The organism is Micropruina sp. (genome assembly GCF_047607385.1).
GTDB lineage: Bacteria > Actinomycetota > Actinomycetes > Propionibacteriales > Propionibacteriaceae > Micropruina.
On the sequence record NZ_JASGDE010000120.1, the window covers coordinates 1 to 53,463 of the forward strand.

50 protein-coding genes and 1 pseudogene are annotated in these 53,463 nt (G+C 70.4%); 30 read left to right on the forward strand and 21 right to left on the reverse strand.

Annotated features, from left to right (window positions below):
• Positions 1–548: pseudogene (locus QM582_RS10690) on the forward strand (hypothetical protein); the annotation flags it as partial.
• A gap of 21 nt (positions 549–569) precedes the next feature.
• Complete coding sequence (locus QM582_RS10695; RefSeq protein WP_415084254.1) at positions 570–1,442, forward strand: hypothetical protein; 873 nt, start codon at positions 570–572, stop codon at positions 1,440–1,442.
• A 1-nt stretch (position 1,443) separates the two neighbouring features.
• On the opposite strand, the gene fumC is transcribed toward QM582_RS10695, so the two are convergent.
• Positions 1,444–2,844, reverse strand: a complete 1,401-nt coding sequence (gene fumC, locus QM582_RS10700; protein WP_415084339.1) for a class II fumarate hydratase — start codon at positions 2,842–2,844, stop codon at positions 1,444–1,446.
• Positions 2,845–3,053: 209 nt separating this feature from the next.
• On the opposite strand from fumC, the gene QM582_RS10705 reads away from it, so the two are divergent.
• Complete coding sequence (locus QM582_RS10705; RefSeq protein WP_415084256.1) at positions 3,054–4,031, forward strand: cation diffusion facilitator family transporter; 978 nt, start codon at positions 3,054–3,056, stop codon at positions 4,029–4,031.
• Here QM582_RS10705 and QM582_RS10710 read toward each other — a convergent pair.
• The 4 genes from QM582_RS10710 to hemE are packed head-to-tail and all read right to left on the reverse strand — an operon-like array spanning position 4,000 to position 8,284.
• Positions 4,000–5,178, reverse strand: coding sequence for a ferrochelatase (locus tag QM582_RS10710; RefSeq protein ID WP_415084257.1), 1,179 nt, complete (start codon positions 5,176–5,178; stop codon positions 4,000–4,002). The two genes, QM582_RS10705 and QM582_RS10710, sit on opposite strands and share 32 nt — an antisense overlap.
• Positions 5,175–5,843, reverse strand: a complete 669-nt coding sequence (gene hemQ, locus QM582_RS10715) for a hydrogen peroxide-dependent heme synthase (RefSeq protein WP_415084259.1) — start codon at positions 5,841–5,843, stop codon at positions 5,175–5,177. The genes QM582_RS10710 and hemQ overlap by 4 nt, the downstream gene beginning before the upstream one ends.
• Entirely contained in the window at positions 5,836–7,164 is a 1,329-nt protein-coding gene (locus tag QM582_RS10720) for a protoporphyrinogen/coproporphyrinogen oxidase (RefSeq protein ID WP_415084261.1), read from the reverse strand. The genes hemQ and QM582_RS10720 overlap by 8 nt, the downstream gene beginning before the upstream one ends.
• Before the next feature lie 13 nt (positions 7,165–7,177).
• On the reverse strand, positions 7,178–8,284 hold the full coding sequence (hemE, locus tag QM582_RS10725; RefSeq protein WP_415084263.1) for a uroporphyrinogen decarboxylase: 1,107 nt from the start codon (positions 8,282–8,284) through the stop codon (positions 7,178–7,180).
• A 63-nt stretch (positions 8,285–8,347) separates the two neighbouring features.
• Here hemE and QM582_RS10730 point away from each other — a divergent pair, with 63 nt between their 5' ends.
• Positions 8,348–9,583, forward strand: a complete 1,236-nt coding sequence (locus QM582_RS10730; protein ID WP_415084264.1) for a glutamyl-tRNA reductase — start codon at positions 8,348–8,350, stop codon at positions 9,581–9,583.
• Positions 9,584–9,586: 3 nt separating this feature from the next.
• Here QM582_RS10730 and QM582_RS10735 read toward each other — a convergent pair whose 3' ends face one another.
• The gene (locus QM582_RS10735; protein ID WP_415084266.1) at positions 9,587–10,075 is read right to left on the reverse strand and encodes a GNAT family N-acetyltransferase; all 489 of its coding nucleotides are present in this window, start codon (positions 10,073–10,075) and stop codon (positions 9,587–9,589) included.
• Positions 10,076–10,116: 41 nt separating this feature from the next.
• Here QM582_RS10735 and QM582_RS10740 point away from each other — a divergent pair, with 41 nt between their 5' ends.
• The 4 genes from QM582_RS10740 to QM582_RS10755 all read left to right on the forward strand — a co-directional run bounded on the left by QM582_RS10740 (position 10,117) and on the right by QM582_RS10755 (position 14,039).
• A complete protein-coding gene (locus QM582_RS10740; RefSeq protein ID WP_415084268.1) occupies positions 10,117–11,286 on the forward strand; it encodes an AI-2E family transporter in 1,170 nt (389 codons plus the stop codon).
• Complete coding sequence (locus QM582_RS10745; RefSeq protein WP_415084270.1) at positions 11,283–11,630, forward strand: DUF6578 domain-containing protein; 348 nt, start codon at positions 11,283–11,285, stop codon at positions 11,628–11,630. The genes QM582_RS10740 and QM582_RS10745 overlap by 4 nt, the downstream gene beginning before the upstream one ends.
• 68 nt (positions 11,631–11,698) lie before the next feature.
• Positions 11,699–12,784 carry a hypothetical protein gene (locus tag QM582_RS10750; RefSeq protein WP_415084271.1) on the forward strand — a complete coding sequence of 362 codons (1,086 nt, stop codon included), beginning with the start codon at positions 11,699–11,701 and terminating at the stop codon, positions 12,782–12,784.
• Position 12,785: 1 nt separating this feature from the next.
• The gene (locus QM582_RS10755) at positions 12,786–14,039 is read left to right on the forward strand and encodes an NAD(P)/FAD-dependent oxidoreductase (RefSeq protein ID WP_415084272.1); all 1,254 of its coding nucleotides are present in this window, start codon (positions 12,786–12,788) and stop codon (positions 14,037–14,039) included.
• Here QM582_RS10755 and QM582_RS10760 read toward each other — a convergent pair.
• Positions 13,937–14,203 (reverse strand): DUF4253 domain-containing protein, encoded by a 267-nt coding sequence (locus QM582_RS10760; protein ID WP_415084273.1) that lies wholly within the window; start codon positions 14,201–14,203, stop codon positions 13,937–13,939. The two genes, QM582_RS10755 and QM582_RS10760, sit on opposite strands and share 103 nt — an antisense overlap.
• Between QM582_RS10760 and QM582_RS10765 the strand changes: the two genes are divergently transcribed.
• Together QM582_RS10765 and QM582_RS10770 are read left to right on the forward strand one after the other, a co-directional pair.
• The gene (locus QM582_RS10765) at positions 14,202–16,118 is read left to right on the forward strand and encodes an acyl-CoA dehydrogenase family protein (RefSeq protein WP_415084275.1); all 1,917 of its coding nucleotides are present in this window, start codon (positions 14,202–14,204) and stop codon (positions 16,116–16,118) included. The two genes, QM582_RS10760 and QM582_RS10765, sit on opposite strands and share 2 nt — an antisense overlap.
• 20 nt (positions 16,119–16,138) lie before the next feature.
• Entirely contained in the window at positions 16,139–16,648 is a 510-nt protein-coding gene (locus tag QM582_RS10770; RefSeq protein WP_415084276.1) for a hypothetical protein, read from the forward strand.
• A gap of 145 nt (positions 16,649–16,793) precedes the next feature.
• Here the strand turns inward: QM582_RS10770 and QM582_RS10775 are convergent, their stop codons facing one another.
• Entirely contained in the window at positions 16,794–17,264 is a 471-nt protein-coding gene (locus tag QM582_RS10775; RefSeq protein WP_415084278.1) for a hypothetical protein, read from the reverse strand.
• Positions 17,265–17,441: 177 nt separating this feature from the next.
• Between QM582_RS10775 and QM582_RS10780 the strand changes: the two genes are divergently transcribed.
• Complete coding sequence (locus QM582_RS10780; RefSeq protein ID WP_415084280.1) at positions 17,442–19,820, forward strand: glycoside hydrolase family 3 N-terminal domain-containing protein; 2,379 nt, start codon at positions 17,442–17,444, stop codon at positions 19,818–19,820.
• Positions 19,821–19,884: 64 nt separating this feature from the next.
• Here QM582_RS10780 and QM582_RS10785 read toward each other — a convergent pair whose 3' ends face one another.
• Genes QM582_RS10785 through QM582_RS10795 form a run of 3 tightly spaced genes read right to left on the reverse strand, consistent with a single transcriptional unit; the run spans position 19,885 to position 23,786 of the window.
• On the reverse strand, positions 19,885–21,039 hold the full coding sequence (locus tag QM582_RS10785; protein WP_415084282.1) for an amidohydrolase family protein: 1,155 nt from the start codon (positions 21,037–21,039) through the stop codon (positions 19,885–19,887).
• Complete coding sequence (locus QM582_RS10790; RefSeq protein WP_415084284.1) at positions 21,029–22,342, reverse strand: glutamine synthetase family protein; 1,314 nt, start codon at positions 22,340–22,342, stop codon at positions 21,029–21,031. The genes QM582_RS10785 and QM582_RS10790 overlap by 11 nt, the downstream gene beginning before the upstream one ends.
• 1 nt (position 22,343) lies before the next feature.
• Entirely contained in the window at positions 22,344–23,786 is a 1,443-nt protein-coding gene (locus tag QM582_RS10795) for an APC family permease (RefSeq protein WP_415084286.1), read from the reverse strand.
• A gap of 156 nt (positions 23,787–23,942) precedes the next feature.
• Between QM582_RS10795 and QM582_RS10800 the strand changes: the two genes are divergently transcribed.
• Positions 23,943–24,149 (forward strand): hypothetical protein, encoded by a 207-nt coding sequence (locus tag QM582_RS10800; RefSeq protein ID WP_415084288.1) that lies wholly within the window; start codon positions 23,943–23,945, stop codon positions 24,147–24,149.
• A gap of 24 nt (positions 24,150–24,173) precedes the next feature.
• Here QM582_RS10800 and QM582_RS10805 read toward each other — a convergent pair whose 3' ends face one another.
• Both QM582_RS10805 and QM582_RS10810 read right to left on the reverse strand, forming a co-directional pair.
• Positions 24,174–25,571 (reverse strand): DUF2786 domain-containing protein, encoded by a 1,398-nt coding sequence (locus QM582_RS10805; RefSeq protein WP_415084290.1) that lies wholly within the window; start codon positions 25,569–25,571, stop codon positions 24,174–24,176.
• Positions 25,572–25,626: 55 nt separating this feature from the next.
• Positions 25,627–26,277, reverse strand: a complete 651-nt coding sequence (locus QM582_RS10810; RefSeq protein ID WP_415084291.1) for a hypothetical protein — start codon at positions 26,275–26,277, stop codon at positions 25,627–25,629.
• A gap of 116 nt (positions 26,278–26,393) precedes the next feature.
• Between QM582_RS10810 and QM582_RS10815 the strand changes: the two genes are divergently transcribed.
• Complete coding sequence (locus QM582_RS10815) at positions 26,394–31,046, forward strand: ATP-dependent helicase (RefSeq protein ID WP_415084293.1); 4,653 nt, start codon at positions 26,394–26,396, stop codon at positions 31,044–31,046.
• Between the two features lie 203 nt (positions 31,047–31,249).
• A complete protein-coding gene (locus QM582_RS10820) occupies positions 31,250–32,107 on the forward strand; it encodes an Fpg/Nei family DNA glycosylase (protein ID WP_415084294.1) in 858 nt (285 codons plus the stop codon).
• A 350-nt stretch (positions 32,108–32,457) separates the two neighbouring features.
• On the opposite strand, the gene QM582_RS10825 is transcribed toward QM582_RS10820, so the two are convergent.
• The gene (locus QM582_RS10825; RefSeq protein WP_415084296.1) at positions 32,458–32,886 is read right to left on the reverse strand and encodes an SRPBCC domain-containing protein; all 429 of its coding nucleotides are present in this window, start codon (positions 32,884–32,886) and stop codon (positions 32,458–32,460) included.
• Between the two features lie 26 nt (positions 32,887–32,912).
• Here QM582_RS10825 and QM582_RS10830 point away from each other — a divergent pair, with 26 nt between their 5' ends.
• The 7 genes from QM582_RS10830 to QM582_RS10860 all read left to right on the forward strand — a co-directional run bounded on the left by QM582_RS10830 (position 32,913) and on the right by QM582_RS10860 (position 39,866).
• Complete coding sequence (locus QM582_RS10830) at positions 32,913–33,740, forward strand: phosphotransferase family protein (protein ID WP_415084298.1); 828 nt, start codon at positions 32,913–32,915, stop codon at positions 33,738–33,740.
• 4 nt (positions 33,741–33,744) lie between these two features.
• Positions 33,745–34,056 carry a zf-TFIIB domain-containing protein gene (locus tag QM582_RS10835; protein WP_415084299.1) on the forward strand — a complete coding sequence of 104 codons (312 nt, stop codon included), beginning with the start codon at positions 33,745–33,747 and terminating at the stop codon, positions 34,054–34,056.
• 99 nt (positions 34,057–34,155) lie between these two features.
• The gene (locus tag QM582_RS10840; protein WP_415084301.1) at positions 34,156–35,661 is read left to right on the forward strand and encodes an FG-GAP repeat domain-containing protein; all 1,506 of its coding nucleotides are present in this window, start codon (positions 34,156–34,158) and stop codon (positions 35,659–35,661) included.
• Positions 35,662–35,730: 69 nt separating this feature from the next.
• Positions 35,731–36,564 (forward strand): SH3 domain-containing protein, encoded by an 834-nt coding sequence (locus QM582_RS10845; protein WP_415084303.1) that lies wholly within the window; start codon positions 35,731–35,733, stop codon positions 36,562–36,564.
• A 67-nt stretch (positions 36,565–36,631) separates the two neighbouring features.
• Positions 36,632–37,759 carry a carboxylate-amine ligase gene (locus QM582_RS10850; RefSeq protein WP_415084305.1) on the forward strand — a complete coding sequence of 376 codons (1,128 nt, stop codon included), beginning with the start codon at positions 36,632–36,634 and terminating at the stop codon, positions 37,757–37,759.
• Complete coding sequence (locus tag QM582_RS10855) at positions 37,756–38,487, forward strand: glutamine amidotransferase (protein WP_415084307.1); 732 nt, start codon at positions 37,756–37,758, stop codon at positions 38,485–38,487. Before QM582_RS10850 ends, QM582_RS10855 begins: the two co-directional genes overlap by 4 nt.
• Before the next feature lie 188 nt (positions 38,488–38,675).
• On the forward strand, positions 38,676–39,866 hold the full coding sequence (locus QM582_RS10860; protein WP_415084309.1) for an ATP-binding protein: 1,191 nt from the start codon (positions 38,676–38,678) through the stop codon (positions 39,864–39,866).
• 12 nt (positions 39,867–39,878) lie between these two features.
• Here QM582_RS10860 and QM582_RS10865 read toward each other — a convergent pair whose 3' ends face one another.
• A complete protein-coding gene (locus tag QM582_RS10865) occupies positions 39,879–40,169 on the reverse strand; it encodes a GNAT family N-acetyltransferase (RefSeq protein WP_415084311.1) in 291 nt (96 codons plus the stop codon).
• A gap of 102 nt (positions 40,170–40,271) precedes the next feature.
• On the opposite strand from QM582_RS10865, the gene QM582_RS10870 reads away from it, so the two are divergent.
• The 4 genes from QM582_RS10870 to QM582_RS10885 are packed head-to-tail and all read left to right on the forward strand — an operon-like array spanning position 40,272 to position 43,361.
• Positions 40,272–41,105: an ABC transporter ATP-binding protein gene (locus tag QM582_RS10870; RefSeq protein WP_415084313.1), complete on the forward strand. Its 834-nt coding sequence runs from the start codon at positions 40,272–40,274 to the stop codon at positions 41,103–41,105.
• Between the two features lies 1 nt (position 41,106).
• Positions 41,107–41,748 (forward strand): ABC transporter permease, encoded by a 642-nt coding sequence (locus QM582_RS10875; RefSeq protein ID WP_415084315.1) that lies wholly within the window; start codon positions 41,107–41,109, stop codon positions 41,746–41,748.
• Positions 41,745–42,407 carry an ABC transporter permease gene (locus QM582_RS10880; protein WP_415084316.1) on the forward strand — a complete coding sequence of 221 codons (663 nt, stop codon included), beginning with the start codon at positions 41,745–41,747 and terminating at the stop codon, positions 42,405–42,407. Before QM582_RS10875 ends, QM582_RS10880 begins: the two co-directional genes overlap by 4 nt.
• Positions 42,408–42,434: 27 nt before the next feature.
• Positions 42,435–43,361 carry an ABC transporter substrate-binding protein gene (locus QM582_RS10885; protein WP_415084318.1) on the forward strand — a complete coding sequence of 309 codons (927 nt, stop codon included), beginning with the start codon at positions 42,435–42,437 and terminating at the stop codon, positions 43,359–43,361.
• 10 nt (positions 43,362–43,371) lie between these two features.
• Here QM582_RS10885 and QM582_RS10890 read toward each other — a convergent pair whose 3' ends face one another.
• Genes QM582_RS10890 through QM582_RS10900 form a run of 3 tightly spaced genes read right to left on the reverse strand, consistent with a single transcriptional unit; the run spans position 43,372 to position 44,885 of the window.
• A complete protein-coding gene (locus tag QM582_RS10890) occupies positions 43,372–43,926 on the reverse strand; it encodes a ribonuclease domain-containing protein (RefSeq protein ID WP_415084320.1) in 555 nt (184 codons plus the stop codon).
• Positions 43,923–44,381 (reverse strand): barstar family protein, encoded by a 459-nt coding sequence (locus tag QM582_RS10895; RefSeq protein ID WP_415084322.1) that lies wholly within the window; start codon positions 44,379–44,381, stop codon positions 43,923–43,925. The genes QM582_RS10890 and QM582_RS10895 overlap by 4 nt, the downstream gene beginning before the upstream one ends.
• Positions 44,382–44,390: 9 nt before the next feature.
• Entirely contained in the window at positions 44,391–44,885 is a 495-nt protein-coding gene (locus tag QM582_RS10900) for a universal stress protein (RefSeq protein ID WP_415084324.1), read from the reverse strand.
• Positions 44,886–44,965: 80 nt separating this feature from the next.
• Between QM582_RS10900 and QM582_RS10905 the strand changes: the two genes are divergently transcribed.
• The 3 genes from QM582_RS10905 (at position 44,966) to rocD (ending at position 48,491) form a co-directional block, all read left to right on the forward strand.
• Complete coding sequence (locus tag QM582_RS10905) at positions 44,966–45,883, forward strand: ABC transporter ATP-binding protein (protein ID WP_415084326.1); 918 nt, start codon at positions 44,966–44,968, stop codon at positions 45,881–45,883.
• On the forward strand, positions 45,880–47,142 hold the full coding sequence (locus tag QM582_RS10910; RefSeq protein WP_415084328.1) for an ABC transporter permease: 1,263 nt from the start codon (positions 45,880–45,882) through the stop codon (positions 47,140–47,142). The genes QM582_RS10905 and QM582_RS10910 overlap by 4 nt, the downstream gene beginning before the upstream one ends.
• 107 nt (positions 47,143–47,249) lie before the next feature.
• Positions 47,250–48,491: an ornithine--oxo-acid transaminase gene (rocD, locus tag QM582_RS10915; protein ID WP_415084330.1), complete on the forward strand. Its 1,242-nt coding sequence runs from the start codon at positions 47,250–47,252 to the stop codon at positions 48,489–48,491.
• Positions 48,492–48,501: 10 nt separating this feature from the next.
• On the opposite strand, the gene QM582_RS10920 is transcribed toward rocD, so the two are convergent.
• The 3 genes from QM582_RS10920 to QM582_RS10930 all read right to left on the reverse strand — a co-directional run bounded on the left by QM582_RS10920 (position 48,502) and on the right by QM582_RS10930 (position 51,279).
• Entirely contained in the window at positions 48,502–49,926 is a 1,425-nt protein-coding gene (locus tag QM582_RS10920; protein ID WP_415084332.1) for a phospholipase D-like domain-containing protein, read from the reverse strand.
• 103 nt (positions 49,927–50,029) lie between these two features.
• Positions 50,030–50,608, reverse strand: a complete 579-nt coding sequence (locus tag QM582_RS10925; RefSeq protein ID WP_415084333.1) for a hypothetical protein — start codon at positions 50,606–50,608, stop codon at positions 50,030–50,032.
• 125 nt (positions 50,609–50,733) lie between these two features.
• Positions 50,734–51,279: a YceI family protein gene (locus tag QM582_RS10930; RefSeq protein WP_415084335.1), complete on the reverse strand. Its 546-nt coding sequence runs from the start codon at positions 51,277–51,279 to the stop codon at positions 50,734–50,736.
• A 151-nt stretch (positions 51,280–51,430) separates the two neighbouring features.
• Here QM582_RS10930 and QM582_RS10935 point away from each other — a divergent pair, with 151 nt between their 5' ends.
• Positions 51,431–51,877, forward strand: coding sequence for a MarR family winged helix-turn-helix transcriptional regulator (locus tag QM582_RS10935; protein WP_415084336.1), 447 nt, complete (start codon positions 51,431–51,433; stop codon positions 51,875–51,877).
• A gap of 73 nt (positions 51,878–51,950) precedes the next feature.
• Complete coding sequence (locus QM582_RS10940; protein WP_415084337.1) at positions 51,951–53,339, forward strand: MATE family efflux transporter; 1,389 nt, start codon at positions 51,951–51,953, stop codon at positions 53,337–53,339.
• Positions 53,340–53,463 lie beyond the last annotated feature (124 nt).

Below are 53,463 nucleotides of genomic sequence, written 5' to 3' on the forward strand. Positions count from 1 at the left end.
AGATGGTCACCGGGCAGCGGCACGGTTGTGGCTGTACGGCCGGTACGGACACGACCACCTCTGCCGAGGCCACCGACAGTGTCGTTGCCCGCTCCGAAACCCTCGGACCCATCACCCGTAGCCAACTCGCTGAGTTGTTCGGCACCCATCGGATCACCATCACCCCCGTCCTGCACACCGGCACTGAGCAAGCCGTCGACAGCTACGAAATCCCGAACCGGATCCGCGAAACCGTCGTGCTGCGTGACGTGTGCGAAGTGTTCCCGCACTCCTCCCGGACAGCTCGACGACTCGACCTCGACCACACCCAGCCCTACGTCTCGGGCGTCGACCAGCAAACCCGGCCCGGGAACCTCGGACCACTCACCCGAAGCGTCCACCGCGCCAAAACCGCAGGCCGCTGGCAACTCCGACAACCCCGACCAGGAACCTTCTGGTGGAAATCACCCCGAGGCAACGAATACCGAGTCAGCCCCAGCGGCACCGACGACCTTCACGACTGGTCACCCCTCGAAAGAAAGTTGACCTGGCTGTTCGACAGCAGCTAACCGAACCAGGATGCTGAGTCCGTGGAGCCGACCTATGCCGTCAGAACGCGCGCCAACACCGTCGAGGCGTGGTCGACTGTACGGCTTCCGTTCGAGCCGAAGGGCAAGCTACTGGAACTCCGGACGGAGCTTCGGGCCGCTCTCGGGTCGCTCGTCCCGGCCCCGGGTATGCAATTGCACGCCGTCTATGGAGCTGCAGATGACCAGCAGTTCGTCGATACGGAGAACGTGCTCCTCTACAACGTCGGCACCGGAGCCTTCCGTCACCTCTCCCGGCACGCAGTGGTCTTCGAGCGCAGCTATTCTTACCCGCCTCCGCCCGAGGATTCGGGTATGCCTCAAGATCAGCTCCGCTATCAGCGGTATGTCATCGAGGCGAGTGCAGTACTGCAGCACTGGCGTCCCGCCGGGACGATCGCATCGTTCGAGGTGGGAGCGGCCAGCCTGAAGACCCCCGCAGCCGTGTGGTCAGCGATCAGGAGGAGCGCGCCAACACCACCGCTACCCTCCGAATCCCCGGCCCGCTTCCTGGTCCGGCTGCGAATCCGCGACACCAGACCATCGCACGCGACGAATCTCGCAGGGCTCGTCAAACCCGTGCTGGACGGCGTCATCAGCGCATTCCACTCGCACGCCGGCGAGGCCGAGCAGGTAGCTCGACGCCTCGCCGACCTCGGCATCGGCGAGTACGACCTCATTCGGCGTTGGCTCGCTGACGCCCGCTGGGCAGCACTCGGACCGCGACAGCTGGTCAGGCCCTTCGGCCCTCGCGGCGTGCAATGGAATCCGGCGGACGACCATTGCGTGGCCGCTGCCGTGACTATCGATCCGACACCCGGCGACGGCCCACGATGGCAGTTGTCCGGAGAACTGGCGTGGGCCGCCCCGCGATGAACTAAGCCGACGGGTGCGTCATGTCTCCCGGGACGACCCAGGCGTCGAACTCGTCACCGGTCAGGTCACCGGACGCCAGTGCGGCCTCCCGCAGGGTGGTGCCCTGCTTGTGCGCCTTCTTGGCCATCGCGGCGGCCTTGTCGTAACCGATGTGGCGGTTCAGCGCGGTGACCACCATCAGGTTGGAGGCCAGGTTGGCGGAGATCCGCTCCCGGTTCGGCTCGATGCCCTCCGCGCAGTGCTCGCGGAACGAGCGGCAGCCGTCGGCGATCAGCCGGATCGACTCCAGCACCGCGTGCGCCATCACCGGCTTGTACACGTTCAACTGGAAGTTGCCCTGGCTACCGGCGAAGCCGACCGTGACGTCATTGCCGAAGACCCGGGTGGCGACCATGGTGATCGCCTCGCACTGGGTGGGGTTCACCTTGCCCGGCATGATCGACGAACCGGGCTCGTTCTCCGGGATCACCAGCTCGCCGATGCCGTTGCGCGGCCCGGACGCGTACCAGCGGACGTCGTTGGCGATCTTCATCAGCGCCCCGGCCAGCACCCGCAGCGCACCGCTGACCGCGACCAGCGCGTCATGGGCGGACAGCGCGGCGAACAAGTTGTCGGCCTGGGTGAACTCCAGCCCGGTCTCGTCCGAGATCCGCTTCGCGGCCAGTGCGCCGAAGTCGGGGTGGGCGTTCAGCCCGGTGCCGACCGCGGTGCCGCCGATCGCCAGCCCACGGGCCCGGACGTCCGCCTGGCGAACGCCCTCCAGGGCGAAGTCGATCTGCGCCACCCAGCTGCCGATCACCTGGCCGAGCCGGATCGGGGTGGCGTCCTGCAGGTGCGTCCGCCCCACCATGATCACGTCGTCGAATTCGGACGCCTTCGCGGCCAGCACGTCACGCAGCTCGGTCACCGGGGCGTACAGCCGCTCGTTGAGCTCGCACACCACCGCGATGTGCATCGCGGTCGGGAAGGTGTCGTTGGAGGACTGTCCACGGTTCACGTGGTCGTTGGGGTGCACCGGCTGCTTCGACCCCATCGCGCCGCCGGCCAGCTCGATCGCCCGGTTCGAGATCACCTCGTTGGCGTTCATATTCGACTGGGTGCCCGAGCCGGTCTGGAACACCACCAGCGGGAAGTGCTCGTCCAGCTGCCCGGCGATCACCTCGTCGGCGGCCTTCACGACCAGCTCGGCGAGATCGGACGGCAGCTGGCCCAGCTCGGCGTTCGCCTCCGCGGCGGCCTTCTTCAACACGCCCAGCGCCCGGATCATCGGGCGTCCCCACACGAAGGTGTCCCGGCCGATGTCGAAGTTGCCCAGGCTGCGCTGCGTCTGAGCCCCCCAGTAGCGGTCGGCGGCGACCTCGATGGTGCCCATGCTGTCGGATTCGATGCGCGTGCTCATGATGCCGAGAATATGACTCCGAGCCCGCTCCCCGCAGGCGGTCGGGAGGACCGCGACGGTCGAATGCGCAGCAAGGACGGTCCGGGCCCACGGCCCCGGCCGTCCTCGCCGGCCGACCCTTTCTCAGCACTCCCCCGATGTGCACGACCCCCCGCGGTCTCGCCGAGAACCCTAGTCGTTCCCTGCGACACACGCCGTGCGCAGAATTGCGTATGACCGAACAACGCAAGGGCGGCGAAAGCCTGCTGACCGTGATCGTCGCATTCGCGGCGAATCTGCTGATCGCCGCGGCCAAGAGCGTCGCCGCCGTCCTCACCGGATCGGCGTCCCTGGTCGCCGAGGCGGCACACTCCTGGGCCGACTCCGGCAACGAGGTGTTCCTGCTCATCGCCGAACGCCGCTCGACTCGTCCACGCGACGCCGCGCATCCCTTCGGCTTCGGACGCGAGGCGTACGTCTGGTCGATGTTCGCCGCCTTCGGGCTGTTCACCGTCGGCGCCGTGGTGTCGATCGCCCACGGCGTCCAGGAACTCGGCGCCACCGAGAGCGACCACCAGAACTACCTGATCGGGTACCTGGTGCTGGCTGTGTCCTTCGTGCTGGAGGGGCTGTCCTTCCTGCAGGCGCTGCGCCAGGCCCGCGGCGAGGCCGGACGCGTCGGACTGCATCCGCTGCGCTACATCGAACGGACGTCCAACCCGACCCTGCGGGCGGTCTTCGTGGAAGACTCCGCCGCGTTGGTCGGACTGGCCGTTGCGGCGGCCGGGATGGCGCTGCACCAGATCACCGGAGACCCGGTCTACGACGCCGTCGGATCGATCCTGGTCGGCCTGCTGCTCGGCGTGATCGCGATCTTCCTGATCGGCCGCAACCGCGAATTCCTGGTCGGTCAGGTGGTCCGCCCCGAGCTGCGCAACGAGGTGCTGGCCCGGCTGCTCGCCCTGCCCGAGATCGAGGCGGTCACCTTCCTGCACATGGAGTACGTCGGACCGGCCCGGATCTTCCTGGTCGCCTCGGTCGATCTGACCGGCGATCAGAGCGAACGGCAGCTCGCCGAACGGCACCAGGCGATCGAGGACCGGCTGGAGGCCCACCCGATGATCGAACGGGCGCTGCTCACCTTGCCGACGCCGGGCGCCGAACCACTGCGGCCGGACGCTACGGCGCCAACCCGGCAACCGCCGGCTTGAACCCCAGCCGCTTGTTCTCGCAACAGCCCGGACGACACACGTCGAACCACGGCCCCAGCGCGGTCACCGCGGCACGCTGCCCGGCCGGACGTCCCTCGATCCGCTCGGCGACCAGGTCGGCCAGCGCGTCCACGAAAGCCGGATGGATGCCCGGCGTCGGGGTGCGGCGCACCCACAGCCCGGCCTCGGTGGCGGTCTCCACGGCCTCGGTGTCCAGGTCCCACATCACTTCCATGTGGTCGCTGACGAAGCCGACCGGCACCAGGATCACGCCCCGGCGTCCGCGCAGTTCGCCGATCGCGTCGTTCACGTCCGGCTCCAGCCACGGCTGCTGCGGCGGGCCCGACCGGGACTGGTAGACCAGCTGCCAGGCCACCTCCGGCGCCACCTGCTCCATCACGTAGGCGGCGACCGCCCGGTGCTGCTCGGCATAGGCGCCGCCGCCGCCGGACAGCGCGGCGTCCGCGGTCGGGATGGAATGGGTGCAGAACAGCACTTCGAGATCGCCGGACGCCACACCGTCGGCCTCGGCCGCGGCGATCGCGTCCCGGACGCCCTCGATGAACGGCTGCACGAAGCCCGGATGGTTGAAGAACGGCCGCACCTTGTCGATCGTGACCTGATCGGCCAGCCCGGTGTCCTCCAGGGCGTCCGCCCAGTCCTCGCGGTACTGCCGGCACGACGAGTACGACGAATAGGCACTGGTCGGAATCGCCAGCAGCCGGGTGAAGCCGCGCTGGAACGCCTCGGCGACCGCGTCGTTCAGGTACGGCGTCCAGTTCCGGTTGCCCCAGATCACCGCCAGCGGCAGCCCGCGCTGCGCCAGCCGGGCCTCCAGCGCCGCCCGCAGTTCGCGGTTGTGGTCGTTGATCGGCGACACCCCGCCGAAGTGCCGGTAGTGGTGCGCCACCTCCTCCAGCCGCTCGTCGGGGATGCCGCGGCCGCGGGTGACGTTGCGCAGGAACGGGATGACGTCCGGCTGCCCCTCCGGCCCGCCGAAGCCGGACAGCAGCACCGCGTCGTAGTGGGTCGGAACCTCGACGTGCTCCGGTCCGGACGCCGCACCCGGCGTCGCGCTCGGTACCAACGCACCGGGCGTGAGGTGGACGGCGGTGGCCGGTGCCGGTTTGCTGCCCAGCGGACTCACGCCAGCACCTCCGCGACCTGGTCGGCGGCGATCCGCCGTCCGGTGAAGAACGGCACCTCTTCGCGGACGTGCAGCCGGGCCTTGGTGGCGCGCAGGTCGCGCATCATGTCGACCAGGTCGGTCAACTCGTCGGCCTCCATCGGCAGCAGCCATTCGTAGTCGTTGAGCGCGAACGCCGAGACGGTGTTGGCGATCACGCCACGGAAGGCGGCGCCCTTGCGGCCGTGCTCGGCGAGCATGGCGCGGCGTTCGTCGTCGGGCAGCACGTACCAGTCGTAGGAGCGCACGAACGGGTAGACGCACAGCCAGTTCCGGGCCCGCTCACCGCGCAGGAAGCCGGGCACGTGGGTCTTGTTGAACTCGGCGTCCCGGTGCACGCCCATCGCCGACCAGGTCAGCGCCAGCGGGGCAAGTTCGGTGCTGCGGCGCAGCCGCCGCACCGCGGCCTGCAGCCCCTCGGCGCTCGGGCCGTGCAGCCACAGCATCAGGTCGGCGTCGGCGCGCATCGCGCTCACGTCATACAACCCGCGCACCGTCACCCCGTCGGCCTCGACAGCGGCGACGGCGTCCGCCAACGACTCCGTGCCGGACGCCTCCCGGGCGGTCGACGCATCGCGCCGCAGCACCGTCCACACGGCGAATCCGGTCGGACCCTGCTCACTCATCAACACTCCTCGTCGATTGCATCAATCGGGCGGCCTCGGCGCGCGCCTGCGGCACCACGCCGGCCAGGCCGACCCCGGCGATCCCCGCCCCGGCCAGGCCGAGGCCGGCGGTTCGCTGTTCAGTCAACCATTCTCGGGCATCGGCCAGCCCCGGTGTTCCAGGAGGCAGAATCGACCAGCCGGTGCGCCGCACCGCGACCGGTTCCGGCACCGGGCGACCCAGCAGCACGGACGCGTCGGCGCGGACCAGCGCGGCCAGCGCGTCGGCGTCCAGGCCGGCCGTCGCCGGCGGCTGGCCGCGGCGTCCGTAGGAGAGCCGCAGCACCTCCCGGCCACCGGCCGTCTCCCGTAGCCAAGCCCACTTCGCGGTGGAATGGGTGAGCGCCTTGGCGGCCACCCCCGGCACCTCGGCACCGACCAGGACGCCGGTGCCGCGTGGCTCCTCGCCGCCCAGGCCGGGGGCGTCCAGCACCAAGGTGACCACGTCGATCCGGCTGGTCGCCGGCACCACCGGACCGCCGAGCAGCCGGACGGCGACGTCCAACGGCACCGCCAGCACCACCAGGTCGGCGTCCAGTTCGCGGCGGCTGGTGCCGACCCGCCAACCGCCCGGCCGCCGGTTCAGCTCGCGCACCGGTTCCTCGACCGCCAGTTCGAAGTTCCCGGTGCCGCGCGCGGAACTGATCAGCAGGTCGACCAGGCCGTGCATGCCGCCGCGCAGCCCGTGCACCGCGCCACCCTTGGGGGCGTCGGTGGCCGCGTCGGTCACCGCCTGCCGCAGCGGGACACCGGACGCCACCGCGGCGGCCAGCGCCGGCGCCAGCTCGGCGAGCGTCACGTCGTCGGGGGAGGCCGAGTAGACGCCGCCGACCAGCGGGGTGACCAGGTCGTCCAGCACCCGGCGTCCGTAGCCGGCCTCGGCCAGCTCCGCCAACGTGCCGGACGCGACCCGCGGAGCCGGCAGCTCGCCCACCACCGCACGGACGTCGTCGGCGTCCGGGTCGGCGGGCAGCCCGAACACCAGCCGCTTCGGGATCGGGTGGGCACCGGACGCCGTCTGCAGCCAGGCGCCGCCCGGGTTGGGCCGGGCGATCAGTTCGGACGCCCCGAGGTCGGCCAGCAGCTGCTCGACGGCGCCGCCACGCACCGAATACCCCTCGGCGCCGACATCGAGCGGAATCCCCTCCAGCTCGGCGCGGCCCAGCAGCCCGCCGGGCCACTTCCAGGCGTCCAGCAGGACCACGTCACAGCCGCCCCGGGCCAGTTCCCAGGCCGCCACCAGCCCACCGGCACCGGCGCCGATCACTACCGCGCTGCTCATCGTTCGGCTCCGTTCATCGGCTGTGCACGTGATCGACGATCCGGGTGAGCACCTCGGGATCGGTGTCCGGCGGCACCCCGTGGCCGAGATTGAAGACGTGGCCGGGGGCCGCCTCGCCGCGGCGCAGCACGTCGTCAATCGCGTCCCGGAGGATCGGCCAGGGTGCGCCCAGCAGCGCCGGGTCCAGGTTGCCCTGCACCGCCGGGCCGGACGGCATCCGCTTCCAGGCCTGGTCCAGCGGGGTGCGCCAGTCCACCCCGATGCAGTCCACGTCCAGGTCGAGGGCGCCGTACAGCTCGCCGGCGCCGACCGCGAAGTGCACCAGCGGCACCCGGCGTCCCTCGTCGTCGACCAGGTCCCGGACGGCGTCGAAGGTCTTCGCGGACGCCGGCGCGACATGTGCCGCGTAGCTGGCGGCGGGCAGCGAACCGGCCCAGGAGTCGAACAGCTGGACGGCGGAGGCGCCGGCCAGCACCTGGGCGCGCAGGAAGCGTCCGGAGACTTCGGCGCACCAGCCGAGCAGCGCCGCCCAGGCGTCCGGGTGCCGATGCATCATCGCCCGGGCGGCCAGATGGTCCTTGCTGGGGCGTCCGGCGACCAGGTAGGCGGCCAGGGTGAACGGGGCGCCGGCGAACCCGATCAGCGGATCGCGGGCACCCTGCAGCAGCCGCAGGCCGGCGACGGTCTTCCGCACCGCGGCCCGAATCGGCTCCAGCGCCTCGTCCAGGGCTTCGGGCGGATGCTCGGCGACCAGCGCCGCCACCGCCTCGGGCGTGTTCACCGGCGCCGGGAACACCGGGCCGACTCCGGGTTCGATCTCCACCGGCACCCCGGCGAGCTTGAGCGGGACCACGATGTCGGAGAAGAAGATCGCGGCGTCCACCCCGTGCCGGCGCACCGGCTGCAGGGTGATCTCGGCGGCCAGGTCGGGGTCGAGGCAGGCGTCCAGCATCCGCCGACCCACCCGCAGCTCGCGATATTCCGGCAGCGACCGACCGGCCTGCCGCATGAACCAGACCGGCGTGACCGGCGGTCGGATCCCCCGGTAGGCGCTCACCAGCCACGCCGACGCGGTGTCGGAATTGAGGGGATGAGTGGCCGGCAGCAGGGTCGTGGTCACACCCTGCACCCTATTCGCCCGCGCCGTGGCGCACCGCCGGTATCCGAGGTCTATGCTGGCGCGGTGCTGTTGTGCCTGACCGCGAGCCACCGCACCCACGACTTCGCCACACTGGAGCAGCTGACCGGGGGTACGGGACCGGAACTCGTGGAGACGCTGCTGGCCGGCGACGGAATCGCCGGCAACATCGTGCTGAGCACCTGCAACCGTTTCGAGATCTATCTGGACGCCGACTCCTCCGCCCTGGACGCCGTGCAGCGGTGTCGCGGGCCGCTGCGGCTGCTGCGCGGCGAGGAGGCCGCCCGGCACCTGTTCGCGGTGACCGCCGGGCTGGAGTCGGTGGTGATCGGCGAGCCGGAGATCGCCGGCCAGGTGCGCCGGGCACTCAACCACGGCGAACGAACCGGCAGCGCCACCCCGCTGCTGCAGCGGGTGTTCTCCGACGCGCTGGCCACCCGTCGCGCCGTCCGGGAGAGCACCGGGCTGGGCGCGGCGCGTCCGTCGCTGATCCGGCTGGCGCTCGATCTGGCATCCCACCGGATCACCGACTGGACCGGCGTCAAGGTGCTGCTGGTCGGCACCGGCCGCTACGCCACCGCCTGCCTGGAGGCACTGCGCGATCGCGGCGTCAGCGCGATCACCGTCTGGTCGCCGTCCGGACGCGGCCAGGAGTTCTGCGCGCGGCACGGGCTGCACGCGGTCTCCGGGCATGCGGTGGCCGCCGCGGCGAGCCTGTCCGACGTGATCGTGTGCTGCACCACCAGCCCCGAACTGGTGATCACCCCGGAGCTGTTCGCCGGAACCTGCCCGGTCACCGCGCATTCCGCCGCGCAATGCCCGGTCGGGCATCCGGGAACCGACGAGCGGCATCGGGTGGTGATCGACCTGGGGCTACCCCGCAACGTGGATCCGCTGGTCTCCGAAGTGGCCGGCATCGAACTGCTCGACCTGGAGGCGATCAAGCTGCACGCCCCGCTGCAACACCTCGCGGTGGCCGACGACGCCGAAGCGCTGGTCCGCCGGGCCGCCGCCGCCCACGCCGAGGACGCCGGCCCGATCGGTCCCGCGGTGGCCGCCCTGCGCGCCCACGTCAGCGATGCCCTGGAGGCGGAACTGGCCCGGGTCCGGCGCCGCTACGACGCCGACTCGGCCGACAAGGCCGAAGCCGCGCTGCGGCATTTCGCCGGCGTCCTGCTGCACGGCCCGTCGGTGCGGGCCCGCGAACTGGCCAGCTCCGGACGCCGCGACGAGTTCCTGGACGGGCTGCACGCCGTGTTCGGGATCGAACGCCCCGCCTGAGATCTAAACCCGCGGCAGCAGGAACTCCAGGATCACCACGTTCGGCTTGTCGGCGTACTCGGCCCAGGCCGTCGCGTCGGTGTCGGTGTAGCCGAGGCCCCGGTAGAGCGCGACCGCGGCGGGTTGCATCGGGCCGGTCTCCAGCACCAGTCGCCCGATCCCGGATCCGAGCGCGTCGGCCTCCACGGCCCGCATCATCTGCTGCGCCAGGCCGCGTCCACGGTGGTCGGGGGCGACGTAGATCCGTTTCAGTTCGCCGGTCGGGATCACCGACCCGGCCCGCTCCGGTTCCAGCCGCCGCCAGGCCGCGGTGGCCACCGGACGCCCGTCGCGGTAGCCGACCAGGAACGATCCCGACGGCGGCTCGAACTGCTCGGTGGCCATCGGCGACACGTCCCCGGAGCCTCCGTAGATCGACCGATATTCGGCCTGCACCGCCGCGCACAGCGCGACGGCGTCCGGATGGTCGAGACTGCGGCGGACGATTTGCACCGGGTCACGGTAGCCGACGCACGCGGCACTAGACTCCCCTCGTGACCGCGGCGCGTGCCCCCGAACAGGCCGGGGCTCCCGACGGCATCCGGATGCTCTACGCCGGAGCCGCGATCGTGGCGTGCCTGGCCGGCATCTACTTCATCCGGGACGTCATCTCGCCGGTCTTCCTGGCGATGACGCTGGTGGTCACCGTCCGCCCACTGGTGCTCTGGCTGAACGAACGCCGGGTGCCGAAATTCCTCAGCGCGCTGATCGGCATGCTGGTGGTGTTCCTGGTGCTGCTCGCGATCCTGTTCGCGGTCGTGGTGGCGCTGAGCCAGTTCGTGGCGGCGATGCCCAGCTACGCCGACCAGTTCAACGAGCTGTACACCCAGGCCTCCACACAGCTGATGGCCTGGGGCGTGAGCCAGGAGATGATCACCCAGTGGGTGACCACCTTCGACTACACCCGGCTGCTCGGCTACGTCACCGGGGTGATGACCCAGGTGGGGTTCTGGGCGACCTTCATCGGCTCGCTGTTCCTGTTCGTGGCGTTCATCGCGATCGACCTGTCCGACACCACCGAACGGCGGGCCAAGCTCGCCGTGCTGCGTCCCAACCTGGCCGCGGCGCTGCTGGACTTCTCCTGGCGGGTCCGCCGGTACTGGGTGGTCAACACGATCTTCGGCCTGGCCGTCGCGCTGATCAACATGGGCATCCTGGCCTGGCTGCAGATCCCGCTGGTGCTGACCTGGGGAATCCTGTCCTTCGTCACCGCCTACATTCCCAACATCGGCTTCATCATCGGCATGGTGCCGCCGGCGCTGATGGCGCTGCTGGCCCGCGACGTCCAGACCATGGTGATCATGGTGGCCGCCTACGTGGTGGTGAATTTCATCGCTTCGATGGTGATCCAGCCGAAGGTGACCGGGGACGCGGTCGGCCTGAACATCACCACCACGTTCATCTCGCTGGTGTTCTGGGCACTCATCATCGGCCCGCTCGGCGCCATCCTGGCGGTGCCGCTGACCCTGTTCTTCAAGGCGGTGCTGTTCGACGCCGACCCGCGGACGCGCTGGGTGTCGGTCTTCCTGGGCGGCAATCTGGACGATGTCGCCACCGGTGAGCCGGCCGAGGAGAAGCCGGCCGAGGAGTCCGAGAGCGAACCGGAACCGGAGCCCGAATCGGAACGCGCATCCGAGGACGGGCCCGAGCCGGAGCGATCGTGACCGTCGAGATCGTGGTCGGCGGCTGGGAGCACGAATGCTGCGGGCCGGAGATCCGGCTCAACGACATCGTCCGGTGGGACGTGAGAGCCGGTGCCGACGGCGTCCGACACGCGACACATCACCAAGTCGAGGACGTCTCCGGAACGGTCCGGGGGCGGGTCGCCGAGTTGGCACTGCTCGATCAGGCGACCGGCGGGCGGATCCCGATCGACCGGGTGCCGAGCGGAGGTGCGCTGGTCGGCAACCAGGCCGCTGACGACCCGATGGTGACCAGGTTGGACACCGGCGAAACGGTGCGGCTGTCGGGCGCCGCACAGTTCCTGGTCTGCGTGCAGCCCGGCTGACACCGCGTATCACCGGGTCGTCCCGGACGCTCTCAATGCTCGAATCCCCATTCGAGACAGGAGTCGCCGTGAGCCTCACCTTCGACAGCCCGGCCAAGCGTTTCGCGTTCCTGGTTCACCCGCGTGCCGACGTCGCCACCGACATGGCCCGGGTCTGGCGTCCGCTGGGACGAATCCCCGCCTCCGCCTGGGACTGGGGCCTGCGCCGGCTCCCGGTGCCGCCCCAGCTGCTCGCCACCGCACGGCGCCGGGACGCCGCGGCCGAGGCAGGTCCGGACGGCTGGGTGCTGGTCGTCCCGGTCGGCGCCCGGCAACTGCTCACCGAGGACCGGCGCTGGGTGATCGACCGGATCGAACGCGGCATCGACCGGGCCCAGCAGCTCGGTGCCGAGATCGTCGGGCTGGGTGCGCTGACCGCTCCGGTCACCGGAGCCGGACGGCTGCTGCGGCCCCGGCCCGGCGTCACCATGACCACCGGGAACGCGTTCACCGCGCACCTGACCGTGGAGGCGCTGCGCCGGCTGCTGCCGGCCGCGCCGGGGGGTCACGTCGCGATCGTCGGGGCCACCGGCAGCGTCGGCTCGTGCGTCGTCCGGCTGCTGGCCGACGAGCCGCTGGGCGAAACCCTGACCCTGGTCGCCCGCGGCGAGCGCCGGCTGCAGACCCTGGCGATGGACTTCGCCGACCGCCACACCGGCGTCGCCGTCCGGATCTCGACCTCGCTGGACGCCGTCAAGGACGCCGACCTGGTGCTGCTGCTCACCTCGGCGGCGGACGCGGTGATCGGCCCGCAGCACCTCAAGCACGGCGCCGTGGTGCTGGACGACACCCAGCCGCGCAACACCGATCCGCGGCTGCTGGTGGAGCGCCCGGACGTGCTGGTGATCGACGGCGGCGTCGCCGCCATCCCCGGCGTCGACCTGCGCGGCGACATCGGCCTGCCCCGCGGCCTCGCCTACGCCTGCCTGTGCGAGACCATGCTGATGGCCTTCGACGGGCAGACCGAGGGCGCGCTGGGCGAGGCGAGCGTCGATCATGCGGTGCGGATGCGGGACGCCGCCCGCCGGTTCGCCCACCTGGGCTTCACCCTGGCCGATCCGCTGTCGTTCGGACGCCGGGTCGACTGGCCCGAACCCGCCATGATCGGTGCCTGAGATGACCACCGATATCGTGGTGCTGGGCGGCGGCTACACCGGGGTGTGGAGCGCCCGGGCGATCGCCCGCGCCGTCCGTTCCGGCTCTCTCGACGGCGTCCGGATCCGGCTGGTGTCGGCCGCGCCCGACCACTCCTTCCACGGCTGGACGGCGGAGGTGATCACCGGCCAGGTCCGTCCGGAGCGGGCTCGGGTGCCGCTGGCACGGCTGCTGCCCGGCGTCGAGATCGTCACCGGATCGGCGGTATCGGTCGACCCGGGGCGGCGCACCGTCCGAGTCGCCACCGACAACGGTGAACGCACCCTCGGCTACCACCAGCTGGTGGTCGGGGTGGGCAGCAAGGACGCGGCCGAGCGCGTCCCGGGGCTGGCCGAGCACGCCTGGTCGCTGAAGGATCCGGACGGTCTGGCCGCGCTCCGCGTCCGACTCGCCGAACTGGAGCAGGGTGCCGCCGTGGTGGTCGCCGGGGCCGGGTTGACCGGAGTCGAGGCTGCCACCGCGATCGTCCAGCAGCGCCCGGACGTCCGCGTCCTGCTGGCCCATCCGGGTTCCCAGGCGCTGCCGATGCTGCGGCCCCGGTTTCGCCGGATCGCCGACTACGCGGTCGCCGAGGCCCGGCGCGCGGGCGTCGAGTTCCTGCCCGGCGCCCGGCTGTGCCGGGTCACCGCCGACGGCGCCGACCTGGGCGCGGCCGGCTTCGTCGCGTCCGGCACCGTGGTGAGCACGATCGGCCAGACCCCGGTGGCGCTGCCCGACCTGGACGCCTTCCCGCGCGACGAGCAGGGACGCCTGATCACCGACCAGGCGCTGCGGGTGGCGCCGGGCATCTGGGCCGGCGGGGACGTGGCGGCCGTGCCGCACCCGTCCAGAACCGGGCCCTGCCCGGCGAACGCGCTGTGGGCGATCCATCACGGCAAGCGGATCGGATCGAACATCGTCCGGGTGCTGCGCGGCGACGGCCCGCGTCCGTTCACCTTTCCGGGCCTGGGTCAGGGAGCGAGCCTGGGCGTCGGACGCGGCGCGGCCGAACTGTACGGCGTGCAACTGACCGGCTGGCCGGCCTGGCTGGCCCGCTGGGTGTTCTTCCACTGGTTCATGCCGTCACGCGCCGTCGCCGCCCGGACCGCCGCGGAGTGGCTGACCGGCAGGGGTCAGTCCCACCAGAACGTCCACTCCGCCGAGCCGGCGATCTCCGCGCCGTACTCGGCCAGGTCGTCGGTGCCCTGTTCGACGTTGTCAGGGCAGAACGCGTAGTGCTCGGCGACCAGCCGCCACCAGATATCGGTGGGATCGGACAGCGTCGCCACCGGACTCGAACACCGGGGACTCGTGGTCGGCCATGCCGTCATCGTCGCCCAACCCACCGCGATTCGCCACCCCGGGAGTACCGTCGAAGCAGAGCAGCAGGAGGTGCGCATGTCCCCGACCCAGACCGGACCCACCGAACGCGAGGCCCGCAAGGTTGCGGAGGCCGCCCGGGAGTCCGAATGGACCAAGCCGAGCTTCGGCAAGGAGCTCTTCCTCGGCCGGCTGCGGCTCGACCTGGTCGACCCGTGGCCGTCCAACAGCCCAGAACAGATCGCCGCCGGCGAAGCCTTTCTGGCGCGGCTGCGTCCGTTCGTGGAGAGCATCGACGGCGCCGCGATCGAAGAGGCCGGCTCGATACCGGACGAGGTCTTCACCTGCCTGGCGGAACTGGGCGCGTTCGGCATCAAGCTGCCCACCCAGTACGGCGGGCTCGGGTTGTCCCATCTCTACTACTGCCGGGCACTCACCCTGGCCGGCTCGGCGCACGCCTCGATCGGCACGCTGCTCAGCGCGCACCAGTCGATCGGCGTGCCGCAGCCGGTGAAGATGTTCGGTTCCGAGGAGCAGAAGCACCGCTTCCTGCCCCGGGTGGCCGGCGGCGAGGTGTCGGCCTTCCTGCTCACCGAACCGGACGTCGGCTCCGACCCGGCCCGGCTGGCCTGTTCGGCGACACCGGTCGAGGGCGGCTATCTGCTCAACGGGGTGAAGCTGTGGGCCACCAACGGCACCATCGCCACCCTGCTGGTGGTGATGGCCCGGGTTCCGGCGAGTGAGGGACGCCGCGGCGGCGTCACCGCCTTCGTGGTGGAGGCCGATTCGCCCGGCATCACCGTGGAGAACCGCAACGCCTTCATGGGCCTGCGCGGCATCGAGAACTCGGTGACCCGGTTCCACGACGTCTTCGTCCCCGCCGAGAACGTGCTGGCCGGTGAGGGACGCGGCCTGAAGATCGCCCTGACAACGCTGAACACCGGACGCCTTTCGCTGCCGGCGATGTGCGTGACGGCCGCCAAGTGGTGCCTGAACGTGGCCCGCGGTTGGTCGGCCGAGCGGGTGCAGTGGGGACGTCCGGTGGGTCGGCACGAGGCGCTGGCCACCAAGATCGCCTTCATCGCCGCCACCACCTACGGGCTGGAGTCGGCGCTCGACCTGTGCTGCCTGCTGGCCGACGACGACGCCAACGACATCCGGATCGAGGCCGCGCTGCTGAAGCTGTACGCGTCCGAGCAGGCCTGGGCGATCGCCGACAACCTGGTCCAGATCCGCGGTGGCCGCGGGTTCGAGACCGCCGCCTCGCAGCGGGCCCGTGGTGAGCGCGGCATCGAGGCCGAGCAGGTGCTGCGCGACCTGCGGATCATGCGGATCTTCGAGGGCTCCACCGAGATCATGCATCTGCTGATCGCCCGCGAGGCGGTGGACGCCCACCTGGCCGTCGCCGGCGACATCATCGACCCGGAGGCGTCCCGGGAGGACAAGATCAAGGCGGTGGCCAAGGCGAGCGCGTTCTACGCCGGCTGGCTGCCCACCCTGGTGGCCGGCAAGGGTGCGGTGCCGAACTCGTTCGCCGAGTTCGGGCCGTTGGCCGGTCACGTCCGCTACCTGGAGCGCACCACCCGCAAGCTGGCCCGCTCGATCTTCTACGGCATGGGACGCTGGCAAGGCGGAATGGAACGCAAGCAGGCCTTCCTGGGCCGGGTGGTCGACATCGGCGCCGAGCTGTTCGCAATGACCGCCAGCTGCCTGCGGGCCAAGGCGGAGCGGCAGCGGCACCCGGAGGGCGTCGAGCTGGCCGACCTGTTCTGCCAGCAGGCCCGGGTGCGGATCGGCGCCCTGTTCACCGCGCTGTGGGAGAACACCGACGGGGCCGACGACGCGGCGGCGAAGCAGGTGCTGGCCGGCCGCTACGCCTTCGCCGAGGACGGCATCGTGCTGCCCTCCGAAGACGGCCCGTGGGTGAGTCCGGTGGTCGCCGGGCCCTCGCAGAAGCCGGACGTGCGGCGGCACGTCCCGCGTCCGGGACACTGAGGCACGGCTACCCTGGCCGCATGCCGCCGCTTCGTCTTGCCGCCGTCGGGTTGCTGCTGGTGCTGATCGAGATCCGTCTCGGCTCGGTGATGCTGTCCCTCGACCTGATCGGCTGGGTGCTGGCCGCGATGGGGATGAACCTGCTGATCGACGTCGACAAGTGGTTCATCTGGGCCCGCAACCTGGCCATCACCGCACTGGTGCTCGAGCTGGTGTTGTTCATCTCACCGCTCGCGTTGCTCACGGTGCTGGCCGACATCGGTCTGCGGCTGGTGGTGCTGGCCTTCGTCTACTGCCTGTGCACGGCGCTGCTGCGGCGCCTCGGCAAACGGGACCGCGGCTACGCCGTGACATTGCGGGTGCTGCGGGTGGCGATCCCACTGGTGACGCTGTTGAGTGCGGCGTTCGCGGTGCTGTCGGCCCCGGCCGGAATGCCGGTCGGCTGGCTGTATCCGCTGCAGTTGGCCGGCACCGTGGTGCTGGCCGTGGTGATGTGGATGCTGGGGTCGCGCTACACCTTCACCCGCTGAGCCGCATCAACCGAACTCCAGCCGGCGCGCCGGATCCAGGCTGTAGTCGGCCATGTAGTCGAAGACCCCGCGCAACGCCACCCGGTCGGGATCTGCGTAGTAGGGCCGCTGCGCCCGGGCGAAGTCGTCCCAGTCGCCCTCGAAATCAAACGCCCAGGTGAACTGGTCCTTCGGCTTGGTCCGCGACGGCGAACAGGCAGCGGAAGCCGTGCCGTTCCCGGACGTCCACGATCCGGCGCCAGATGGCCAGGAACTCCTGCCAATCGCCGACGATCGAGTAGCGCCGCAGGCAGACCGTGCGTCCGGGAAGCTCGGGCCGTTCGGCGAGCAGTTCCACCCGAACCGGACGCACCAGCAGATTGCCGAACACGTGCGGCGCCGCGGCAGCGCGGTGGGCCGCCACATCCGGGTCGGACTCCCAGCCGGCCTGCCCCGCGTCGGGGTCGGGGTGGGAGTAGAGCCAACTCAATTTCGGCTCGGCGTGCTCCTGCAGATAGGCCTGATGCGGGGTGTAGCCGTGCCGGCGGCGCAGTGCCACCTCGCTCGGCCAGAGCGACAGCCAGGCATCCAGGTGGCGCGGCCGGATCGAGACGCGGTGCAGGAACATCTGAGCCACCCGGCCAGCGTACGGCGAGCCACCAGATGGATGGATCTGAGAGTTTCCTGTGCAGAACCGGTGTCGGTATGCGAGCATGACTCAATCGCTTGAGCAAAGGCGCCCAGGCGATATCCCCCGTTCCAGCGCCGGAGCGGTCTCGGCCCGCACCCCGGACTGGCCTATCGAAGGAGATCCATGCGACCCACTCCCATACCGACGGCGATTGCCGCCGGCGTGTTGGCCGGCGCGTTGCTGGCCCCGACCGGGACGGCCCACGCCGCCCTTCCCGGCCCAACCCAACGGACGGTGAGCGACGGCACCACCACGTTCACCGTGGTGACCAATCCCGACGGCGGCGCCACCCTCAGCTTCATCAAGGACGGCCCGGTGAAGCTGCTGGAGGAGCAGACCGACAAAGGTGTGCTGGCCTTCAAGGACATGAACGGCAACGGCAAGCTGGACCCGTGGGAGGACTGGCGCAAGCCGGTCGCCGAACGAGCCAAGGCGCTGGCGGCGGAACTGACCATCGAACAGATCGCCGGCCTGATGCTGTTCAGCTCGCACGAACGCAATCCCGGTGCCGGGCTGACCGATGCACAGCGCAAGTACATCAAGGACGACAAGTTGCGGAACGTGCTGAATGCGGGACCCAACGACGTCGCCGCCAATGTCACCTGGGTGAACGCGATGCAGGCGTTCGCCGAGCAGCAGACCGCGTCCGGGCTGCCCTACGTGCCGGTCAACTTCTCCTCCGACCCGCGTTCCACGGCCGCCAACGATTCCGCCTACAACTCCGAGGGTGACGACATCTCGCGGTGGCCGTCCAATATCGGCCTGGCCGCGACCTTCTCCAAGTCGACCATGCTGAAGTTCGCCAAGGCGTCCTCCGCCGAGTACCGGGCGATGGGCATCACCACCGCGCTCGGTCCGCAGATCGACCTGGCCACCGAGCCCCGCTGGCTGCGCAACGACGGCACCTTCGGCGAGAACGTGAAGCTGGCCAAGACGATGGCGAAGGCCTACGTCAACGGCTCGCAGAACAGCTACGACGCCAAGGGCCGCTCGATCGGCTGGGGTTCGGATTCGATCAACACGATGATCAAGCACTGGCCCGGTGACGGTGCCGGCGAGGGTGGCCGCGAGTCGCACCTGAACGCCGGCAAATACGCGGTGTACCCGGGCAACAACTACGCCGAGCACACCAAACCGTTCCTTGCCGCGAAGAACGCGACCGCGGTGATGAGCTCCTACTCGATCGCGATCGCCAAGAACGGCAAGCCGCTGACCGGCAATCGGGTCGGCTCCGCCTACGACAAGGTGAAGATCGACGGCCTGCGCAACGCCGGCTACGACGGCGTCATCTGCACCGACTGGGGCGTCACCACCGGTTACACCGACCCGAACTCGATCTTCGGGATGGCCTGGGGCATGGAGAAGGCGTCCGTCGAGGAACGCCACTACGCGGTGCTGCGGGCCGGCGTCGACATGTACGGCGGCAACAACAACAAGGTTCCGGTGCTCGCCGCGCACGCCCTCTGGCAGGCCGACTACGAGGCCGGCAAGAACAGCATCGATGCCGACACCCGGTTCCGGCAGTCCGGCGAGCGCATCGTCCGGATGCTGCTGCTGCCCGGTTTGTTCGAGAACCCGTACCTCGACCTGGCCGCGTCCGAGAAGATCGTCGCCAGCGCCGACAAGGTGGCGGCCGGAATCGACGCCCAGTTCGACTCCGTGGTGATGCTGAAGAACGCCAAGAAGACCATCAAGCCGACCTCGCTGAAGAGCTTCAAGCGCAAGACGGTCTACATTCCGAGTTCGATCGGGCACGGATTCCCGAGCGTCTTCTCGCAGTCGACCACCGACATCACCGGCCCCACCCTGGACGCCGAGGTGGCCAAGAAGTACTTCAAGAAGGTGCTGACCGACACCCCGGTGAAGGACGCCAAGGGCAACATCATCGACTACATCATGCCCGACCTGAGCAAGGTGGACATGGTGCTGGCCGGCATGCGCAGCCCTGACAACGGCAACAACTTCACCGGCGCCGGACGCAACGCCGACGGCAGCTACTACCCGTTGTCGCTGCAGTGGGGCCCGTACACCGCGAACGGTCCACACGTGCGCAAGAAGTCGATCGCCGGCGACATCCGCGATGACGGCACGGTCGAGAATCGCTCGTACTTCGGCGCCAGCGCCCGGATCGGCAACGCCTACGACCTGACCGCGCTCAACCGCACCGTGAAGACGATCAAGCGGATCGAACGCAAGACCGGGAAGAACATCCCGATCATCGTCGCGGTCAAGGCCAAGAGCAGCTTCATTCCGGCAGAGTTCGAGAAGAAGGTGGACGCCATTCTGGTCGGCTACTCCATCTACGACCGGATCCTGATCGAGACCGCTCTGGGTCAGCACGAGCCGCAGGGCCGGCTGCCGCTGACCAGTCCGAAGAACATGGACGCCGTCGAGAAGCAGAAGGAGGACGTCGGCGAGGACATGACGCCCTACCGCGACTCCCAGGGCCGGGTCTACAAATTCGGCTACGGCCTGAACTGGCGCGGCGTGATTCGCAGCTGACGTAGTCCGCGCGTCTGTACAGCTGGCGTCGCCCCCCGAGCTTCGGCTCGGGGGCCGACGTGCGTCAGCTCAATCGGTACACCCGGCGGGCGTTGGCGTTGCCGATCAGCTCGGCGACTCGGGCGGCGTCGGAGATCGAGGCGTGGCCACCGGCGATCCAGTCGTCCAGGGTTTCGGCGAGGCCCTGCCGGAACAGCAAGGCGCCCACGTAGTAGAACTCGGGCAGCCCGAAGGTGTCGGTGGAGAACAGCGCCTTGTGGAACGGCGTCAGCTCCAGCGACTCGGCGATGACTGCGGCGGAGCGGGCGCCGGTGTAGTTGATCGCCAGCCCGACGTCGCAATAGACGTGCGGGTACACCTGGGCCAGATAGCCGGCCTCGCGGTGGTACGGGTAGCAGTGCAGCAGCATCACCGAGGTGCCCGACTCGCGGGTCGCCTTCAGCCAGGCCGTCATCAGCAGCGGGTTGCAGCGCACCAGGTCGACATCCGCGTCCCCGTAGCCGACGTGGAACTGCAGCGGCAGCGCCCGGTCGACACCGCACCAGATGCCGAACCGGAGCAGCACCGGGTCGGTCAGCCGAACCCGGCCGGTGCGTCCGATCTCGTCCAACCAGGCCGCCGCCCGAGCCGCCACCTCGTCCTCGGACGGACGCGCCGCCTCGAAATCCAGCCCGTACCGGTACGCCACGATGCTCTTCAGGCCGACGGCGTCCACCGTGGCGGCGGCGAGTGCGGCGCGATAGGCGTCCGGGAAGTCGGCACCGGACGACAACGTGACGGCGACCTGCTCGGCGACCGCCTCCAGCCGGACGATCTCGTGGGTGGGCGCGCCGCTGACCTCGGCCATGCCGGCCACGTCCAGGATGTCGTCGCCGCGATATCCGGTGTCGAGCAGCAGGGTGTGCAGCCGAGCGAAGCCCAGCAACCTCCGGTTCACCTCGGACGCGCCAAGCTCGGCGCGCCGGGCCAGGTAGTCCTCGGGGCTACGGTCGGGCGACAGGTCGAGCACCGGGGCACAGCGCCGCCGGATCGCCAGCCCGACCTGGCTGTCCCAGCCGGACGTGCCGCGCGGCGAGGGCCACGGTGACTCGGTCATCAGGTCCTCGAACACGGCCCGCGGCGGGTTCTCAATGATCACCCCGTGGCAGTGGTGATCGATCAGGTCGACCGCGTCCACCAGGTCTCGACAGGCTCGACCAGCGGAGTGCTCAGTAGACATCGCGGTAGTCGGCGCAGATGTCGGCGTCGGAGCGTCCCTTGGCGCGGGCGATCTCCTCGCGCTTGATCGCCAGGAAGGTGTCCAGCATCTCGGTGTCGAACCAGCCGGCCACGACCTCGTCCTCGACCAGCGCCTCCAGGGCCTCGTCCAGCGACGCCGGCAGCGTCCGGACGCCGGCCTCGGTCCGCTCCTCGGGGGTCAGGGCGTCCACTTCGACGTCCAGCACGCGCGGCGCCGGCAGCTGGTTGCGGATGCCTTCCAGCCCGGCCCGGATGATGCAGCCCAAGTAGAGCCACGGGTTGCTGGTGGCGTCGCCGGCCCGGTACTCGATGTTGTACTGCGCCGCGCGGTTCTTGCCCTCGACCTCGACCAGCGGGCAGATCCGCAGCATCGCCTCGCGGTTCTGCTCGCCGAGGAAGGCGTGCCCCGCCGACCAGCGGTGCGGGGTGAGTCGCTGGTACGACACCACGCTGGACGCGGTCAGCGCCGTGATCGCGCGGCAGTGCCGCAGGATGCCGGCGGCGAACTGGCCGGCGACCTCCGACATCCGGCCCGGACGGGACGCGTCGAAGGTGGCCGGCACCCCGTCCCCGGTGCGCAGCGACACGTGCAGGTGGACGCCGTTGCCGGAGCCGTCCGGATCGAGCAGCGGCGAGAACGACGCCTGCTTGCCGTGCAGCTTCGAGTAGTGCCGGACGAGGTCGCGCAGCAGCACCGCCCGGTCGGCGATCTCGACGTCCAGGGCCGGCGGGATCACCACCTCCCACTGGTTCGCGCCGTACTCGGGCAGCCAGTTCTCCGGCTCGATGCCCGCCTTGGTCAGCGCCGTCACCAGGCCCGATCCCCACGGTTCGCCGCTGAGCAGGGCGTCCAGCGAGAAGGGTGCCGGCGGCTCGTCGTCGGTGACCAGCATGAACTCGTGCTCGAAGGCGCCGTAGATGTGCAGCCCGGTCTCGGCGGCCAGGTCGGCGACGGCGGTACGCAGGAAGGTGCGCGGGCAGGCCGCCCACGGCGTCAGGTCGATGTTGACGGTGTCGCCGAGCATCACGGTCAGCGGCGGCGCACCCTCGGCGGTCGGGAACTGGGTGCGGGTCGCCGGGTCGGGGATCAGCCGCAGGTCGCCGGTCGAGCCGAACACCTCACCCTCGGCGACGATGTGCCCGAACGGCCCGATGCCGAGGTTGGCGGGCACCCAGCCGCAGCCGGTGTCCAGCGAGTCCTCCAGCCGGGGCAGCGGCATGGCACGGCCGCGGGTGATGCCGACCAGATCGTTCGTGCCGACGAAACCGAGTTCGCTGACCACCTCAGGACTCCTTACCGGCCGAGGTTCCGGCCTGATCGGGCTCACCGAGTTCTTCGGTGAGATGGGCGCCCACCCGTTGCGCGATGGACGGGGCGAGCAGGATCACCAGCAGCCCGACGAGACACCAGGCGCCGGCGATCCAGGGGAACAGGGTGTAGGGCCATTCGGTGCCCAGCTGCTGGCTGAACACGAAGAGCAGGTAGCCGATGCCGAGCACCGGGATCGCGATCTCCCACTTCGGGATGGTGTTGTTGCCTCGGACGGTGAAGTAGATGACGCCCGCGGAGGCCACCGAGTAGGCGACCAGCATGCACAACACGGCGATGGTGGCGTACCAGTAGTAGGCGTCGAAGGCGCCGACGCCGGCCACCCCGAGCCCGGCGCACAACGCGAAGGCCAGCACCACGACGCAGATCACGGCGTTGCCGGGGACGCCGTGCTTGCTCAGCACCCCGAGCTGCTTGGGGCCGAAACCGTCCCTGGCCAGGGCGAACAGTAGACGTCCGGCGGCCGCGGTGGAGCCGATCGTGGACGCCAGCGCGACCATCAGCGCACAGAAGGCCAGGATCACCGCGAACCACTCGCCGACGTAGGCGGCGGCCAGATCGGTGATGCTGGAGTTCGAGCCGGCGAACGCCTCGATGCCGACGGCGTCGGTGCCGAAGCCGACGGTCTGGGCGAACATCATCAGCACGTACAGCAGCCCGCCCAGGATCACCGCGCCGGCGATCGCGCGTGGGATGTTGCGGCGCGGATCCTCGGTCTCCTCACCCAGCGACGAGCAGGATTCGAAGCCGGCCCAGGACAGGAAGGCGAACACCGAGGCCGCCATCAGCGTCCCGAACGAGACGTCGCCGGCGGAGAAGGTGCTGACCACGTCGATGCTCTGACCGCGCGGCGCGGTGCCGGCACCGGCCCGGCCCAGGATCACCGCCGCCAGCACCAGCATGGCCGCGATGCCGATGCCTCCGATCGCCAGCAGCACGTTGGCGGCCACCGCCGACTCGCGGATGTTCAGCGCCAGCACCACGGCCGCGCAGAGCAGGGCGACGATCAGCCAGTTCGGCCCGCCCTCGAAGCCCAACTGGATCAGGAACGCGTCGAAGAACACCCCGCAGGACGCCAGCGTGCAGGCCGCGAAGAACACGTAGGTGCCGAGCAGCGCCCAGCCGCCGAAGAAGCCGGCCCGCGGGCCGACCGTGATCCCGACCAGGCCGTAGATCGAGCCGGCATGGTTGAAGTACGAGGTCAGCCGGACGAAGCCGTAACCGACCGCCCCGACGCCGGCGAACGCGATCACGAAGACCAGCGGGACACTCGGCCCGACCATTCCGGCCACGCCGATGCCGTTCAGCGACATGGCCAGCACGGGAGCCATGAAGCCCACCGAGATGGCGATCGCCTGCCAGAGCTTGAGCTTTCCGGTGGTGCTGGTATCCGGCATCGGTCCTGCTTTCTCGGCGGGTTCTCAAGCAACGGTGGTGCCTGAACCAGCAATGCGTCAAGCCACTGCACGCCCGGCGATGAGGTCGTGACGCGTGCGTAACGCGTTGTCCGGGCGCCGCCTGCGAAACCGGGTGGTGGCACGCAATCTTTCGCTATGAGTGATGCGGACGTGGCACGGCGGATCCGAGCGGTGTTCACCATGTACGAGTTCGGCGAACGGATGCATCGCTCCACGCTGCGTCGCGAGAACCCCCAGGCGACCGATGCCCAGATCGACGCGCTGCGCAATGCCTGGCGTCTCGACCGCCCCGGAGCACCGCACGGTGACGCCGTGGGCCGACCATCCCGCCGAATCCAATGACGAACTCGAGGCTGCACTTCGCACTCAGAACAGCGGCTGCTCCGCCGACTGGGCGGGTGCGGATGTTCTCGGCTCGGCGGGCAGAGGAGCCGAGGTGAGCGCGGCGGCGTCGCCGGCCATCCGGCCGCTGGCGTAGCCGGACGCGTCGTAACCGCCGCGGACCCGTTCGGACGTGGTGGCCTGGAACCGCTCCGCCATGAACTCATCGATCCGGGTGTCCCGGGAAGCCAGCACGGGCAGGAAGCCGGCCGCGTCGGCACTGGTGTAAGCGACCCTGCGGACCTCCGCCAGCCGCTCGCCGATCCGTCCGCTGAAGCCCAGCAGGAAGGCGGAACGGAAGGCCTGCGACCTGGCGCGGGCGCCGGGCGGGGCTGCGGCGCTGGCCTCGACCAGGGCCCGTTGCGCCTGCACCAGCAGCGAGGTGAACAGCAACTCCACCGCCTCCAGGTCGTCGGCGTAGCCGACCACGTTGGAGAACGCCAGTTCGGCGTTGAACAACGTCCGGCAGCGAGTGTGCTCGGCGATCGTCTGCAGCAGCAGTGCCTTCGCGTCGGCGTAGGGCGCGTCGATCGGCAGCCGGATCATCCCCGGCCGGCTCTCGGTGGATCCGGCCTCGTCGACCATGGCCTGCTCGATGGCGTGCTTGGTCATCAACTCTTGCGCCTTGGCGGTGAACGCCATCGCCTCGGACTCGTGCTCGGTGGACTCGGCCTTGGCCAGCAATGCCCGGACCCGCTCCAGGATCGGGTGCGCGCTCGCCGCGGTGGCGGACCGGCCGATCAGCGGACGCCGGGCCCGCACCCCCGGCGGTGGCGGCAGCAGTTGGTCCAGTTCGGGGACGCCACCCAGGGCCGCCGCGAGCCGAAGGATCGCCTTGAGGTCGTCGTCCACCGTTCGTCGAGCCCACACCATCGCCCACCCGCGAGCCGGCATGTCTGCTGGCAGGTCGGCCGCCTCCCACTGACGAATCCACTGCGGATCGTGCCGGGTCGGTCCCTGTCGCGACGCGCGCTCGGCTGCGATGGCGAGACGGACCAGGTCGGCACCGGCAGCCTTCGCCCGCGTCCGCGCGAAACGGATCAGTTCGCCGGGCTGCCAGCCGCTGCCGTAGAACTGCAACACCCAGCCGACCAGCACCGGCTCGGCGTCGGCATAGAACCGGGCCGGTTCGATCGCCCGGGCCTGCGGCAGCAAGTCGGGAATGAGCAACCCGTAGCGTGCATCGTCCAAGATCTCGGCGGCACCGCGCGGCCGGCGATCCGGTTCGGGACGCCGACCGAAGGCGTTGTCGAAGAACCCGTGGGCATCCCCGAAAGGGCTACTCGGACGGCTCGACTGCTGGCCTCGCTGCTTGTCGCGCGCCCGCTGCCGGGCACGTTCCTTGGCTCGCGCGGCCCGCTTGGCCTGGCTCCCGCTGCTCATGCCAGCGATGGTAACGGCGTCCGCCGACAGAATCCGCGGGTGTGCCCGCGGAGGGTCACCAGTGCACGAACCTGGTGCGGCTGAGCAGGAAGCCGTGGCCGGTGACGCCATTCCAGCAAGTCAGACCGGAGGCCTGGGAGAGGCAGGCGTTCGGGCCGAAGGCCGCCAGCTTCCCGTACGGCAGCAGGTACTGCTTCATCCCTCGGTGCAGGGCGTCGGACCAGCCCGGGACGTCGCCGCGGGACGAGCCGGTCACCGTCCCGTCGACGATGGCCACGCCACTGCCGCATTCCAGGTCGGGATCGCAGCCACGGGTCAGCGGGGCCGGCAGCTTCCAGGTGTGTTCGTAGACGTAGCAGTCGACCGAGCCGCGCTTGCCCTTGGTCAGGTCACAACCGATGTTGCCGGACGGCAGGTGCAGGTAGGCGGTCGCCGAACTCCAGTCGGAGGCCCGCGCTGAGGCGGTGCCCGACGGCACCGCACGGCACGCCCGCGGGTCGATCCCGTCGGGCAGCACGATGCCGTTGAGACAGCCGGCGGCCGGCGGCGGGGGCGAGGGGGACGGCAGTTCCAGCGTGACGCCGGGTGAGGGCTGGGCTGACGTCGCGATCGGCGGCGTCGGGACGGTGCGGTCCGATCCTGGAGATCCGCACCCGGCCACGGTCAGCAGGGTGAGCGCGAGCGCTGCCACCAATGCCCTGGCCATCACCGCCCCTTTCGTAGCGCAACACCGCTCTTCTGGGTTACCGCAGAGTCTCTCGCAGATCGGTATCAGTTCGGGAGAGCTCCGCTGTCAGTGCCGCGTGGCATTGTGATCACGTCATGGCAGACGACGTACTCGACCGGTTCTCCCCGGCCACCGCGAGCTGGTTCCGGGGCAGCTTCACCGCGCCCACCGCGGCCCAGGCCGGCGCCTGGGAGTCGATCAGCTCCGGGCAGCACACCCTGGTGGTGGCGCCCACCGGCTCGGGAAAGACGCTCTCGGCGTTCCTCTGGGCGCTCGACCGATTGGCCACCGAACCCGTTCCCGAGAAGCTGAAACGCTGCCGGGTGCTGTACGTCTCGCCGCTCAAGGCGCTGGCCGTCGACGTGGAACGCAACCTCCGCTCGCCGCTGGTCGGGATCGGCCACGAGGCCGTCCGGATGGGGTTGGAACCGCCGGCGATCACCGTCGCGGTGCGCTCCGGCGACACCCCCGCCGACCAGCGCCGCAGCTTCGCGCGCGAGCCGTCCGACATCTTGATCACCACCCCCGAGTCGCTGTTCCTGCTGCTCACCTCGGCCGCCCGCGAGACCCTGGCCAGCATCCAGACCGTGATCGTCGACGAGATCCACGCCCTGGCCGGGGGCAAGCGCGGCGCCCATCTGGCGCTCTCCCTGGAACGCCTGGACGCCCTGCTGGAACGGCCCGCGCAACGGATCGGGCTGTCCGCGACCGTCCGGCCGATCGAGGAGGTCGGCCGGTTCCTGGCCGGCGGTCGTGGCGTGAGCATCGTCAATCCGCCCAGCGAGAAGACCTGGGAGCTGTCGGTGGTGGTGCCGGTGCCCGATCTGGGTGCGCTGGGCGAGGTCACCGACGACCTGTCCGGGCCGGCGGCCGGCGATCCGCGGCGCACCTCGATCTGGCCGCACGTCGAAGAGAAGATCGTCGACCTGGTCGCCGCCCACCGCTCCACCCTGGTGTTCGCCAACTCCCGCCGGCTGGCCGAGCGGCTGACCGCACGGCTCAATGAGATCTGGGTCGAGCGGCAAGCTGCGTCGGTCGAGCTTGTCGAGACCAGGTCCACGCTCGGTCGGAACGCCAGGCCGCCTGCGGAGGTGATGGCACAATCCGGCCAGTCCCAGGGCGCCCCGCCACTGCTGGCCCGCGCTCATCACGGCTCAGTCAGCAAGGAGCAGCGCGCCCAGACCGAGGACGACCTGAAAGCCGGGCGGCTGCCGGCGGTGGTGGCCACGTCGTCCCTGGAACTCGGCATCGACATGGGCGCGGTCGACCTGGTGGTGCAGGTCGAGGCGCCGCCGTCCGTGGCGTCCGGGCTGCAACGGGTCGGACGCGCCGGGCATCAGGTGGGCGCGACCTCGCGCGGCGTGCTGTTCCCGAAGTTCCGCGGCGACCTGGTGCAGACCGCTGTGATCACCGAACGGATGCGGGCCGGGGCGATCGAATCGCTGCGGGTGCCGTCCAATCCGCTCGACGTGCTGGCCCAGCAGATCGTCGCCATCTGCGCGCTGGACGACATCACCGTGCCCGAACTGGAAGCCCTGGTCCGGCGGGCCGCGCCGTTCACCGGGCTGACCCGGCCGGTGCTGGAGTCCGTGCTCGACATGCTGGCCGGGCGCTACCCGTCCGAGGCGTTCGCCGAACTGCGACCCCGGCTGGTCTGGGATCGCACCACCGACACCCTCACCGGACGCCGCGGCGCGCAGCGGCTGGCGGTCACCTCGGGCGGCACCATTCCCGACCGGGGCATGTTCGGCGTGTTCGTCTCCGGCGAGGGGGTCGGACGCCGGGTCGGCGAGCTCGACGAGGAGATGGTCTACGAGTCCCGGGTCGGCGACGTGATCACCCTGGGCACCTCGACCTGGCGGATCGAGGACATCACCCACGACCAGGTGCTGGTCAGCCCCGCCCCCGGCGAACCCGGACGGCTGCCGTTCTGGAAGGGCGACACGCTGGGCCGTCCGGCCGAACTCGGCAAGGCGCTGGGTGCGTTCGTGCGCGAGGTCGGCGGGCTGGCGCCGGAGGCGGCCCGGCAGCGGGCGAAAGCGGCCGGGCTGGACGAGTGGGCCGCCGACAACCTGGTCGGCTACCTGGCCGAGCAGCGGGAGGCGATCCCGCAGCTGCCCAGCGACACCACCATCGTGGTGGAGCGGTTCCGCGACGAACTCGGCGACTGGCGGGTGGTCGTGCATTCGCCGTTCGGCGCGCCCGTGCACGCCCCGTGGGCGCTGGCGATCGCGGCCCGGTTGCGGGAGTCGCACGGCGTCGACGTCCAGGCCATGCACGGCGACGACGGCATCGTGCTGCGGCTGCCCGACACCGGCTGGGCCGGCGACGACGAGGTGGCGGTGCCCGACCTGCTGCAGGCGATCGTGCTCGACCCGGACGAGGTGGCCGGCCTGGTCACCGAGCAGATCGGCTCGTCCGCGCTGTTCGCCAGCCGGTTCCGGGAATGCGCGGGCCGGGCCCTGCTGCTGCCCAAACGCCGTCCGGACAAGCGTCAGGCCTTGTGGCAGCAGCGTCAGCGGGCCTCGCAGCTGCTCGAGGTGGCGTCGGAGTACCCCAGTTTCCCGATCGTCCTGGAGGCGGTGCGGGAGTGCGTCCAGGACGTCTTCGACGTCCCCGCGTTGGTGGAATTGATGCGGTCGATCGCGACCCGGCAGGTGCGGACGGTGGAGGTCACCACGCCGCGGCCGTCCCCGTTCGCCGGCTCGCTGCTGTTCGGCTACGTGGCGCAGTTCCTCTACGAGGGCGATTCGCCGCTGGCCGAGAGGCGGGCCGCGGCGCTCACCCTCGACCCGGCGCTGTTGGCCGATCTACTAGGTACGTCGGACGGGCTGGCGCTGGCCGACCTGCTCGACCCGGAGTCGTTGACCCGTACCGAATCGGAGCTGCAGCACCTCGCCGAGGGACGCCGGGCCCGCGATCTGGAGGATCTGGCGGATCTGATCCGAGTGTTGGGTCCGCTGGACCTGCCCGGGCTGCGGGCCCGCAGCGCCGACCCCGACCGCGTTCCGGAGTGGCTGATCGGACTGACCGAGCAGCGCCGGGTGATCGAGGTGCGGATCGGCGGCGGCACCCGCTGGGCCGCCGTGGAGGACGCCGGACGCCTGATCGACGCCCTCGGCGTCAGCGTGCCGGTCGGGGTGCCCGAGGTACATCGCGCCCCGGTGCCCGATCCGTTGGGCGACCTGATGCTGCGCTGGGCCCGCGGGCACGCTCCGTTCCTGGCCTCCGAGGTGGCCGGCTGGCTCGGTCTCGGACCGGCCGTGGTGCATGGAGTGCTGACCCGGCTGGTCGCCGACGGACGCCTGGTCGAGGGTGATCTGCGGCCGCCGGGCTGGGTGCCCCCGTCCTCACTGGCCGAGCTTGTCGATACCCCGTCGGTCGAGCATGTCGAGACCCGGGTTTCGACAAGCTCAACCAGCGGTGGCCTCAGTTACTGCGATCCCGGCGTCCTGCGGGTGCTGCGACGGCGTTCGCTGGCGGCGCTGCGCAACGCGGTCGAACCGGTGCCGCCGCAGCAGTTCGCGCGTTTCCTGAGCCACTGGCAAGGGGTGGTGACGCCGCTGTCGGGAACCCCGGGGGTGTTGTCGGCGATCCAGCAGTTGGCCGGGTACCCGGTGCCGGCGAGTTCGCTGGAGTCGCTGGTACTGCCGGCCCGGGTGCGCGACTACCAGCCGGCCATGCTGGACGAGCTGCTGGCCGGCGGCGAGGTGGTCTGGCAGGGTGCCGGCGCGCTGGCCGGCACGGACGGCTGGATCACCCTGCATCCCGCGGAAACCGCCGAGCTGACCCTGACCCGGCCCGGTGAAGCGCCCGGCGATCTGGCCGCACGGGTGCTGGAGGCGCTCGCCGGCGGCGGCAGCTACCTGTTCCGCACGCTCGCCGAACGGGTTCCGGCCTCGGACGCCGAGCTGTCCGAGGCGCTGTGGCAGCTGGTCTGGTCGGGGCACATCAGCAACGACACCCTGGCCCCGCTGCGCGCGCTGCTCGGCGGCGGCCGGGTCAGCCTGAAGGCGCGTCCCGCCCCCGCTCGCGGCAGGTTCGGACGCCGCGGCCTGCCGCGCGGGCCGCTGCCCCGTCCGGCCGGTCCGCCCGAGGCGTCCGGACGCTGGTCGCAGCTGCCGAGCGTCGAGACAGACCCGACCGTGCTGGCCGCCGCGCGCTCCGAGGTACTGCTGGACCGCTACGGCGTGGTCACCCGCGGCTCGGTGGCCAACGAAGAGGTGACCGGCGGGTTCGCCGGCGCCTACCGGGTGTTCAGCGCCTTCGAAGAAGCCGGCCAGGTGCGCCGCGGCTACTTCGTCGAGGGCCTGGGCGCCGCCCAGTTCGGCGACCGGCACGCCGTCGACCTGCTCCGCGAAGCGAAGGAGATCCCCGGCGCGCGGGTGCTGGCAGCCACCGATCCGGCCAACCCGTACGGGGCGGCGCTCCCCTGGCCGGCGCGTGCCGAAGGCGCCAAACACCAGCCCGGCCGCAAGGCCGGCGCCCTGGTCGTGCTGAACGACGGCGACCTGACCCTCTACGTCGAACGCGGCGGACGCACCCTGCTCTCCTTCACCGACGATCCCGGCCTGCTGGCCGCGTCCGCCACCGCCCTGGCCGAAGCCGTGCACGCCGGCGTCCTCGGCAAACTCACCGTCGCCAAGATCGACGGCGCGGACGTCCTCGGCTCCGACCACGCGCTGGCGCAAGCCCTCGCCGGCGCCGGGTTCCGGCTGACGCCGCAGGGGCTCCGGCTGAGGAGGTGAGAGGGCATGTCCAGGCCGGGAGTCTGCAGAAGTCGGCCCAGAAGCCCTGCAAACGTCGGCCTAGAGATCCTGCAAACGTCGGCATTGAGGTGGCGGGCGAGCCGGCATCGTCACCTGGCCGTTTGATCGCGCCGGCTCCGCGGCTACCGCCTATGGTGTTGCCGTGTCTCAGCCCACCGGCACCCGCGTCCTCACTCCCGGACATGGCCAACGCGGAGCGCACCATGCCCGAGGGTGACACCGTCTGGCGCACCGCGCAGCGCCTCAACCAGGCGTTTGCGGGCGAACCACTGATCCGCACCGACCTGCGCTGGCCGGGGATATCGACCCTCGACTTCACCGGGGACACCACTCTCGAGGTGATCAGCCGCGGCAAGCACCTGCTGCACCGGCTGGATTCGGGTCACACCGTCCATTCCCATCTGCGGATGGAGGGCCAGTGGCTGATCGCGGACGCCGCCACCGCACGTCCGGACGCCCAGACCCGCGCCTTCCTCAGCACCGCACGCTGGGCAGGGCTCGGCCAGCGCCTCGGCATGCTGGACGTGGTCCGCACCGATGCCGAGCACACCCTGGTCGGTCACCTCGGTCCGGACGTCCTCGGCGCCGACTGGGACCCTGCGCTGGCCGCCGCCAACCTGACCCGCAATCCCACGATCGGTGCCGCGCTGCTCGATCAGGCCAATCTCGCAGGTGTCGGCACCTTGTATGCCGCCGAGACGCTGTTCATGGAACGCCTCCATCCGTGGACGCCGCCCGCAGAACTCCCCGGCCCCGTCCGGCTCGCCGTCGTCAACCGCGCCCACCGACTGCTCGGCCGCGGCCGGCAGCATGCCGTCCAGTCCACCACCGGCAGGCGTCGACGTGGCGAGAACACCTGGGTGCACGGCCGGTCCGGGCTGCCCTGTAGGCGGTGCGGCGGCACCGTCCGGGTGGCGATGATCGGCCCGCCCACCCGGGAGCGGACGATGTTCTACTGCCCCACCTGCCAGGGCGGCCTGGCACCTACCGACGACGGGCGTCCGCAGCGTCCGCTGGGCGCCTCACCCAGGCGGTACTAGTGTCCTGCGCCTTTGTTCGTTGGCGGTGGCAGCTGGGGCTGGTGGGCTGATCCGTGGGTCGCCGGCGCTGGTGAGGCGCTGGAACCAGTTTGTGGTGGTTATCGGACCGGTGTCGGTTCGCTGTCTCTGCTCGAACCACTTTCTGGTGGGTATAGCTAACCCCCAGGGGGTATCGGTAGCCACCAGAAACCGGTTCGAGCAGCCGACGACGCCGGTACGGGTCGCCGTAACCACCAGAAACCGGTTCCAGCAGTTGATGCAGCCCGGTCAAGAGCCGCTCGGCAGCCGCTGCACCAACGCCAACGAACCTACGGACGCGCGCCCACTAGGCGGAGGAAGGAGGAATCAGTTCAGGCCTGGGCGGCCTTCGCGAACCGGTCCAGCAGCGTCGGCCAGTCCCCGAACTTCTCCCGGGCTTCGGCGTTGTATTCGGTCCAGCCGTCGTGCTCGAAGGTGACCTGGGTGCCGGCGTCCGAGGGGACGAAGGTGACCCGGACGACGGTCGGGAAGGAGCGGTCCTGAGCCAGCGTGAAGCTGAACGCGACGCGGGCCGGCGGATCCCAGGCGACCACCTCGCCCCAGTCGTGTTCGGCGCCGTCGGCGTGCCGCTCGGTGATCTGGCCGCGCATCCACGGATCGATGGTGACGGTGGTGAAGGTGTCGGGATTCCCGCTGTACTCGGGATCCCACCAGGTGCCTATCTTGGCGGTGAAGACGTCGAACGCATGCTCGGGGGTGCAGGTCAGGCTGAGCTCGTGCACGATCGGGCTGGTATCCATGCCCCGATCCTTCCAGAATGACGGACGTGGCAACACGGCCTGGGCTGGACGCCTGGATACGAACGGTGCTGGACGCCCACCGCCCCGGCTCCGCTCCGGCGGAGGTTCGCCGCACCAGCGCCGGCGCCGAATTGCGGTTGGCCGGCGACGTCGTGGTCAAGCTGCACGCGCCCCGCACCGACCCGGACGCCCTGCAGCGCCGTCTTGATCTGGCCGTCTCCCACCGGCAATTCGTGCCGCCGCTGGAGACCCGGGTCCGGCTCGCCCCGGACGGCCGCGCCGTCACCGTGTGGCCCCGGGTCGGCAGCACCGATCCGGACGCCGTCGCCCAGCCCTGGGCGTCCGCCGGGGTGCTGCTGGCCGGGCTGCACCGCGTCCCCGCTCCGGACGGGCTCCCCGGGCACGGCTGGCCGCAGCGGGTGACCCGGGCGGTCGGACGAGCCCCCGCGGCACTGCGCGGCCTGGGGGAACGGCTGCTCGACCAGCTCGCCCACACCGAACCGGGCCGGTCGGCCGGCGTGCTGCACGGCGACTGGCACCTGGGCCAGCTCGGACGCTGGACCGACGGCTGGCGACTGCTGGACGTCGACGACGCCGGGGTGGGCGACCCGGCCTGGGACCTGGCCCGGCCGGCCGGCTTCTGGGCCTGCGGACTGCTCCCCGACCCCGACTGGCAGGACTTCCTGGACGCCTACCGCGACGCCGGCGGCCCGGCGGTCCCGGCCGCCGGCGATCCGTGGCCGGTGCTCGACCTGCCGGCCCGCTGCGCGGTCTTCGTCGCCGCCCAGCAGAACAGCCACAGCCCGGCCACAGCGGATGCACTGGTTGCGGCTTGCCGTCGCATGGCACAGTAATTTCATGTCCTCACCGACCGACCCGATGCCCCGCTACGAGCCGTATGCGGGCGCCGTGCCCGCCGGATTCACCTGCCCCAAATGCGCGGGCAGCATGCGCACCGTCGATCGCAACGGCATCCACATCGAGCAGTGCCTGAACTGCCGGGGCGTCTTCCTGGACTTCGGCGAACTGGAGAACATCACCCAGTTGGAGGCCCGGTTCGCGGCCCCGCCCCCGCCCGCGCAGAGCTACGGTTACGGCCCCGACTGGGGCCATCGCGGCGGCCACCGCTACCGGCGCGGCGGCCTGGGCGGGCTCTTCTTCTCCAGCTGACTTTCCCCTGCCGAATCCCGGCTGATTCGCTGACAAGCGTGTATCAGGCCGGGAGCGGCGCGTACCTGTGGGTTGTTGCGTCCATCCACAGGAGGCCCCATGTCCCGCATCGGCAGGTTGCTGGCAGCCGTCCTCGCGCTCGGCCTGGGCGCCGGAATCACCATCTCCTCGGCCTGCGTGACGGCGCCCCGGGCGTCCGCGGCAACCAGTTGCGATCCGGACAACACCGTGGCCGGCGACCTGAACTCCGACGGCATCGCCGATGTCGTGGTCGGGGTGCCCTCCTACGACAATGAACGCGGCGCCGTGGATGTCCTGTTCAGCAACGGCCAGCGCCGCCTGCTGCGCGCCACCGACCTGGGCCTCCCGTCCAGCCCCGGCGACCGCTTCGGCGAAGCCGTGACACTCGGCGACGTCAACGCCGACGGCTGCGCCGACCTCGCCATCGGCGCCCCGGGCCGCACCAGCGGCAAGGGCTCCGTCAGCCTGGTCAAAGGCAGCCACAACAACGCCCTGACCCTGATGAACAGCTTCACCGGCTCCGCCGCCCACGGCAGCTTCGGCGCCCAGGTGGTGCTGCTGACCCCGCAGGAACTGACCCCGCTGGGCTGGGTCCGGACCGGTCAGCAGCTGGTGGTGTCCGCTCCCACCGCCGACGACGGCACGAAGTGGGAGGCCGGCCAGGTGGTGGTGCTGCCGCTGACCAGGACCGGTGCCCTGGCGTCCGCGCGGGTCACCCTGACCCAGAACTCACCCGGCATCCCCGGCACCTCCGCGAACGGTGACCGCTTCGGCACCGCGCTGGCCGGGCAGGGCCGGACCATCGTGATCGGCACCCCGAACAAGGCCGTGGGCACCCGCAAGGGCGCCGGATCGGTCACCCTGCTGTCGTCCACCGCCGCCGCTCCGACCAGCTTCAAGGGCGTCGCCGTCACCCAGAACTCCGCCGGCGTGCCCGGCACCGCCGAGACCGGCGACCAGTTCGGTGCGGCGGTGGCGGTCCGTGACAACCACGTGCTGGTCGGCGTCCCCGGCGAGAGCCTCGGCTCGGCTCGCTACACCGGCATGGTGCACGTCCTGCACTTCAACCCGGTCAGTCGCAGCTACCGCTCGCTGCGCGCCGTCCATCAGAACAGCGCCGGCATTCCGGGCAGCACCCGCACCGGCGACTACTTCGGTTCCGCGGTCGCGCTGGGCGTCAACACCGTCGATCAACTCACCGCCGTGGTGGGCGTCCCGGGCAAGGCCGTCGGCACCGCGCTCGGCGCCGGCGCGGTGACCATGTTCCGCGCCAACCGCGCCGGCGGGAAGGCCGTCACGATCCAGCAGGGCAAGGGCGGCGTCCCGGGCAAGGCCGAGGCCGCGGACCACTTCGGCGCCACCGTCGGCATCCTCGGTGGTGACCTGGCCGCCGGTGAGGCGATGCGCGACGGGATCGTGGTCGGTGCGCCCGGTGAGGACGTCGGCAAAGCCGTCGACGCGGGCTCGGTGGTCTACTCCCGGTCCCTGACCAGTTGGTCAGCACGCGTGCTGGACGCCGCTTCGGCAACGCCGCCCGCCGACGCCCGCTACGGCGAGGCGCTGGCGTCGGTCGCCGCCCCCTGATGAGCCCGGGCCGGATCCGCCTCCTGTCCCTGGCGGATTCGGCCCGTCCCACGTGTTACCGTCGCATCCATGGCAAGACGAGGTGCGACGGTCGCATTGGCATTGACCGCCCTGCTGGCCGGCTGCACGGCCGCCCCCGCCGGCCCACAGGATCCGACCCCATCGACGAATGCCGGAACCGCGACGCCGCTGGGGCCGCCGGTGAAGGGCAGCGTCCGCACCAACAAGAAGACCCAGTTGTCGTTGCGGGCGGCGCCGACCACGCAGAGCAAGCGGCTCGCCCGGATCCCGAACAAGACCACGATCACACTGCTCTGCAAGACGGTCGGCAGCACGGTCAGCAACGGCTCGCACGCCTCCAACGTGTGGAACCAGATCACCTGGAAGAAGAAGACCGGCTACGTCGCCTCGGTCTACGTCGACGGCGGCGATTCCGCGGCCCTCTCGCTGTGCCAGATGGCGGCCCCCACCCCGTCGGCCACGCCGACGCGTCCGGCCGACGTCGAGCAGTTGATCGTCAAGGCGGCCCGCGCCCAGCGCGGCGTCACCGAGCGCAAGACCGACTGCACCCCCTACGGCGGCTGCATGCCGTGGGACTCCCTGTACGTGACCTGGGTGTGGAACAAGGCCGGGGACGCGGTGCCCCGCTTCTCGTTCAGCGGCGACCTGTACTCGTGGGGCAAGAAGCACGACCGGGCCCACGACGGAGTGGACGGGGTCGGCCCCGGCGATCTGGTGCTGTACGGCACCGGGCCGGAGAACACCAAGACCTCCACCCACGTCGACATCGTCACCGAGGTGCTGCCGGACGGGAAGCTGCGGGTGATCGGCGGCAACGTGAAGAACAAGGTCACCGAGCGCGTCGTCCCCACCAAGGGCATCTACGGATGGGTCGATGCCTGACCTGGCCTCGGCGTCCTAGACTCCCTCTGCGGCCGGAACCCACCCGGCCACGAGTCAGGGAGGACCGATGAGGTTCGACTTCGTGCCGTCCGGGGAATCCACGATCGGGGTGGAGTGGGAGTTGGCGCTGGTCGACACCGAAACCCTCGACCTGGTGCCGCGTGCCCAAGACGTCCTGGACGCCGTCGACGATCCGAAGTCGGGTCCGATCCGCCGCGAATACCTGACCAACATGGTGGAGCTGGTCACCGGCGTCCATCACCGGGTGGACGGCGCCATGGACGACCTGCGCGGCAGCCTGGAGCGGGTCCGCGGCATTCTCGGCCCCGGCACCCGACTGCTCGCCGCCGGAGCCCATCCGGTGGACCGGGCCGCCGATTCGGAGCCCTTCGACTTCTGGCGCTACAACGTGGTGAAGGAGCGAAACGCCTACTGGGGACGCCAGATGGCGATCTTCGGCACCCACATCCACGTCGGCATCGACCACCGCGACAAGGCCCTGCCGATCACCTACGGGCTGGCCCGGTTCTCGCCGTACTTCATCGCCTTGTCGGCGTCCTCGCCGTACTGGGAGGGCGAGGACAGCGGCTACGCCTCGCAGCGCACGATGATCTTCCAACAGCTGCCCACCAACGGGCTGCCCTACCCGATGGACAGCTGGGAGGAGTTCGAGCACTACGCCAGCGAATTGGAGGACGCCGGGATGATCTCGGCGCCCAATGAGATCCGTTGGGACGTCCGCCCGTCCACCTTCGGCACCGTGGAGAACCGGGTGCTGGATTCGGTGCCCACCTTCGCCGAACTGGGCGGGCTGACCGCGCTCACCCAATGCCTGGCCGAATACATGTCCCGGGAACTGGACGACGGCCGGGCGATCGCCCGGCTGCCGGTCTGGTTCATGAAGGAGAACAAGTGGCGGGCCGCCCGCTACGGCCTGGACACCGACGTGATCACGCCGCGGGTGGGCCAGAAGCTGCGGCCGATGCGGGAGGGCATCTACGACTGGCTGAACCGGTTGGAGGGCATCTCCGCCGAACTCGGCTGTGCCGACGAGCTTCGTTTCGTGGCCGAGCTGATGGAGCACGGACCCAGCTACCTGCGGCAGCGAACCACCGGAGATCCGGCGGCGGCGCTGCGGCAACTGGTGGACTCCACCGGCGCCGACCGGCCCCCGGAGCTACCCTTCTCGGCGTGAAACCGTTCGTGCTGCTGGCCACCCGCGACCATGACAAGGCGGCCGGAGACGAATACGAATCGGTCCGGCAGCATGCCGGCCTGGCGCCCGACGAGCTGATCCACATTCGGGTCGAGGCGGGGCCGCTGCCCGAGTTGCGGCTGGACGACCACTCCGGGGTGTTCCTGGGCGGCGGCCCGTTCAACGTCTCGGACGCGGTGAAGTCCGATCTGCAGCTGCGGGTGGAGGCCGACCTGCGCGCCGTGCTCGACCAGATCGTCGACGCCGACTTCCCCTTCCTGGGCATGTGCTACGGCATCGGCACGGTGACCGCGCACCTGGGCGGCACCGTCGACCGCACCTTCGGCGAGGGCCTCGGCGCGATCGAGGTGACGCTCACCGCGGAGGCGGCCGGCGACCCGCTGCTGGCCGGCGTCCCGGCGTCCTTCCAGGCGTTCGTCGGCCACAAGGAGGCCTGCAACGGCGCTCCGCCCGGGGTGACCCTGCTGGCCACCGGCAGCGCCTGCCCGGTGCAGATGTACCGCCACGGGGCCAACGTGTACGTCACCCAGTTCCACCCCGAACTGGACGTCGACTCGCTGGCCCAGCGGATGGCGATCTACCGCCACGCCGGCTACTTCCATCCCGACGACTACGCGATCCTGGTCGAGATGGCCCGCAACTCCGGGGTGACCGACCACCCGCACCGGCTGCTGCGGAACTTCGTCACCCGGTACGCCCGGGACTGATCCGCGGGCCGTCGGGGCCCGGCCAAACGAAAGCTGATCACCTGGCCAAACGAAAGTCAAAGCTTGGCCAAACGAAAGTCAGATGGCATCGTAGAGGCGTGATCAGACCTCCTGCCTCGCCGTTGGGCGAGGTTCTTCGGCGCCGAGCGGAACCGCTTGCACGCGAGTCGCTGTCCGACACCCGCGTCGTGCTGCTCAACGGAGCACGGCAGTGCGGCAAGAGCACTCTCGCTGCCGTCCTCACGCAGAGCCTGGGGGCCGAGTGGCGCAGCCTCGACTCGGCGACATGGCGCCACGCGGCGGCCAACGACCCGACCGAGTTCGTCTCGGGTCGAGCCCCCATGGTGATCGACGAGGTGCAGCGCGTTCCCGAACTCTTGCTGGCGATCAAAGAGACCGTGGACGCCGACCCGCAGCCCGGCCGGTTCCTGCTCACCGGTTCGGCGCGCCTGCTCGGGCTCAAGCAGCTACCCGATGCGCTGCCGGGCCGGATGGAGACGCTGGAGTTGTGGCCGTTGTCACAGGGCGAGATCGACAAGACTCCCACGGAAGGTTTCGTGGACGCCGTATTCGCCCAGGGCACCGACTTCGTCCATACCTCCACCCAGGCCCGCGCTGATTATGTGGCCCGCATGACCAGAGGAGGTTTTCCCGAAGCCGTTGCACGGACGGAGCGGCGGAGACAGCGGTTCCTGGACCAATACGTGTCCGACCTGATCAACCGGGACGTCCTGCAGGTAGCAGAGATCGAGCGCGTGCAGGATATGCGTCGCCTGCTGCGACTCCTGGCCGCCCGCTCCGGCCAGTTGCTCGTGCCCGGGAACCTGGCCAACAGCCTGACCATCAGCGCGCCCACCGTTCGCCGCTACATCGACCTCTTGGAGGAGGTCTTCCTGATCAAACGCATACCGTCCTGGTCCCGCAACCTGTCCCGGCGGACGGTCGGCACACCCAAGCTCGCATTCGTCGACTCGGGGATTGCGTCAAACTTGTTGGGCTACGACGTGGCCGGGCTGCAGCGCCTGGACAGCCCGTTGGGCGGCCTGCTGGAAGCCTTCGTCGCCATGGAGTTGGCACGGCAACTCACCTGGTCGAACGAGCGAGCCGATCTCTTCCACTACCGAACGAAGGATCAGACCGAGGTCGACCTCGTGCTGGAGAACCGTCAGGGCAAGGTCATTGCCATCGACGTGAAGGCCGCATCGACCGTGCGAGCGGATGATTTCCGCGGCATCAACCGCCTCGCCGACGACCTGGGTTCAGACCTGGTCGCTGGATTCGTGCTCTACACCGGGGCGGCAACGGTGCCGTTCGGTCCACGTAACCGCGCTGTCCCGATCGCTGCGCTGTGGGAGGTCTCCGGGTCACCGCACCGGTAGCCAGCCTGACTATTACCCCTCGTCGGCGACCAGGTCGGCGTATTCGGGGTGCCGCTTCAGGAAGGTGGCCACGAACGGGCAGCTGGCGCGGACCTGCCACTGGCCGGCGGCCCGCACCTGGTCCAGCGCGCCGCGCACCAGGGTGCTGCCCAGGCCGCGTCCGTTGAACCGCGGCTGCACCTCGGTGTGGTCGAAGTCGGCGACGCCGCCGGCCAGGGAGTAGTGCGCGAAACCGGCCTGTTCACCGTCCGCGATGATCTCGAACCGCTGCTCGCCCTCGTTGTGCTCGACGCTCTCGCTCACCGTCGCCTCCTTCGCCCGATGGGGTGAAAAGTACCCGCCCGGCTCGGGAACTGTCAGTGCGGCCGGGAACAATCGTTGCTGGATGAGGTTAGGTAGAACACGATGATCCGCTTCGACAACGTGAGCAAGTCATACCCGGACGGCACGCAGGCCGTCCGCGACTTCACGTTGCGCGCGCCCAGCGGGCAGACCACCGTGCTGGTCGGCTCGTCCGGCTGCGGCAAGACCACGCTGCTGCGGATGGTGAACCGGATGGTCGACCCCACCGCGGGCTCGGTGTGGATCGACGACGAGAACGTCGCCGATGTCGCGCCGGTGCCGCTGCGCCGCCGGATCGGCTACGTGATGCAGAACGCCGGCCTGCTGCCGCACCGCAAGGTGATCGACAACATCGCCACCGTCCCGCTGTTGAACGGGGTGCCGAAGGCGGACGCGCACCGCCGGGCCCGCGAGCTGATGGAGTTGGTCGGGCTGGAGACCGGCATGGCCGACCGCTACCCCGATCAGCTCTCCGGCGGCCAGCAGCAGCGGGTCGGAGTGGCCCGCGGGCTGGCCGCCGACCCGAACATCCTGCTGATGGACGAGCCGTTCGGCGCCGTCGACCCGTTGGTCCGGGCCGACCTGCAGGCCGAGCTGCTGCGGATCCAGCGCGAACTGCACAAGACCATCCTGTTCGTCACCCACGACATCACCGAGGCGCTGACGCTGGGCGACCAGATCGTCATCCTGGCCAAGGGCGCCCGCGTCGCGCAGGCCGGCAGCCCGCAGCAGGTGGTCGCCCAACCGGCGGACGACTTCGTGGCCGGCTTCCTCGGGCTGGGCCGCGGCACCCTCGACCTGCACTTGCGCGAGACGCCCGGCGGCATCCTGGTCGTCGACGGCAACGGACGCCCCGCCGGGCGGCTCGCCGACCCGCCGGCACGGGCGGAGAGCTGAGATGACCTGGGTGCTGGCGAATCTGGAGCTGATCGGCTCCCGGACGCTGGCGCACCTGCTGCTGGCGGTGCCGGCGATCGTGCTCTCCTTCGTTCTCGCGCTGCCGCTGGGCTGGTTCGCGGCCACCCATCGCTGGTCCCGCGCCACCCTGCTGACCGCGGCCGGCCTGCTCTACGCCATCCCGTCGCTGCCGCTGTTCGTGGTGCTGCCCACCATCCTGGGCTTCGGCGTCCGCGATTCCGCCAACGTGATCGTCGCGCTCACCCTGTACGGGCTGGCGCTGATGGTGCGCTCCGCCGCGGACGCCCTGGCCTCGGTCTCCACCCCGGTGCGGCTGTCGTCCACCGCGCTGGGCTATTCGGCGGCGAGCCGGTTCTGGCAGGTCGAGCTGCCGCTGGCCGGGCCGGTGTTGCTGGCCGGGCTGCGGGTGGTCGCGGTGAGCACCATCAGCCTGGTCACGGTCAGTTCCCTGCTCGGCGTCGACAACCTGGGCCTGCTGTTCGTGGACGGCTTCCAGCGCGGCATCCTGGCCGAGGTGCTCACCGGGATCGTCGCCACCGTGCTGCTGGCGGTCGTCGTCGACGGCCTGCTGGTGCTGATCGGGCGGGTGCTGATGCCCTGGACCAGGGCGGTGCGGGGATGAACTACCTCACCGCGGCGATCGCCTGGATTCTCGACCCGGCCAACGCCGGCGGTGGCGACGGCGTCTGGGCCCGCTCCGGGGAGCACCTCTGGTACACGCTGCTCGCCGTCGCACTGGCCTGCCTGATCGCGATTCCGCTCGGCTACCTGGTCGGTCATACCCGCCGTGGACGCGGCCTGGTGGTGGTCTCCTCGGGCGCCGCCCGGGCCCTGCCCACCCTGGGCGTGGTGACACTGGTCGGGCTGCTGCTCGGCATCGGACTGGTCGCGCCGCTGGTCGCGCTGGTGCTGCTGGCCGTCCCGTCGGTGCTGGCCGGCGCCTATGCCGGCATCGAGGCGATCGATCCGCGCACCGTCGACGCGGCCCGGGCGATGGGCATGTCGGAATGGCAGGTGCTGACCCGGGTGGAGATCCCGCTCGGGCTGCCGCTGCTGCTCGGCGGCGTCCGGTCGGCGACGCTGCAGGTGATCGCCACCGCCACCCTGGCCGCCTACGTGGGCGCCGGCGGGCTGGGCCGGTTCCTGTTCCTCGGCCTGAAGACCCAGGACTATCCGCAGATGCTCGCCGCCGCCCTGCTGGTGGTGGTGATCGCGCTGATCATGGAAGGAGTGTTCGAGCTCGCAGAACGACTGGCGGCCCGCCGCCTGCACACCACCTGAACCCGGCTCCCACCGAAAGGAACCACCATGAAGACCCGTATCGCCGCCGTGTTGGCGGCCGGAGCCCTCGCGCTGTCCGCCTGCACCTCGTCGAATCCGCTCGGTTCCGGCAGCCCGGCACCGGCACCGTCCACGCCGGCATCGGGATCCGGCGGCACCCTCGTCGTGGGATCGCAGCAGTACTACTCCAACGAGATCATCGCCGAGCTGTACGCCCAGGCGCTGGAGGCCAAGGGCTACACGATCACCCGGCAGTACCAGATCGGGCAGCGCGAGGTGTACCTGCCGGAGTTGCAGGCCGGCAAGATCGACGTGTTGCCGGAGTACTCCGGCAACCTGCTGCAGTACCTGGACAAAAAGACCACCGCCAAGACCGGTGAGCAGGTGCTGGCCGCGCTGCCCGCCGCGCTCGGCCAGGGCCTGCGGCCGCTCACCGCGGCGTCCGCCACCGACCAGGACTCCTACAACGTGGTCTCGCTGCTCGCCGCGGGCAGCGGGCTGACCAGCATCGGCGACCTGGCGAAGCTGAACCGGACGATCAAGGTGTGCGCCAACTCCGAGCTGGCCAAGCGCCCCTACGGCCCGCCCGGGCTGAAGTCCGTCTACGGTCTCGACGTCGAGGTGGTTCCGGTCGAGGACTCCGGCGGCCCGCTCACCGTGAAGGCGCTCAAGGACGGCAAATGCGATGTCGCCGACATCTACTCCGCCGACCCGTCGATCGCCGCCAACGGACTGACCACGCTGAGCGACCCGAAGAGTCTGGTCCTGCCGCAGAACGTGGTGCCGATCGTGTCGCCCAAGGTCGACCAGGCCGCTGCCGCGGTGATCGACAAGGTGAACGCCGCCCTGAGCACCGACGAGCTGGTCGGGCTCAACGCGGCCAGCAAAGCCAAGCAGCAGTCGTCGGCGGCGGTCGCCAAGGACTGGCTGACCAGCAAGGGGCTGCTCGGCTGAGAGGTTCCGCTCAGGGACGCAGTTCGCAGAACGACTCGTAGTGGTCGGCGGTGTAGAACCACTCGGCGGGTTCGGCACCGAGCCGGGCCTGCCCTCCGGTGACCAGCCGGCGGGGGCCGGGGAACCGCTGCCCGGGTGCGCGGACGGTGTATTCCCGGTAGTAGCCCTGCGGTTGTGGGGGCAGCAGGCGTTCCCGGTTGCCGAAGCTGCCGCCGTCGTCCCGGGGCCGCAGGTAGGGGCCGTTGTTGCGGACGGCGGCGACCGCGTCGGAGACCTCGGCCGGCACCCGGGTGCAGACCGGCAGCCCGGATCGGCCCCGGACTGTCGAGGACGCCGTCGTCGAGGACCCCGCCGCCGGGGACGCCGTCGTCGGCGGTGTTCTCGTGGGAGCCCGGCTCGGGGTGACCGACCGGGTGCCGGCGGTGCCGGTGGCGCTCACCGACGGCACGGGTGCGACTGCGGGTTCCCCGCGTCCGGCCTGCCACCACCGCACCACGCCGAGCAGCACGACGAGCACCAGCCCGGCCAGCACCAGCAGCCGGGTCCGTCCGGTCAGTCCGTTCACCCGTCGTAGCCTTCCGCGAGCAGCAGGGTCTCGAACAGCCGGTCGGCCGGGTCGGTGCCGCCGCGCCACAGCCGCTCGGTGGCCTCGGTCAGCACGTCGGTGAGCCGGAACCAGCCGGTCGGGTCGGCCTCGATCACCCGTTCCGGACGGCACCAGGCCAGCACCAGCCGGGGTGCCCCCGGCCAGTACCGGGCCAGGTCGGCGAGGCTGTCCGCCAACGCGTCCAGGTTGCGGCCGGCGGTCTCCGGCAGCCGCAGCCCGTCGGCGATCCGGCGCTGCGCCTCGCGGAAGTCGGTGACCCCCGCGGTGTCCACGGCCACCACGGTGTAGCCGGCGTCCCGGCAGCGTCCGATCAACTCTTCGCCGTCACGGGCGTCGGCGAAGAGCAGGCCGTTGCCCTCGATACCCAATACCTCGGCCAGGCAGGTCCAGGCCGCCGGCTCGCGCGATGTCACCGGTGCGGCCTACTGGTCGAGGAGCCGGTCCAGTTTCACCCGCCGGTCGGGTGCCATCTCCTCCACCCCGCGGCGCACCACCAGCACGTCGCAGGCGGCATGCTCCACCACCTGGTCGGAGACCGAGCCCATCAGCAGCCCCTTGAAGCCGCCGGCGCCCCGGGTGCCGACGACCAGGATCCGGGCGTGCTTGGCGGCCTTGAGCAGTTCGCGTCCGGCCGGCCCGTGCGGCGTCTCCAGGGTGATCTCGACGCCGGGGTATTCCGCGGAGACCTTCGCCACATCGCGTTCCAGCCGCTCCCGCACGGCGGCTTCGAAGTCGTCCGCGGGCGGGACGTAGCCCGGCGACCAGGTGGCCGGACGGGGTGCGGTGCTGATCGACCAGGCCCGCAGCACCCGCACCGGGGCCTTGAGTTGCCGCGCCAGCCACAGTGCCCGGTGCAGTGCCAGAAGGGAGAAGTCCGAACCGTCGGTACCGACCACGATGGGCAGATTCGCTTCCATGCAGTGACTCTAGTGAAGCAATGGCCCAACGGGGCGTGCCGGGGAGGACGAAGGCTTGATCCGCGTGGTCAAGTGGAACCATGAGCGAACGACCAACCCCCGTCATCGAGGTGCGCGACTTCCGCATGGCCTTCGGCGATCAGGTCGTCATCGACGATCTCAGCTTCGAGGTGCTCCCCGGTGAGACCTTCGGCCTCCTGGGCTCCAACGGCTCCGGGAAGACCACCATCATCCGGGCCCTGCTCGGCATCTACCAGCCGACCGCGGGCAGCCTGCTGGTGGAGGGACGCCGGTTCGACCCGGCCCACGGCTCCCGGCTCGGCTACCTGCCCGAGGAGCGCGGCCTGTACCGCAAGGAGTCGGTGCTCGAGGTGATGACCTACTTCGGCCGGCTCAAGGGCCTCACCCGCGAGGCGGCGGACGGCTGGTCGCGGGCCTTCCTGGAGCGGGTCGGCCTGCAGAACCACGCCAAGGTCCGGCTGGACAAGCTCTCCGGCGGGCAGCAGCAGAAGGTGCAGCTGGGCGTCACGATCATGAACGCGCCCAGCATCCTGATCCTGGACGAGCCCACCAAGGGCTTCGACCCGGTCAACCGCCGGCTGCTGATGGACTTGGTGGACGAGCAGCGCGCCCAGGGTTCGACGGTGATCATGGTCACCCACCAGATGGACGAGGTGGAGCGGCTGTGCGACCGCATCCTGCTGCTCAAGGACGGACGCGCCGAGGCCTACGGCACCCTCGCCGAGGTGCAGGACAGCTTCGGCGGACGCCGGATGCGGATCACCTTCAGCGGCGTCCTGCCCGCTTCGGCGAGCTACCGGGTGGCGGTCAGCGAGCGCAACTACGCCGAGCTGGAGCTGCCCGAGGGCACCGACGCCGGCGTGGTCGTCCGGGAACTGCTGGACGCCGGGGTCGAGCTGCGCAGCTTCACCACCGCGCGGGTCTCACTGGAGGAGATCTTCCTCAAGGTCTACGGCGACCAGGAGGCGGCGGCATGAACAACGACCGGCGCGGCGCGAACCGCCACAATCTGGGCACGGTGATCTCGTTCGAGTTCCGGCGCACCGTGCTGAAGCCGAAGTTCTGGCTGATCTCGCTGTCGGTGCCGCTGCTGATCGCGGTGGTGGTCGGGCTGAGCGCGCTCAGCGGGCAGGCCACCGCCCAGCGGGCCGAGAACCAGGACACCGCCCCGCTCAGCTTCAGCTACACCGACGCCTCCGGGCTGATCGATCCGGCGGTGGCCAAGGCGGCCGGCGGCATCGAGGCCGGCAACGCAGCCACGGCCCGCGCGGACGTGGTGGCCGGCCGGGCGCAATGCCACATCGACTACCCGAAGGACCCGCTCAGCCAGCCCATCGACGTCCAGGGCAAGGATCTCGGGCTGTTCGACTCCGGACGCTACAGCGCGGTCGCCATGTCGGTGTTCAACGCCTCGATCGAGAAGCGGATCGGCGACCCGGTGCTGGCCAAGCTCGCGGTGCACAACCCGGAGGTCCAACTGGTCACCTACGCCAACGGGGCCCCCACCCCCGGGATCGCCGGGGTGATCGCGCCGGGCATCTTCCTGGTGCTCTTCTACCTGGCGGTGCTGATGCTGGGCAATCAGATGCTCAACGTCACCCTCGAAGAGAAGGAGAACCGGGTCACCGAGATGATCCTGACCACGATGAACCCGACCACCCTGATCGTCGGCAAGGTGCTGGCCCTGGTCGGCATCGGGATCGTCCAGGGCCTGGTGGTCGGCATCCCGGCCAGCGTCCTGTTCGGCCTGCTCAGCAACAACCTCGGCCTGCCGGAGGCGTCCGCCGGGGTGCCGACGCTGGGCTCGATCCCGATCAACGCCGGCGCGGTCGCGATCGGCTTCTTCCTGTTCCTGTTCAGCTTCCTGATGTTCACCGGGCTGCTGGTCGCGATCGGGGCGGTGATGCCGAGCGCCAAAGAGGCCGGCAACACCTTCGGCATCGTCGTCATGTCGATGTTCATCCCGCTCTACGCCGCGTCGCTGCTGGTTTCCGATCCGCACGGCGTGGTGTCGCAGATCTTCACCTTCTTCCCGCTCACCGCACCGGTCTCGGCCTTGCTGCGCAACGCCACCGGCGGCCTGTACTGGTGGGAGGCGACCATCGCGCTGGCCGTCCTGGCGATCTGCGGCTGGCTCTTCCTGACGCTGGGGGTGCGGCTCTTCCGGACCGGGTCGATCAGCTACGGCAGCCGGGTGAAGATCGGCCGGGCGCTGGGTTGGAAGACTCGCCGGTAGCGCATGCGGACGCCCTTCGCTACCCTTACGTTCGGCGCATTATTGCGCTTGACCATGGTTGATCCGCAAATACTGCGGTTCACGAGCAGAATGAGCGGAGGATTTGCATGACGGACCGTCGAGGACTGAGCTCCACGCAGCAGCAGGCGATCGAGCAGACCGAGACCTGGGGGGCGCACAACTACCTGCCGCTGCCGGTGGTCATCGAATCCGGCCAGGGCGCCTGGCTGACCGACATCGACGGCAACCGCTACCTGGACTTCCTCTCGGCCTACTCCGCCGTCAACTTCGGGCACTGCCATCCGGTGCTGACCCAGGCGGCCGCCGACCAGCTGCAGAAGGTGACGATCACCTCGCGCGCGGTGTTCTCCGCCACCTACGGCCCGTTCATCCAGGCCCTAGCCGAGCTGTGCGGCAAAGAGATGGTGCTGCCGATGAACACCGGCGTCGAGGCGGTGGAGTCGGCGATCAAGCTGGCTCGCAAGTGGGGCTACGAGACCAAGGGTGTCGAAGAGCGGCACGCCAACATCATCGTGATGGCCAACAACTTCCACGGCCGCACCACCACGGTGATCTCGTTCAGCAACGACGAGACCGCCCGGCGCAATTTCGGGCCGTTCACCCCCGGCTTCCGGACCGTCCCCTACGGCGACATCCATGCCATCGCGGACGAGATCGACGCCAACACCGTCGCCGTCCTGGTCGAGCCGATCCAGGGCGAGGCCGGCGTCATCGTCCCGCCGAAGCGCTTCCTGCCGGCGCTGCGCGAGCTGTGCACCGAGCGCAACGTGCTGTTCATCGCCGACGAGATCCAGTCCGGTCTGGGCCGCACCGGCACCACCTTCGCCTGCGATCACAGCGGCGTCGTCCCCGACCTGTACGTGCTCGGCAAGGCCCTGGGCGGCGGCATCATGCCGGTCTCCGCGGTGGTCGGCAACCGCGACATCCTGGGTCTGCTGCACCCGGGCCAGCACGGCTCCACCTTCGGCGGCAACCCGTTGGCCGCCGCCGTCGGCCTGGCCGCCATCGAGCTGCTGCGCACCGGCGAACTGCAGCGCCGCTCCGCCGAGCTCGGCGAGCACCTGCACACCCGGCTGCGCGGCCTGATCGGCCACGGCGTGGACGCCGTCCGCGGCAAGGGGCTGTGGGCGGGTGTCGACATCGACCCCTACCTGGGCAGCGCCCGGTCGATCTGCTACCGGCTGCTGGCCCGCGGCGTGATCGCCAAGGACACCCACACCAAGACCATCCGGCTGGCGCCCCCGCTGGTGATCGAGCGCGACGAGCTCGACCAAGCCATCGACGCCCTGGTGGACGCGCTGGCCGAGGCCCGCGCCGAGAAGGCCTGACCCGAGACGGCTACTGGAGGGCCGCCATCAACCGGGTGACGTTCTCCACATAACGCCACCAGGGCGATCGGCCCGCCCACTCCTGGACGGTCAGCTCACGGCACACGCCGCGGTAGCCGTCCGCCACCCGCTGCAGACCGGCGACGAACTCCGGCGCCGTGCCCAGCAGCGACACCTCGTAGTCGAGGCCGAACGAGCGGTAGTCCATATTGGACGACCCGATCACCCCGGCCACGTCGTCCACGGTGAAGAACTTGGCGTGCAGCACGGTCGGCGTCGGGTAGCGGTAGATCCGGACGCCGGCCTCCAGCAGCCCCTGGTAGTAGGACGCCTGGGCGTGCTGGACGATGAACTGGTCGGCGTTCTCGGAGACGAACAGCTCCACCTCCACGCCGCGGTAGGCGGCGGTGGTGACCGCCTCCAGCAGCGACTCCTCGGGGACGAAGTACGGGCTGGTGATCAACAGCCGATGCTGCGCGCGGTGGATCAGCGCGGTGAACAGCCGCAGGTTCGGCATCGTCCGGTACCCGGGGCCGGACGGCACCAGCTGCATCGGCTGGTCGGCCGGGCCGGGCGTCGGCTCGGGAACGCAGTCGGCCAGCGACTCGCCCGTCTCGGCCAGCCAGTCGAGGGTGAAGACCGCCTCCAGCGAACTGATCACCGGCCCGCTCAGCTCGATGTTCAGGTCGAGCCAGTGCCGCCCGGACCGGAGGTTGGCCGGCATCAGGTAGCTGGAGTCGATCACGTTCTGCGAACCCATGAAGGCCACCCGGCCGTCGACGATCAGCAGCTTGCGGTGGTTGCGCAGGTCGGGCCGGCGCCAGCGTCCGTGCAGCGGCTTGATCGGCATCATCTGATGCCACTGGATGCCGTCGCGGGTCATCGACTCGTTCATCTGCCTGAACCCGGGATACTTCCGCGATCCGATGTGGTCGTAGAGCACCCGGACCACCACGCCGCGGCGGACGGCGTCCGCCATCGCCTGGAAGAAGTCCTCGGTGGTTTCGTCGCGGGCCAGGATGTACATCTCCAGGTGCACCCGGGTCTGCGCGGTGTGGATCGCCGCGGTCATCGCGGCCAGCGAGGCGGTGTAGTCGCCGAACAGGCCGTGGGTGGTGCCGCCGAGCATCGGCATCGAGGTGAGCTGACGGTTCAGCCGCACCACGCTGTCCAGGCCCTCGGGCAGCTCGGCCCCCTCCGGGACGTCCGGCAGCGACGCCGCCCGGCTGGTGATCATGTCGTCCGCGCGCTGCTGCACCGCGTGCCGCCGGCCGCGGACGAAGGGGCTGCCGATCAGGAAGAACAGCACCAGCCCGAGCAGCGGGGTGAGGATGATCAGCAGCAGCCAGGCCAGCGACGACGACGGCCGCCGGTTGTGCGGGATCGTGACCACCGCGGCGATCTTGATGGCCAGATCGATGAACCCGACGACCATGCCGACCCATCCAGGCCATCCTGCCCATTCGGGCATCCGTCCTCCCGACCGGAGGGCGGGGGTCCCTCCCACTTGGGAGAATACCGGTAGCCCGGTGCCGGAGTCAGCGTCGCGCCCGGCGGACGAGCCAGCCGCCGCCGATCGCGGCGAGCACCACGACCACGCCGATCAGGCCGGGAACCAGCCAGTCCGGCGCAGCTCCCGGCTCCGCGGCGGGCGACTGCGACGGGGTCGGGGTCGGCGAGGGGGACGCCTCGGGGCTGGGGGTGGTCGGCGCGACGCCCGGGCCGAGCTTCGCCACCTCCAGCTTCAGCGGCGCATTGCACAGACTGGTCTGCAACGTGTCCCCGGTGCCGCTGGCGAAGACGGTGACACGGCCGGAGAGCCGCAGGCCGCAGCTGGGTTCGCCGGGCGCCGTGGTGACCACCACCTGCGTGGGCACGGTGCCTTTGTAGACCCGGCCGACCCGGATCGTGTAGTGGACGGACTCCATGATGTCGCCGGTGGTGTGGTGGGTGGTCGCGATCACCTCGCCCGCGAAGACCGCGGACGCCTCCCGCACCGCCTCGTCGGTGGTGAAGCCCTTGCACGAACAGGCACAGGCCGGCGGAGCCGGGACACCCACCAGCCCCATCAGGGCCACCAGGGCGATGAGGACGAGCCGCGACACTGCATGCACCATGGCCACCATGGTGCCCCGGACCTGGGGAAACGCATAGGGCCCGGCCGAAGCCGGGCCCTATGCCTGGATCGCACTCGCCGCGGGCCTCCCGGCCCCCCGACCCGGGGCCCGCGGTTGGAGCGGGATCAGGCCTGCTTGATCGCCGACACCTCGAGTTCGAGGGTGACCTTCTCGCTGACCAGGACGCCGCCGGCCTCCAGCGCGGCGTTCCAGTTCAGCCCCCAGTCCTTGCGGTTGACCACGACGGAGCCCTCGAAGCCGATCCGGTCGTTGCCGAACGGATCGGTGGCCGAGCCCTGGAATTCGAACGGGACGGTGACCGGGTGGGTGACCCCTTTGATGGTCAGGTCGCCGGTCACCGCGACCACGTCGCCGTCCACCGCGAAACCGGTGCCGACGAAGGTGATCTCGGGGTACTGCTCCACGTCGAAGAAGTCGGCGGAGCGCAGGTGGGCGTCGCGGCCCTCGCTGCGGGTGTCGACCGAGCCGGCGTTGATGGTCACGCTGAGCGACGACGCCGACGGGTTGGCCCCGTCGATGGTGGCGCTGCCGGAGACCTCATTGAAACTCCCACGAACCTTGGTGACCATGGCATGCCGGGCCACGAAGCCGACCTGGCTGTGGCTCGCGTCGAGAACGTAGGTTCCCTTGATATCAGCGATTCCGGACATCTGAGTGCCTCTCTCGGGGTGTACTTGAAAACTAAATCAACTCCACTATAGGAGTGGCTTCACTGACCTGTCAACGATCCACCGGCCCACCCTGACACAACGATTGGTTAGTTTCTTGACTGTTAGATACCTAACGATCTAGTCTTCCGATGTGCACACCGAACAGCCGGATCCTCCGATCGCCGAACTGCTGGGCCGGATCAGCGTCCGCCTGCGGCAGAAGATGTCCTCGGCCATGGACGACTTCGACCTGCATGGGCTGACCCCCCACCAGGCACGCATCGTGGGATACATCGAGGCCAACGAGGCCAAAGGCCTGATCCAGCGCGATCTGACCGCGATCACCGGCACCCGGGCGGCCAGCGTCTCCAGCATGCTGCAGGCGCTGGAGGCCGACGGTTGGGTGGAACGCCGACCCGACCCCACCGACTCGCGGCGCAAGACGGTCCACGTCACCGCCAAGGCCCGCGAGCTGGTCACCCGCTTCGAATCCGACATGTGGGCGTCCGCGGAGATACCGCCCGACGCCCTCACCGACACCGAGTCCGCCGAACTGCGCCGGCTGCTGACCAAGCTCGACCGGGCACTCGCCGACTGACCTGAACCTCAACTCACCCACGCACCCCGCGGTGCGGCGCTGCCGCCTGCCCGGATGCGGGAAGGAACCTGCCATGAGCACCACCGACGACCGTCACTACCTCTTCGATGCGCCGATCAACCGCGCCCTGATCCACCTCGCCGTCCCGATGATGGCGGCCACCTCGGTCGGGGTCGTCTACAACATCGTCAACGCCGGCTTCATCGGCGCCCTGAACTCCACCCCGCTGCTCGCAGCGATCACCTTCGGGCTGCCGCTGAGCGGCCTGATGATGGCCGTCGGCGGCGTCTTCGGCACCGGCGGCAGCACCGCCGTCTCCCGGCTGCTGGGCCGGCTGGAGACCGCGGACGCCGCCGAGGCGCCGGCCCTGCGGGCCGGCATCCGCCGGTTCTCCGCCTTCACCGTCTGGGGCGCGGCACTGACCGGCGTGATCATCGCGATCGCCGGCCTGCTGGCCCTCGACCCGATCGTCCACCTGCTCGGGGCGGACGCCGCCGCCTTCGCCCCGACCGCCGGCTACGCCGGCATCCTGCTGGCCGGCTCGCCGGTGCTGATGGTCGCCTTCGCGATCGAACAGCTGGTCCGCGCCGAAGGCGCCGCCAAGGCGTCCATGATGGCGATCATCGCCTCGACGGTGGCCAACCTGGCCTTCGACGTGCTGTTCATCCTGGTGCTGCACTGGGACGTCGCCGGCGCCGCGCTGGCGATCGTGCTGTCCAATGTGGTCACCATCGGCTACCTGGCCCGGCACCTGCACCGCAACAGCGCCGAGATCCGGATCGGGCTGCGCGACTTCGTCCCGGACGCCGCCACCGCCCGCGAGGTGTTCGGGGTGGGCACCTCGGAGCTGCTGATGAGCACCTTCCTGATCATCAGCTCGCTGGTGTTCAACAACATCGCCGTGCTCTACGGCGACTCGGTACTGGCCGCCTTCGGCATCGTGATGCGGGTCGTGCAGCTGCCCGAGATGCTGGCGATGGGGGTCGCGCTGGGCGCCATGCCGCTGCTGGCCGCCAGCTTCGGCGCCAAGCTGGCCGACCGCAGCCGCTCGGCGCTGATCACCAGCGCGATCTGGGTGGCCGTGATCGTGGCCTGCTTCGCCACCCCGCTGTTCCTGTTCGGCGAGCGGGCGCTGCAGCCGTTCAGCTCGGACGCCGCGGTGCTCGCCGTCGGCGCCGTGGCGCTCACCGCCCAACTGGTGTCGGCACTGTTCAACGGATTCACCGGGCTGGTGATCACCTACTTCCAGGCCACCGGCCAGGGTGGCCCCGCCACGGTGCTGTCGGTGGTGCAGGGGGTGCTGTTCATTCCGCTGCTGCTGGCCGGGCACGCCTGGCTGGGGCTGACCGGAGTGATCTGGTCGATCACCGTGGCCGAGGTGCTGGCCTTCGCGATCGCCCTGCTCACCCTGTGGCTGCGCGGTCGGCGGGTCGGCGTCGGTGAGCAGCTGGTGGCCGCATAAACCCCTGGTGTCCCGGCCCTAGTCGCCGGCAAGGGCGGAGGTCCGGCCGGCGACCAGCGCCGCCCGCAGCACGGCGGGCGGCGTCACCGCGGCGCCCAGCAGGGGCTCGATCGCGGCGGCCAGC

Coding starts and splice junctions, on each gene's coding strand:
- QM582_RS10850 (WP_415084305.1), top strand. CDS start 36,632: ATGAGGTTCGACTTCGTGCCGTCCGGGGAATCCACGATCGGGGTGGAG.
- QM582_RS10815 (WP_415084293.1), top strand. CDS start 26,394: ATGGCAGACGACGTACTCGACCGGTTCTCCCCGGCCACCGCGAGCTGG.
- QM582_RS10705 (WP_415084256.1), top strand. CDS start 3,054: ATGACCGAACAACGCAAGGGCGGCGAAAGCCTGCTGACCGTGATCGTC.
- QM582_RS10780 (WP_415084280.1), top strand. CDS start 17,442: ATGCGACCCACTCCCATACCGACGGCGATTGCCGCCGGCGTGTTGGCC.
- QM582_RS10795 (WP_415084286.1), bottom strand. CDS start 23,786: ATGCCGGATACCAGCACCACCGGAAAGCTCAAGCTCTGGCAGGCGATC.
- QM582_RS10755 (WP_415084272.1), top strand. CDS start 12,786: ATGACCACCGATATCGTGGTGCTGGGCGGCGGCTACACCGGGGTGTGG.
- QM582_RS10770 (WP_415084276.1), top strand. CDS start 16,139: ATGCCGCCGCTTCGTCTTGCCGCCGTCGGGTTGCTGCTGGTGCTGATC.
- QM582_RS10875 (WP_415084315.1), top strand. CDS start 41,107: ATGACCTGGGTGCTGGCGAATCTGGAGCTGATCGGCTCCCGGACGCTG.
- hemQ (WP_415084259.1), bottom strand. CDS start 5,843: ATGAGTGAGCAGGGTCCGACCGGATTCGCCGTGTGGACGGTGCTGCGG.
- QM582_RS10765 (WP_415084275.1), top strand. CDS start 14,202: ATGTCCCCGACCCAGACCGGACCCACCGAACGCGAGGCCCGCAAGGTT.
- QM582_RS10805 (WP_415084290.1), bottom strand. CDS start 25,571: ATGAGCAGCGGGAGCCAGGCCAAGCGGGCCGCGCGAGCCAAGGAACGT.
- QM582_RS10910 (WP_415084328.1), top strand. CDS start 45,880: ATGAACAACGACCGGCGCGGCGCGAACCGCCACAATCTGGGCACGGTG.
- QM582_RS10940 (WP_415084337.1), top strand. CDS start 51,951: ATGAGCACCACCGACGACCGTCACTACCTCTTCGATGCGCCGATCAAC.
- QM582_RS10840 (WP_415084301.1), top strand. CDS start 34,156: ATGTCCCGCATCGGCAGGTTGCTGGCAGCCGTCCTCGCGCTCGGCCTG.
- QM582_RS10835 (WP_415084299.1), top strand. CDS start 33,745: ATGTCCTCACCGACCGACCCGATGCCCCGCTACGAGCCGTATGCGGGC.
- QM582_RS10800 (WP_415084288.1), top strand. CDS start 23,943: ATGAGTGATGCGGACGTGGCACGGCGGATCCGAGCGGTGTTCACCATG.
- QM582_RS10845 (WP_415084303.1), top strand. CDS start 35,731: ATGGCAAGACGAGGTGCGACGGTCGCATTGGCATTGACCGCCCTGCTG.
- QM582_RS10810 (WP_415084291.1), bottom strand. CDS start 26,277: ATGGCCAGGGCATTGGTGGCAGCGCTCGCGCTCACCCTGCTGACCGTG.
- QM582_RS10920 (WP_415084332.1), bottom strand. CDS start 49,926: ATGGTCGTCGGGTTCATCGATCTGGCCATCAAGATCGCCGCGGTGGTC.
- QM582_RS10905 (WP_415084326.1), top strand. CDS start 44,966: ATGAGCGAACGACCAACCCCCGTCATCGAGGTGCGCGACTTCCGCATG.
- QM582_RS10760 (WP_415084273.1), bottom strand. CDS start 14,203: ATGCGCACCTCCTGCTGCTCTGCTTCGACGGTACTCCCGGGGTGGCGA.
- QM582_RS10880 (WP_415084316.1), top strand. CDS start 41,745: ATGAACTACCTCACCGCGGCGATCGCCTGGATTCTCGACCCGGCCAAC.
- QM582_RS10720 (WP_415084261.1), bottom strand. CDS start 7,164: ATGAGCAGCGCGGTAGTGATCGGCGCCGGTGCCGGTGGGCTGGTGGCG.
- QM582_RS10900 (WP_415084324.1), bottom strand. CDS start 44,885: ATGGAAGCGAATCTGCCCATCGTGGTCGGTACCGACGGTTCGGACTTC.
- QM582_RS10885 (WP_415084318.1), top strand. CDS start 42,435: ATGAAGACCCGTATCGCCGCCGTGTTGGCGGCCGGAGCCCTCGCGCTG.
- rocD (WP_415084330.1), top strand. CDS start 47,250: ATGACGGACCGTCGAGGACTGAGCTCCACGCAGCAGCAGGCGATCGAG.
- QM582_RS10825 (WP_415084296.1), bottom strand. CDS start 32,886: ATGGATACCAGCCCGATCGTGCACGAGCTCAGCCTGACCTGCACCCCC.
- QM582_RS10785 (WP_415084282.1), bottom strand. CDS start 21,039: ATGTCTACTGAGCACTCCGCTGGTCGAGCCTGTCGAGACCTGGTGGAC.
- QM582_RS10930 (WP_415084335.1), bottom strand. CDS start 51,279: ATGTCCGGAATCGCTGATATCAAGGGAACCTACGTTCTCGACGCGAGC.
- QM582_RS10820 (WP_415084294.1), top strand. CDS start 31,250: ATGGCCAACGCGGAGCGCACCATGCCCGAGGGTGACACCGTCTGGCGC.
- QM582_RS10925 (WP_415084333.1), bottom strand. CDS start 50,608: ATGGTGCATGCAGTGTCGCGGCTCGTCCTCATCGCCCTGGTGGCCCTG.
- QM582_RS10870 (WP_415084313.1), top strand. CDS start 40,272: ATGATCCGCTTCGACAACGTGAGCAAGTCATACCCGGACGGCACGCAG.